We start from the raw sequence: 57,671 nt of genomic DNA, 5'->3' as shown, positions 1-57,671 counted from the left end.
GCCTCTTTTCGCGGACGAGTTTGCGAACCCGCACAGCAGCACGCACGCGCCCGGCGGGCGGGCTGCCCGGGCTGTGGAAATTGCCCGGGTTGAAGTCGCGGATCTGATCGGCGCCGATCCGCGCGAGATCATCTTCACGTCCGGAGCCACGGAAGCCAACAATCTCGCCATCAAAGGCGCCGCCCGCCATCGTCTCCGTCATGGTGACGGGCGCCGTCGCATCGTTACGGTCGCAACCGAGCATAAATGCGTGCTCGAAAGTGTCCGCGATCTCGCCTGCGAAGGCTTCGACCCCGTCATTCTGCCTGTCGACAGTAACGGACGCCTCGATCCTGCCCGTCTTCGGGAAGCTGTCAGCGTTCCGACCGCCCTTGTCAGTATTATGGCCGCCAACAACGAAACCGGGGTTCTCCAGGATCTCCCGGCCCTTGGCCGGATCGCGAAAGACGCCGGGGCTCTGTTCCATTCGGACCTCGCTCAGGCCGCCGGTAAAACCGCCGTCGATGTTCGTGCCCTCGACCTGGACCTGGCCTCCGTGTCCGCTCACAAGTTGTACGGCCCGAAAGGGATTGGCGCGCTCTTTGTCCGCCGTCGGCCCCGCGTGCGGCTGGAGCCCCTTTTCTCCGGTGGCGGTCAGGAACGCGGATTCCGCTCAGGCACCCTGCCAGCCGCTCTCATCGCCGGCTTCGGCTGTGCCGCCCGGATTGCCGCCGCCGAAGGCGAAGCGGACGCCCGCCATCTCGCCTATCTGGCCGAAGCCCTGTCCGGCGGACTGCTTGCCAGGCAGGTGGCTTTTTCCATCAACGCAAAGGAAGCGCCGCGCCTGCCCGGTATCCTCAGTCTGTGCCTTCCGGGAGTGCCCGCCCTCGCCCTGATGGAACGAACTCCGGAGCTTGCTCTTTCGGTCGGCTCGGCGTGCTCCTCGGCCGACCTCGCGCCGTCCTATGTGCTCACCGCCATGGGGCTTTCGCCTGTGGAAGCCGCAGAAAGCTTGCGTCTCTCGCCCGGACGTTTTACGACGCCCGCCACTATCGCGCGCGCGGCTGGCCTGATCGCCCGTGCCGCGCAGCAGGTGAGGGAGCAGGACCCGCCTGGAACAGACCCTGACCGGATGGTTTCATCCGGCAGATTGATCTGAGCCGGTGACGATGCTCGCAGGACAATAACAGCCGGAGCATGGACCCTGAACGGGTGTGAAGCCGCCATGCCTCCACGATAGCCGGAACGGGAAAGCTGAATGCCGCACATGATTTTCGTCGAGCCCGATGGAACTGAACGCAGGGTCGATGCGCCCGTCGGCCTCTCCGTGCTCGAGATCGCCCACAAACATGGCGTTGACCTCGAAGGCGCATGTGAAGGTTCGCTGGCCTGCGCCACCTGCCATGTGATTGTCGATCCTTCCTGGGCTCCGAAACTCGCGGAACCGACGGAAGATGAGGAAGACATGCTCGACCTCGCCTTCGGACTTGAAAAAACCTCCCGGCTCGGCTGCCAGATTGTCATGACAGACGCTCTGGATGGCCTGACCGTTCGCCTTCCGCGCAAGAGCTGACCTGAAAAAACCATGCTGACAGATACCGACGCCCTGAGAGCTCTGCCTCTGATCCGCCGAAGGCCGCAGGCTTCGGGGCGCCGGGTTTTTGTCGCATGTGTGAAGACTCCGGCGCTCTGGCCTGAAATCCGGCAGAGGCCGCGAGTCTTTGCAGACCATTCTGTTCCGGGCGGATCGGAGTACAGAAGCCTGCGGTCTGTCGTGGGTTCGGTGAAAGCCCCGATCATGCGCGCAGGGGCGCTCCGGCCATGACCCGCATTCTTGTTGCCATGTCCGGGGGTGTCGACAGTTCCGTTGTCGCCGCCCGCCTTGTCGCGGAGGGACATGAGGTCATCGGTGCGACGCTTCAGCTTTACGATACAAGGGGCGAAGCCAGAAAGGGTGCCTGCTGCGCCGGCCGTGACATTCAGGACGCCCGCGAGGTCGCGGGGCGTCTCGGGATTCCGCATTACGTCATCGATGCCGAACAGCGTTTCCGCGACAGCGTGATCGGGAAATTCGCGGATTCCTACGCCAGCGGCGAAACGCCGGTTCCGTGTGTCGCCTGCAATCAGGGCGTGAAATTCACCGACCTTCTCGGTCTGGCGCGCGATATCGGCGCGGAAGCAATGGCGACCGGGCATTATGTCCGCCGTATCGAAGGCCCGGACGGCGCCGAGCTGCATCGTCCTCTGGATGCCGACCGCGACCAGAGCTGGTTCCTCTTCGCCACGACACAGGCGCAGCTTGATTTTCTTCGCTTCCCGCTCGGGGACATGCCGGACAAACGCGCCGTCCGTGGCGAGGCCGAACGCTTTGGTCTTGCCGTTGCCGATAAGCCTGACAGTCAGGATCTGTGTTTTATTCCGAAAGGATCGTACGCCGATCTGGTTGAAACGCTGCGGCCGGATATGCGCGGCGAAGGCGAGATCGTCGATCGCTCCGGGACTGTCGTCGGTCGCCATGACGGCGTGACACGCTTTACCGTCGGTCAGAGCAAACGTCTTGGCGACGCCGCCCGGCAGCAGGGCGAGCGGCAGATGGTGGTCGGGATCGACCCCGCGCGGAAGCGCGTCATCGTCGGTCCGCGGGAGAGTGCCGCGGTGCTCTCCTGCCAGCTGCGGGACATGAACTGGCTCATTCCGCTTCCCGGCGAGGCGAACGGAGAGGCTGTTCGCTGCATGGTGCAGCTTCGTGCCCGTGAGAAACCCCGCTCCGCGACCGTAAGGCGTGTCGGAACGGGCGCTGAAGTGACTTTCGACGAGCCGGCCATGCCTGCGCCCGGCCAGGCATGCGTGCTTTATGACGGCAGCCGTGTCCTGGGTGGCGGCCTGATCTGCCGCGCTCCGGTCATGACGGCGCAGGCCTGAGAACGACTCCGCTCGACGGGTCGCTCAAAAGCAGGTTACAGTTTCCCGAACCGGCAGAGAGCCGGGCGCTGGCAGGGGCCGGCGGAGGTCTTCCGTCCGACCTGTTCAGCAGGCGGCCATGCGGGAGAGTCGCGGCTTTTGCCGGGTTTCGGCCTGCACGCCGATCCTGTGCAACATTTGTCGCAAAAAAGACGTTGTCATCGCACTCTCAGGATCAGACGATAAGAAAAATATGACCGACACAGCTTCATCCGCCCTCGCCCAGCAGGATCTTCCCGTCAGAGTTCTCATCGTCGAGGACGATCCGGGGATGCGTACGCTCCTCAGCCGGACTCTGCAGTCTGACGGATACCGTATCCGCGCCGTGCCGGACGCCCGTTCGATGTGGGAGGCGCTGGAAACGGAAGCCGCCGATCTGATCATCCTGGACGTGATGATGCCGGGCATGAACGGCCTCGATCTGTGTCGCGCTCTTCGTCAGGGGGGCATCAAAGGCAACGTGGAGGATGATGCGTTCAAGCGTGTCCCCATCATCATGGTCTCGGCCCGGGGCGAGGAGCTCGATCGCGTTCTGGGTCTGGAACTTGGCGCGGATGATTACGTCGCCAAACCGTTTGGCCAGAAAGAACTGCTCGCCCGCGTTCGCGCCGTTCTCCGGCGTGGTCAGCTGGGGGGCGCTCCGGCGACCGACCGGCCACGCCGCGAGGTCGTCAATTTCGCCGGCTGGTCGCTTGATCTCCGCCGCCGCGAACTTTACGACCCGACCGGCGCCGCCGTGGAAATTTCGGGGGCCGAGCATGACCTTCTCGTCAGCTTCCTGGACAACCCCCAGCGTGTCATCGGTCGCGACCGTCTTCTCGAGCTGTCCCGCACCCGCCTGTGTGACGTTTCCGACCGTTCCATCGACGTTCTGGTCAGCCGTCTGCGCCGCAAGCTCGGCTCCGATGCGGATAACCTGATCCGCACCGTCCGGGGACAGGGCTATATTTTCACAGCCCCCATCGAACGGGTCTGAGGCTTTTGCTCCTGATTTCGTGAAACGAATCACGCGCAGGGGCTCGTCATCACCGCCGGGAGCGGCGAAAATCCCGCCTTTCTGTGATCCCCGGAGGGCGGAATCCTTGTCAGCACCCGTTGAACGCACGGAGCGCGAGCGTCGCATCCGCCTCTGGCCGCGCGGCCTTGTCGGACGTGTCATGCTCGTCCTTCTGGCGTCAATCGGTCTCGTGTTCATCGTCAGCTGGACACTTTATGAACATGCCGAAGCCTATATCGAGGACGGAGACCGCCTCGATCTGATCGGCGAGCGTCTGGCCACTGATGTCCGTGTCCTCGATGGCGCTGCCCCCGGCGCGCGGCCCATGCTGACGACCATGCTTTCCACCAACGATCTGCGCATGATCTGGCTCCCGTCCGGCGCTCCGCCCGACAACGAGAAGGAGCCGCTTCGCATGACTCAGCTTCACAATCAGCTGGTCACGGCCAACCCAATCCTCGCCCACGCGCAGCTCCGGCTGCATCCCGGCGGCCCCGGCAAATGGACCGATGTCACCGGCACCGTCCTGCTCGCCGATCACAGTCAGATACGCTTCACCGCTCCGGACATTCTCCGCAGCCATCTCGTCACCCGTGGACTCGCCACAGCGACGATCGTCACGCTCTCCGTGCTGCTTGCCGCCGGCATGCTTGTTCACGCTCTCAGCATGCCGCTGCGCGCCCTCGCGACCGTTGCCGACACTGTCGGTTCGGGCGCATGGGAGCCGCTGGAAGAAAAAGGTCCCCGCGAGGTCCGGCGTCTCGCCCGCGCCATCAACGAGATGCAGAAACGCATCACCAGTCTCATTGAAGACCGGACCGAAGCTCTGGCGGCTGTCTCGCACGATCTCCGCACCCCGCTCGCCCGCCTCCGTCTTCGCGCCGGGTTTCTCACGGATACGGAATCGCAGGAGGCGATCGAAGCCGATATCGACGAAATGGAAGCCATGGTCACCGGCGTGCTGGCCTATCTCTCCGGCGAGAAAAAGCGCGAGGTTTCCCGGTCCGTCGATCTCGTCGCGATCCTCACAACCATCGTGGACGACGCTTTCGATCGTGGCGCGGCTGTCACCTATGAAGGTCCCGGCCGCTGTCCCGCCCGTCTGCCACCTCTCGCCATGAAGCGCGTTTTCACAAATCTCGTGGAGAATGCACTGAATTACGCCGGTTCCGCCACAATCCGCCTGAGCAGGCAGGACGGGGAGATCATTGTCGACGTCGAAGACGAGGGACCCGGAATCCCCGATATCGAACTCGGCCGGGTAACGACGGCTTTCCACCGCGTCGAAACATCCCGTTCCCGCAAGACCGGCGGCCTGGGGCTCGGTCTCGCCATCGTCAAACGCGAAGTCGAGCGGACTGGCGGCACGGTTGCCCTGGAGAACCGTCCCACGGGCGGTCTCCGCGCCCGCGTGACTCTGCCCGCATTTTCGTGAGGCCTGGCTTTCGGGACGGGTTCATTCAGGCAGCAGCTGCAACCGGAACGCAGCCGCTCCCGGGAGGAGCGATTGCGGTTTCCCATGAACCCAGGCACCATGCCCATGTCCGTAATATGGCAGAACCGGGTTAGCCGCCTGCCCCATCGGCATTTCGAACAATCCGGTTTCCTCATGCCCCGGACTGACCACCAGCCGTTCGGATGCGCCAAATCCGGAGACCTGAACCCGGGGCACGACGGTATCTCCCGCTTCCGCCTCATCCGCCGGGTCTGTCAGATATCCCAGCAACGGCACCGCCCGCGCCAGCGGATGATGAATCCCGACATGGTTGACGGCGCCCCAGGTAAAGCGCGTCAGGCCGCCCGCAGCGGTCACGTCGTCGGCGACCTTTTTTAAAATCTCCGCATCAGTCGCATCCCAGTCTGCGAAGGATGGCGGAACAAGCCCTGGCGGACGTTTTTCAAGCAGCGTTTCAACGGCCCAGGTGCTGCGTGGCGGAGCGTGCAGCCCATGAGAGTCCGGCAGCTTCAGGCCGGACGCCCATGCACCGAAAACAGTTTCGATCGCCCGCAGGCGGTAATCATGCACCAGCCGGTACCCGACCGATTCAGGCACCGCCCGTTCTCCCCACTGTGCGACAATAGGAGTCCAGGCTGAAAATACCATTTTTCCATCGAGAGCTTTCAGAAGCAGCGCCTGCCAGCCTCGTAAAGCGACCGCATGATCGTCGAGCTGAATGGCCAGGAAATCCTGCTCGCTGAACAGTGTCCGGGCAAATAGATCGTCCCGGATCTGTCCGGCCCGCATCCCGTCGGCGTATCCCCCGTCACCCAGCGCTGTTAAGTCCTCTCCGCCGACGACACGCCCGTTCGCCGTCCACAGGCGACCTGATGGCGGATCGATAATTTCCGGAACGTCACCGGGTGCGAGCCAGCCGTTCCAGCCATGCTGCCCGTCGGCCCAGGAATGCGGCATCCGGTCATCCAGCCCGACCCGACGCGGAACGGGTCCAATAATCGTCCAGCCAATATGACCGGCGCTGTCTCCGGCCAGCATGTTTTCGTGCGGCAGGGCCGCGACATGCGCTGCATCGAGAGCCGCCCGCACATCTTTCGCCGCTTCGAGCGCCAGCATGCCGCGCATATCGACCGCGTTGTCATCCTCCGCGCTCCAGCGCCACACAAGCGGCGCTCCGGACGCATCGTGTCCCGTCACCGGTCCCCAGATCGTCTGTTCGATCCGCTGCGGCGCGCAGACATCCCGTGCAGGGCAGTGCTGTTCCGTAACGACCTCAATATCGCGCGGGCCGTCCGGCGTCTGGTAACGCCACGGCGCCCCCGGTGCGGCTGCCGGAAGCTGATCGAGGCGGATCAGATCGCCGCTTTCGATATATCCGTCGGTAAAAGCCCATGCGACGCGGGTGTTGCTGCCGACGATCTGTACGGGCTCACCCGGCAGGGTCACGCCGGTCAGATCGAGTGCGGGAGCCGCGGTTTCCGACGATCTGACAATCTGACGCGCCCGATACCAGATATTGGGAACGCTCAGGCTCAGATGCATGTCATTCGCCACCATGGCCGATCCTGTGGCTGTCAGCTTCCCGGCGACCGCGAAATTATTCGATCCCCGCTCAGCTTCCGGTGCCCGGACATCCGCCGGCATACGGCTTCCTTCATGCGGTGGCAGCGAAACCGGCATGACCGGCGCCTCCGATGCGGATCCGTCAGCCGGCGCGTCGAGCGGTGTCTGCTCCGGGTCCAGAAACGCCGTCATTGCCGGCCCGAGCCGGTCCGTGAGCGCCGCCCGTAATTTCTGCGCGGCTCCGTCATCGCTCTGCAGATCGAAATACATTGCGTAAACGACAAGAAGAGAATCAATATCCGTCCATGGACGCGGGGTTGCCCGCAGGATCGCATATTCGAACGGGGCGTGGTGCAGTGCGCTCAGCCCCGCATTCACACCTGCCGTATAGGCGTCCAGCACAGCCCGCGTTTCCGGGTCCTGACGCGCCAGGACCCGGCCGGCGTGAAGACGAAACCGATGCAGACGATGCCTGAGATCAAGGGGCAGGGCCGCCTTACCCACAAGCTCCGACAACTCGCCCGCGCCAGACCGGCGCATCAGATCCATTTCGAAAAACCGTTCCTGGCCATGGAGAAAACCAAGAGACCGTGCGAGATCATATCTGTTTCGCGCCGTGATGGCCGGGACTCCGGCCGCGTCGCGCACGATGCTGACCGGGGCGGAAAGTCCCGCAAGAACCACGTTGCCTGAGAGCACCGGCCGGCTCGCGTAAAGGACCCACGCACCATATCCGGCACCGGCCAGGCCGGCACCGGTCACGAGCGCCGCTGCAATAATGCCGATACGTCCCGCACGAACATGGCGCCGTCCGGACCCTGACGAGATACGCATCGTTTCTCACTTCACTTTGTATGCATGGAGTGTAACGACGCAATGAACCGCCCGGCAACCGGTCTCCTGTGACCGGCCGGTTTCGCGTCCGCTCATGATGCGCCGGTCCTGCGGCGGAGCGCCTGTCAATCTCAGGGCAGAACCGGCAGATCCCTGAAGACGGACCGGAACGTCTGTCAGATCAGATCTTATGAAGCCCGAACGGTTCGCCGGGAACCAGCCCACTCCGGGCCTCGCGAAGGCCGTGACATCCGGGCCGCGAAACAAACCTGTCTGCTCTCTTTTCGTTCTGGCAGAACTGAAGACCCGTCCCGATGCGGGGTCTCGTCCGGAGTTGTCAGAAAGGAAGAAAAAGCGCCATGCGAACAAAGACGATCGCTCTGATCATGGCGACGCTGCTGGGAGCAGCACCCGTCTGTGCAGCCGCGCAGCCTGGTCCCTGGCGTCACGGCCCGGGAGGCTGGCATGGTGGTCCGCCACACAGGGGGCCCGGTCGCTGGGGTCCCTCATACCGGTGGGGACCGCCGGGACGCTGGAGACGGCCACCCCCGCCTGTCTGGCGGCCGGGCCTGCGCTACTGGGGCGGAGATCCCTGGGTCGATAACTGGCGGGGGTATCCTGGTCTGTATGCCCCTCCGTACGGTTACCGTTGGGTAAGAGCCGGCAACCAGTTTCTGCTGACCGCGGTTGCGACCGGAATCATCACCGCCGTCGTCGCCGGAGCCGTGGCGGGGCCTGTCCGGTAAAGAGGGGGCCGGCATTCCGCGCGGCATCGTGCCATCACAGTGGTCATGACCGGGCGTAAAGGCGGCCTTCTGAGAACCCGGGTTGCAGATCACATGACTGCTTCCGGAATACTTTTCTGAAGACAGTCCGGACAGTTCTTAATTCAGTCCGGATATTTCATAATATGAGACCGGACGGGAAGACGAAAACAAATCCTGTTCCGGTCATCAGCTTGTAATTTCAGCGCCGGCAGGCCAGTTTCGCTTCATCTTTCTGTTCAGCAAACACTGGATACTTCATGCCGGCTCCGATTAGATCGCTCTGTGCCGATCTTTCGGGGCTGCGGCGCACGGTGGGATTCCGCGATCTGAATGGCCAGCTCTCCTGCGTCATGGGTTTTGGCTCCGCTGCCTGGGACCGGCTGTTTCCTAGGCCGCGCCCGAAAGAGCTGCATCCGTTCAGAGAAATCAGCGGCGTCCATCACGCCGTGTCCACGCCTGGTGACATCCTTTTCCACATCCGTGCCATCCGCATGGATATGTGTTTTGAGATGGCCGCCCTTATCATGCAGCGTCTGCGTCCGTTCACGGCCGTCATCGATGAAGTCCATGGCTTCAAATATTTCGACGATCGCGATCTGATCGGTTTCGTTGACGGGACTGAAAATCCGGAGAACCAGGCCGCCGCCGAGGCTGCTTTCATCGGCGATGAAGATCCGGACTTTACGGGTGGCAGCTATGTCGTCACGCAGAAATATCTTCATAATGTTGATGCGTGGAATAAACTTCCGGTCGAAACGCAGGAAAAGATCATCGGCCGCAAAAAACTTTCCAATGTCGAACTCGATGACGCCACGAAGCCTGATTATGCGCATAATGCACTGAACGTCGTCATGCGTGATGGCAGGCAGATCGACATCGTGCGCGACAATATGCCGTTTGGTGAGATCGGCAAGGGCGAATTCGGCACATATTTCATCGGCTATGCGTGTTCCGTCTCGACGATGGAAGAGATGCTGCAGAATATGTTTGTCGGTAAACCTGCGGGAAACTATGACCGCCTGCTGGATTTCAGCAAGGCGGTCAGCGGTTGTCTTTTCTTTGTTCCAACCGTGGATTTTCTCGATAACGTTCCGGGCTGAGGTTGCCGCCTTCCGTCCGGGGCCGGCGCAGGGATTGCTCAGAGGCTGTTTTAAAGCCTGTTCACGAGCAACCTCCTGTAAATTATCAGAAGTTTTTGGTGAAGCTTTTTTCAAAAAGTTTCAGAAGACGCCGCCTTTTTGTAAAAAGGCGGCACCCGGAAACTTTTACTGTTTTTTGAGTCTGGCTGAGGCGGACAGATGATAATGATGGCCGGAGGTCTGCGGTCTCCGTGGAGATCCGGGCAGAACTCTACAGAGGGTCAGATGATTCCGCCCGAAATCGGCAGATTCACTCCGGTCATATAGTTCGAATCCTCCCCCAGCAGAAACGCGACCACACCTGCAATTTCCTCCAGAGACCCGTAACGGCGCATGGGTACGCCGGCGATCATCTCTTTGGCGACTTTCTCCGGATCGTCTGAAAAATACTGACTGCCTGCTTTCGCCTGCAATTCAACCTGACGATCCCACATATAGCCCGGTCCGATCAGGCCGGGGCTGATCGCGTTGACCCGTATGTTATGCGGGGCGAGATCCTTCGCCGCCACCTGGGTCATCCCGACAACAGCGAATTTCGAGGTACCGTAAGCCGCCATGTTCGGCGGGCCTTCCACGCCGGCCATGCTCGCCGTATTCACGATCCGCCCGAACCCGCGCTTTACCATATGGCGCGCCACCGCCTGCAGCACAGAGAACGCGCCGCAGACATTGATCATCATGACTTTCTGAAAATCATCTTCGGGGTAATTCGGTACGGGGGTGAAAGCGCCCTGATAACCGGCATTGTTGAACAGGAAATCAACGCCTCCAAAATCCGATACGATCTGATCCACGGTCTTTCCGACATCGTCCGCATCGGTAATATCAAGACAGTAGGTTCCGGCTCTTCCACCTTTGTCGGTAATTTCTTTCCTGGCGCTGGCGAGTTTATCCGCATCCATATCCACGAGGGCGATCGCCGCGCCATCGGCCGCGAGGCGCAGCGCCGTTGCAAGACCGATATTTCCGCCGCCTCCGGTAACGATCGCAACCCGTCCTGAAAATGGTGCTGTTTTATCGGTCATCATCTCAACCTTCTTCAGATTCCCTGAGTTACAGGATTATGTATTCTGATATGAACGGGTAAAGACGGGACTGGTTCATGTCCGGTCCGGGACTCTGCCCTGCCTCCTGATTATTTTAGGAGCCAGTTTCAAAGTTTTCCCGGTGAATCTCCTGTAAATTATGAAGAAGTTTCTGGTGAAGCTTTTTCAGAGAATTTCGGAAGATGCCGCCTTTTTGAAAAAAGGCGGCACCCAAAAACTTTTGCTATTTCAGGCATTTATCATGGGGTGCATTTTTGATTCCGACCAGGGTAAACAGAGTGCCGGAACAAAAAAATATTACGCCACCAATATGGTATGGAAGTTTTGTTTCTGAATGGCGTTTGAAACAGTCTCTGACAAGCCGCGATCAAAGGGACCGCGTCCCTTTGAGGGGCACGGGGCAAAGCCCTGAAAATCGCTCCACGCAGATTTGCAGAGACATGGGATCATCGTCGGTACATCACAGAGTCTTCAGCATCCCGCCATCAACGAAATAGGACGATCCAACACTGTAACTTGCCTTATCCGAGCACAGAAAGACAAAGAAATTCGCCAGCTCTTCCGGAGTTCCGAACCGTCTGATCGGAGCGTTCTCATCTGCGACGCTTTGCAGATAGGCTTCCCAGTCACCACCGGTTTTCTCTGTGAGCTGCTTCGCTGTTTTTACCCAGTCCGGCGTCAGAATCAGTCCTGGATTGACACAATTGACGCGGATGTTGTCTTTGATGACTTCCGTCGACAGGGTCTTGGAAAACATCATCAGCGCGGCCTTGGTGACATTGTAGATCGGTTCGTACCAGAGCGGCTGCACGGCACAGATCGACGCATTGTGCAGGATCACTCCGCCGCCCCGCGATTTCATGCCGGGGACCAGCCCGCGTGCGAGACGCACCGCTGCCATCACATGCAGATCCCAGTAAAACTGCCACCTGGAATCATCCGCTTCCATAATGGTTTCGTTCGATCCGGTTCCCGCATTGTTGATCAGAATATCCGCGCCGCCGAATTCCCCGGTTGTCATTTCGAGAACCGCATCCACTCCTCCGGGCGTTGCGATATCCGCCGCTGCGCCGACTGCCCGGACCCCGAATTCCGACGAAAGTGCCTGAGCCGCTTCATTCAGCCGCTCCGCCTGCCGCGCGACCAGCACGAGATTCGCTCCTTCTGCCGCCAGTCCTCTCGCAACCGCCAGCCCGATCCCCGCACTCGCGCCGGTAACGACAGCAACTTTATCCGTCAGTCCGAAATCCATTGTCTTTTCCTCATGATTGCAGGCCTGCTTCAGACAGTGCGCGGAGACAGCATATCTCCCGGTTTTTCTGTTCCTTTGCTGAGCATGCTTACTGAAACGAAAAAGCACCCGATGGGGTTGCTTCTTCTTCCCGGAGAAGAAATCGATAATCACGCGCCGGCGGAAGACTCTTCCTCATGCGGTGTCCGGGGAGAGTAAGGGACTGTTTCAAAAGCTTAAAAGGGACAAAACCGTTCATAACAAACTGATGATGTTATGGTTTTTTGAATCCCGGCCATCTGTTCGCTTCAGCCAGCATCAGAGGCTGCTAAGCAATAAGCCTTTGATAAAAAACAACAAAAGTTTTTGGGTACCGCCTTTTTTCAAAAAGGCGGTACCTTCTGAAGCTTTCTGAAAAAAGCTTCACCAGAAACTTCTTTATAATTGAACAGAGATTCCGTGAGCAGGCTTTTGAAACAGCCTCTGAGCTGACAGTCATCTCCCCTTTGCGGCCGTCTGCGCCGGGATATTCATCCGGAACGATCCCGCCCGCGGCCTCCCGGAAACGGTTCTGTGACTGGCCACGCCGCAGGCGATATTGTCCCTCGCAGCGGCTTCACCCGAAACCGGTCTCACTTTCCTGTGCGGAGATATTCCTGCGTGTTCAGGGTCACCTGGCGGTTCCGGGAGCGCATAGCCGGAACCCGCATTTTCTGACGTTATAAATCAGGCAATTGCGTCACAGCACATTGTCAGCCCCGGAAGCCTGTGCGACATCTCGGCTCGATAACGCCTTGGTGTCTCGCCGTCTCTTTGCCGGAGAGTCGCATCGTCCGTTATCAGACCCCGCCGATACCTTCATCTCCGTATGACGGGTCGGTTTTCCCGTCCAGCGGAGATATTGAGGAGGGATCCGGTGCACGATGTTCAGACTCTCCCGCTCGCCGCGACGGATGCCGGCGCCGCCCTGGCGGATGGCCTGGTCTGGGCCATTCTGTGCAATCCGGGCGAGAAGCCGGAGAAGCTGACACCGGAAGAGGTTGCAGATCGTCTCGCAGGCATCCCGCCGGACCGTCCCGGCTGGATCTGGCTTCATTTCGACATCGTTCATACCGTTTCCCGCGCGCAGGTCGAGGCCATTCCCTGCCTGCCCGAAGATGTAAAACAGGCGCTCACCAGCACCGATCGCGGCGCCCGGCTCGAATCCGAGGACGATCTCGTTTATGGCGCACTGCCCGCTTTCGACGACGCCGCCTCGGAGGACGATCGCGACGTTTGTATCTGGCGCTTTGCTCTCCTGCCTGACCTGCTGATCACCACCCGCCGGCATCCGATCCCGGCGCTGGGCGTCGTTTACCGTGAGCTGCAGCGTCAGAAAGTACCGGAAAATCCCGCCTGTCTCGTCGATCGCGCCCTGCTCGAATTCGCCGACACCGCACGTCGCGATCTCTCCCGTCTCGATGACCATCTCGACCGGGCTGAAGACGTCCTTCTCCTCCTCGATCGTGATACGGATCTCGGTCGCATGGGTGGCATGCTGGGGCAGGTGCGGCGTCGCTCCACCGAACTGCGTCGCGTCATCGCCCCCGTGAACCGCATTTTCCATGACGAGGAACTGGAACTGCCGGAATGGGCGGAGGACGATCTCCGGGATCGCTCCCAGCGCCAGATTCACGGCGCGCTGGACGATCTTCTTGCTCTCCAGGACCGGGCCCGGTCCCTTCAGGACGAACTGACGTCGAACCAGGCCGAAGAAACCAACCGCCGTCTCTATATCGTCTCCGCCGGTACCACTCTCATGCTGCCCGCAACCTTCGTTACAGGGTTCTTTGGCATGAATACCGGAGGCATGTTTCTGACCAGCGGATCGTGGGGCACTGTCGATGCCGGTATTATCTGCTTTCTCATCATGCTGGGAACCTGGTTCGTACTGAAATTCACCCGGATGCTGTGAAGCACCGGCTCCCGGTTTTCCAGGTCCCGTCTTTGTGGCTTACGGGTTCATTCCGGACCGGACTGAAAAATCTGGTCATACGGCAGACCCAGTGGCCATATCCGCCGCCGTTCCTTGATCTGTCTGTAACGTTTGCGGCACGCCTGAAGAGTGCTGACAAATCCCGAAAATCGCCAGCCAGTATCAGTTGTGCAGCAAATGCGGCTCCCGACCATACGGACTGCCCGCGAGCCAGAACCTGACCGGCGGCCATACTGCTGATTCCGGGTCGCCCCGTAATTCCCGTTCGGAGTCCGTTCATGGCTGTGCCGGCGGCCCTGCCCGTGGCGATGTGGCTGGATCTGTCGTTTTCCGGAGCACTGGATTCAGCGCGCCGCATACTTTATTCGGGGACGAATATTGTCTGAGCGGGAAAACGACGTGTCAGGAAAGAAAAGCGTCCGGATCGCAGGCGTGATGCCTGATGCGCAGACCCAGTCTGAGGGATTCCGGGCCGCGCGCGTGGCCCGCCAGAACGTGCTGGTCGAGGATTATCTCGAACTGATCTCGGATCTGCTGGCCGAGGGCAGCGAGGCGCGGCAGGTCGATATTGCCGGCCGGCTGGGTGTGTCGCAGCCGACAGTCGCAAAAATGCTCGGCCGTCTAACCGCGGACGGCCTGGTCACCCGGAAACCCTGGCGCGGCGTATTTCTGACAGTTGCGGGCCGGAAGGTCGCGGATGAGGCCCGCAGGCGGCATCGGGTCGTCGAAGCGTTCCTGCTGGCGCTCGGCGTCAGCCACGAGAACGCTCTGATCGACGCCGAAGGCGTGGAACATTACGTGGGCGAGGAAACGCTGTCCCTTTTTCAGGTGGCCATTGAGGGCGGGTTGCGGGAGTTCATGACGAAGCTTCGTGCAGATCCGAAGAAATCCACGGTTTAAAGGCATTTACGGCGCTGTGGCTTTTCAGGGGTCCGCCCCGAACCCCGCAAAGGGACGCGGTCCCTTTGATCCCGGTTTGTTAGAGGCTGTTTCAAAAGCCTTCTTGTGAAATCTTCTTTAAATCGCAAAGAAATTTTTGGTGAAGCTTTTTAAAAGCTTCAGAAGACGCCGCCTTTTTGGGAAAAAGACGGCACCCAAAAACTTTTATTGTTTTTTATCAAAGGGTTGTCGTGGCGCGCTTTTTTAAGGCTGGCTGAGATGAGCGGATAAACGGAAAAAAAACATAATATTATTCGTATGTTATGAAAGGCTTTATCCCGGTGAAGCTTTTGAAACAGTCTCTTAAACAAAACGAACAAAAGGGACGTCGTACGCGGTATGCTTCCAGGTCCGGGTAAGAGCGCTGTTCAGCCTCCCACCGCGCCGGCAACCAGGTCCGGTGTCAGAATCTGCGGCAGGACCTGTCCCTCGCCATGCGGCGGGTAATACACATAGAGCGGCACACCGTCGCGGCCATGCGCCCTCAGAAAAGCCGTGATCGTGCTGTCCCGGCTGGTCCAGTCGCCTTTGAGATAAGCGACCTTATGCCGGGTAAATACGTCACGCACGCGGGTGCTGCCGAGTGTAACCCGCTCATTGACCAGACAGGTGATGCACCAGGCCGCCGTCATGTCGATGAATACCGGCTGGCCTGCGGCACGCAGCGAAGCCAGTCGCTGCTCCGAAAACACCTCCGTATCGGAAGCGGAAGCCCGCGCGCCGTCTGAAGGCGGTCCGGACGCCGGCAGAAGCGGCAGCAGGGCCAGCGGTGCCAGTGCAGCCAGAAGAGCAGCCACACGAAGCAGTCTCGCTGCCCTCTCCGTGTTCCGGGCGCGTGCCGTTACCGCAAGCCAGCCACTGAAGCCGAGCGCCAGAAGACCAGTTCCCAGAATAAGCGTGGCATCACCCCCGCCCTGTCTTGAGAGCACCCAGCCCAGCCAGACACAGGTCGCGAGAATCGGAAAGGCCAGAGTCTGACGAAACAGATCCATCCATGCGCCGGGCTTCGGCAGCAGACGCCCGAAACCGGGAATGACAGCCAGCAGCAGATACGGGCTCGCAAGACCCAGCCCCATGCTCAGGAAAATACTCAGAGCGAAAACCGGCGGCGCGGCGAGAGCCCCCGCGATGGCCGCGCCCATGAAGGGCGCTGTGCAGGGTGTGGCCACCAGAACCGCGAGCAGGCCGGTCAGGAAATCCGATATCAGGCCGTGACTGCGGGAGATTAGTGACTGACCCGCACCGATGACCGGCAGCTCGAAAATGCCGAGCATCCCGAACGAGACCGCGAACAGCAGCCAGCAAATGGCGGCGACAAATCCCTCGGACTGGAACTGGAATCCCCATCCGGCGGAAAGCCCCGCATTGCGGACCGCAAGTGTGGCGGCACCCAGCGCCGCGAAGGTCGCGAGCACGCCCGCCATATAGGCCAGAGCGCTCTTCACGCGGGCCTCTTCGGAGCCCAGCCGCATGACCGCGAGCGCTTTCATAGCCAGCACGGGGAAAACGCAGGGCATCAGATTGAGAATCATCCCGCCCAGAAAAGCCAGCACGGCAAGCCGGGGCCAGCCAGCGGAAACCATGCCTCCTGCCACCGGGGCGGCCCCGGCGGCAGGAATGGCGCCGGACGCGCCTCCCGGCTTTGCCGCGACCGACAGGGCGCTCTCCTGGCCTGCGGCATCACGCAGGACAACGATCCCTCCGAGCGCCGCGCCGGCATGAAAGCCATCCTGCGGTTTCAGCCCGAGAGTCAGATGCCCGTCAGCCACTTTCAGCGGCTGCGGAGCGATCTGGCTGATCACGCCGGGGGTATCCGGGATAAACCAGGCGTCGCTTATGGTCTGTGGAGAAAGTCCGGCTCCTGACAGACTGAGCATCCCGTCCGGAGAAATCGTGGCGGTAAAAGGAGAGGGAATCGGACGAGCCGCGGCGGCCTGAGCAAAAAGCGGCGCCTGCGAAGACGGTGCGGGCGCGCCGGCCGGAAGCGTGAGACGGAAGTCGCCTTCCTCAGGAACGCAGACAGCCGCACAGACGAGCCACTCAGCATGTGCCGTGACCGCGACATCGCCCGGCTTTCCGTCCTGATCCGCACCCGCAGCCGGGGTCACGCTGACCGGAAGCAGCACGTCGCCCGTATAGCCGTAGGACATCAGTGGCCCGTCCGGCAGACGCTTCGGTGCCGGCCAGTCGATCGCGTCAGCCTTTCCTGTCGCGGCTCCGGTCAGTGTAACGGCCAGGGTCGGCGCCTCGCCGGCATCGCCCGGATTGCGCCAGTATGTGTGCCATGTCGGCCTGAGACGCAGCAGCAACCCGAACCGGACCGGCTTTCCCGGCCCGATGGTGTCGCTGTCGCTGACAAGCGTGGCCGTATCACGAACGGAGGTGACCGGATCACTCTCCGCGGCCCGGCCCGTGCCGGAGACGACGAGGAGCAGCACACCGAGCGCGAAAAGAAGACGGAAGGAAGCGGCGATCTGGCGCAAGGCGGCGGTCCTGTGAAGAAAAAGAGCGGCTCTTCTATATCGTCGGCGGCCTGCCGGAGAAACAGGGCCGCGATCCCGTGAAAAATCCGGCGTTATGTCTTTTGCAAACAGGAGACAGAGCAGGGCTCTGTCCTGCACCCGGAAGGGGTCACAGACCCCTTCACCCCGCCTGGGTTAATAAACCGGGATCAAAGGGACCTGGTCCCTTTGTGGGGTTCGGGGCAAAGCCCTGAAAAGCCCGCTCATAAGGCGCCACGATTGCCGCAGGATACCGACCTCGTCATAACCCCGTTCATGACCAGCAGTTCCTTTCCCGACCCCGCCGCCGCGCTGGCAACCCTTCTGTCAGCCCCCTCTCTGTCAGCGTTGGGCGACGATCTGCCGGTGCGCGACTGTCTCCCGGCCCTCGCCGCCACGCTGGATCAGACGCCGAACGCGGTCCTCGTCGCCCCTCCCGGTGCCGGCAAGACAACACTGGTGCCTCTCATGCTGCTCCAGTCCGGCTGGCGGGGAGAGACGGGCCGGATCATCATGCTGGAGCCCCGCCGCCTCGCGGCACGGGCCGCGGCGCAGCGCATGGCCAGTCTGCTCGGTGAGCCCACTGGCCAGACCGTCGGTTTCCGGACCCGCCTGGAATCCGCCGTTTCACAGGCGACCCGGATCGAAGTCGTCACCGAAGGCCTGTTTCTGCGCCGTCTCCTGTCGGACCCGATGCTGGACGACGTCGCCTGTGTCATCTTCGATGAAATCCATGAGCGGTCGCTGGATGCCGATCTCGCCCTCGCCTTCTCGCTCGACCTGCAGCAGGCACTGCGTCCCGATCTGCGCCTGCTGGCCATGTCCGCCACAGCCGACACGAAAACGTTGTGCGATCTCATGCAGGCTCCCGTCGTGGAGAGTCCGGGACGGCAGTTCCCGGTCACGGTGCGGCATGCAAAACGCGATCTGACCTCGGCGCGCGATCTTCCGCAGGCCGCCTCGCTGGCGATCAGGGACGCGCTGGCGGAGACTGAAGGCGACATTCTCGTCTTTCTGCCGGGCACGGGCGAAATTCGTCGCACGGCTCAGCTTCTGGACGGCGTGCCTGCTCTCGTCCTGCCCCTGCACGGAGAACTGCCGCCCGGCGAACAGGCCCGTGTGCTGACGCCTGAAGCGGGCGGACGTCGACGTGTCATTCTCTCCACTTCGATTGCCGAAACCTCGCTCACCGTTCCGGGTGTCCGGACCGTTATTGACGGCGGTTTCCGGCGTGCGCCCCGTTTCGATCCCGGCGCCGGTCTGGCGCGGCTTGAAACGATGCGGATCTCCCGAGCCGCCGCCACACAGCGTTCCGGCCGCGCGGGCCGCGAGGCGCCGGGTCTGGGTATCCGCCTGTGGACGGAAGCGACGGGACGCGGTCTCGCGCCGCATGACCGCCCGGAAATCTTCGATGCCGACCTCTCCGGTTTCGTCCTGTCCACCAGCCTCTGGCGCGACGCCATGGGCGGTGAGGAAACAGCGTTGCGTTTCGCGGACGCACCGCCCGCGGGCGGACTTGCCGCTGCGCGGGATCTTCTGACTCTGCTCGGCGCTCTGAGCGCGGACGGCAGACCGACCGAAGCAGGCCGGCGAATGGCCGCGCTGGGCACCCATCCCCGCCTGGCCGCCATGCTTCTGGCCGCCCGGAATGAACGTGAAGCCGCTCTCGCGGCCGATCTGGCCGCGCTGCTGGAAGAACGCGATCCGCTGCGTCCCCGCATGGGCGGCGCGCGGGGCGGTCCGCCGCCGGTTCCGCCCGCCGATATCAGTCTCAGGCTCGATCTGATCGCAGGCGGAGATCACGCGGACGCCGATCGCGGCGCTCTGGCCCGTATCCGTCAGGCGTCAGCGCAGTTCCGGAGACGCCTGCGTCTTCCTCAGGGGCTGGCCGCATCCGGAGACGTGGCGGCGCTGATCGCGGCAGGATTCCCTGACCGCATCGCCCAGGGGCGCGGTGAGGCGGGCAGCTTCCGGCTTTCGGGCGGCGGCAGCGCCCGGATCGGGCGGGCGGATCGTCTCGCGGATCAGCGCCTGCTTGCCGTCGCTTCGCTTTTCCTTCGCAAGAGCGCGGAAATCAGGCTTGCCGCGCCGCTGAACCCGGACACCCTGCCGGACGCATTGCTGGCCCGTGCGACGGAACAGGTCGAAACCGCCCTGGACCCGGTGAGCGGAGCGGTCATGGCCCGGCGTCGCCTGCGGATCGGAGCGCTGGTGCTGCGCGACCGCACTGAAACCGTGAAAAACGAGGACGCGGCGGGGCTTCTCCTGGCGCAGGCCGCCGCCGCGCTTCAGACGGCCCTGACCTGGACGGACGCCGCCCGGCAGTTCCAGGCCCGTGTGGCCCTCGTGCGACAGGCTCTGGGACGCGACGATCTGCCTGATCTGTCTGATGAAGCGCTGGCCGCCTCGGCGGAGACGTGGCTGTCGCCCTGGCTGGCCGGCCTCACCACGCTCGCCGCTCTGAAGGAGCTGGATCTCCAGGCAATCCTGCGGGCGCGCTTTTCCCATGCGGATCTGGTCATGCTGGATCGGGAGCTGCCCACGGAGCTGAAGCTGAAAGGCGGACGGATCAGGGTCGATTACACCGAGCCTGTCCCGGTGGCCGCCGCCCGCGCGCAGGTTTTCTATGGCACAACCGAGACGCCCCGCCTCGCCGGAGGGCGCGTGCCGCTGCGTCTGGCGCTTCTCTCTCCGGCGGGACGGCCGCAGGCGCTGACGGCGGATCTGGCCGCGTTCTGGACCGGCGGCTGGCCCGATATGCGGCGCGACATGCGCGGGCGTTATCTGCGGCATGACTGGCCGGAAAACCCCGCGATCGCCGAACCGCCACCACCACGCGGAGAGAACGGCGGCGGTTCGCGCAGTCGGGCAAAGCGGTAATGGCTGTGAGGTCCACGGCACAGGGCGCGAACCAAAGGGCAGGCGACGCAGGGCGCCGGTCACGGGCACGGCGCGCAGAAAATATCTTTCTGCCGAATACGGGACATTGCGCTCCCATGACGTTATGACCAGACAATAAAGCCGTAATGAGAGCCGCTGTCCGCCAATGCCCCTGAATGTTTCCCGCCTCCGGCATCGGATTGCGCGCTGATGTCACAGTGTCGTCCCCGTTGCGTCCGGGCACTGATCCTGGCCACGGCTCTGCTGTCCCCGCCGCTGTCCGGCTATGGTTCCGCAGCGGGTCTTCTCATAATGCCGGCCCACGCTGAAGTCGCCGCAGGGGGCACGGATGCCGGTCCCGCAGACGCGGCGTCCGGTGGCCTGCCTCTTGTCGCCGGGCTGCCCGTCACCTTCGCGCCGCTGGTCCGGAAAGTGGTGCCGGCCGTGGTGAACATCGCCGTCACCCGCGACATGGACCCGTCCTCGAACCGTCACCTGCATGTCCTGCCGGATGTCAAAGGCACGCCGCTCGAACGCAAATTCCGGGAACGCCTGCGCCGGCATGGAGAAGAGCTGCTCGGCGCGGGGTCGGGGTTCATCATCGATCCCTCCGGCGTCATCGTGACGAATAATCATGTGGTCGGTGACGCCAACAACATCACTGTCTCGCTTGCGAACGGGCACGAACTTCCGGCCAGGGTGCTGGGCAGCGACGATCTCACCGATATCGCGGTGATCAAGGTGGAAAGTCTGACACCGCTGCCATTCGTACGCTGGGGCGACAGCCGCCGTGTTCAGGTGGGGGACTGGATCATGGCGGCGGGTAATCCGTTCGGCCTGGGCTCGTCGGTCACGGCCGGCATCGTCTCCGCGCGCGGACGCGATATCGGCGCCAGCCCGTTCGACGATTTCCTGCAGCTCGACGCCCCGATCAATCCGGGCAATTCGGGCGGTCCGACATTCAGCATGAGCGGCGAGGTCATCGCCATCAACACGGCCATCGTCTCGCCCACGGGCGGATCGGTGGGGATCGGGTTCTCCATTCCGTCGGAAATTGTGATTCCTGTGGTCGAGGCCCTTCGCACCCAGGGACATATCGACCGGGGCTGGCTGGGTGTCACGCTTGAGGACGAAGACGGCCAGGACGGTTCAAGAGTGGTTGATCTCGATAAGGGCGGCCCTGCGCAGAAGGGCGGCGTCCGGAAGGGAGACTTCGTCACGACAGTCGGGAGCGAGCGGGTGGAGAACGCGCGCACCCTGATCCGGGCCGTCGCGGCGGCGAAACCGGGAACCGTGCTGCCGCTGACGGTGCGCCGGAAGACGGCGACTATCGTGCTGCAGGTGCCGATCGGCGTCCGTCCGGCTGATGACGGCCAGAATAATGATGGCGATGATCAGTGAAAAGGCCAGCGAAAAGCGACGTTCGGCGCACGGATCTGTTACCATTTTCTGCCTGCCGGGCAGTTTTCGCATAGCTGATCGCGATCGGAGCATAACGGGAATGCTTGATCTTGTGCGATCGTTTACGCACATACTGTCGTGCAACCTTTCGCGCGCCGGGTCGTATGGCCTGCGCGCCTTTCTTTGTCACGTCGACAGGAGCTGACCATAGCCAGACCACCCATTCCCTCTCCCCCAGGCCGGGAGGGACCCCGCGTCAACGAGGAGATCCGTATACCCCAGGTCCGTCTGATCGATCAGGATGGCGAGATGCAGGGCGTCATGCCGACACGTGAAGCGCTGGCCCGCGCTTACGGTGTCGGTCTCGACCTGCTGGAAATCAGCCCGAACGCTGAGCCTCCTGTCTGCAAAATCCTTGATTACGGCAAGTACAAGTACGAGCAGCAGAAAAAGCGGAACGAGGCCCGGAAGAAGCAGAAGGTCATCGAAATCAAGGAAGTCAAGGTTCGTCCGAACATCGACGAAAATGACTACCAGGTGAAGATGCGCGCCATGAAGTCGTTCATCGGCGAAGGCGACAAGGTCAAGGTGACACTCCGTTTCCGCGGTCGTGAGATGGCCCATCAGGATCTGGGTGTGAAGGTTCTGGAGCGCATCCGCACTGAGATGGACGAACAGGCAAAGGTCGAGCAGATGCCGCGGCTGGAAAACCGTCAGATGGTGATGGTGCTCTCCCCGCGATAAACTCTTTTGTCCATTCAGAAGATTCAGCCCCGGACTGTCCGACAGTCCGGGGTTTTTTTGTTCTTAACAAACCGGGATCAAAGGGGCTGCGTCCCTTTGTGGGGTTCGGGGCAAAGCCCCGAAAAGCCACCGCGCCGCCGGCATTGGCAAACGACAGAGAACCGGCTCCGGGCCGTCACGCCGCGCGCGGAAGCCGGATCACGAACCGTGCCCCAAGCACATGCCCCTGACCGTCCACCCGGTTTTCAGCGTGAATGGTTCCGCGCAGCGCCTGAATGATCTGGCGGCTGATCGACAGGCCAAGGCCCGAATGCTGGCCGAAATTCTCGGATTTCGGTCGTTCGGAATAGAAACGGTCGAAGATCGAGTCGATCTTCGACTGGGGAATGCCCGGCCCCTCGTCAGACACCGCGATCTCGACCATCTGTCCCGCCGGATGAGCCTCCAGCAGGATGTAACCATCCGGCGGCGAGAACGAAATGGCGTTTCCGATCAGGTTCCGCAGCACCTGCACCAGCCTGTCCTCCACCGCGAGAACGCGCAGCGGATGGCCGGCTTCGTCGCCGGTGACAGAGAGCGTGACATGGGGCTGTTCCGGTTTGCGGGTGGACTGATGAATCTCGGCCAGCAGTGACAGCAGCGGCGCAATGGCCACCGGGGTCGCCTGGGCGCGGGAAAGTTCCGCATCCAGACGGCTGGCGTCGGAAATATCGGTAATCAGCCGGTCCAGCCGGCGCACGTCGTCTGCGATGATCGTCAGCAGCCGGCGCTGGCGCTCCACATCGTCGATGCGCAGGGAGGTCTCGATCGCCGAGCGGATGGAGGTCAGCGGATTCTTGATTTCGTGTGAAACATCCGCGGCGAAACGTTCGATCGCATCCATTCTGGTCCACAGAGCCTGAGCGCTGTCCTGCAGGGCACGCGCAACATCGCCGATCTCGTCGCGCCGTCCGAGCAGAACGCTGGGCACGGTGCCGGTGCGGCCGGAACTCTCCCGCATGACATGCGCGGAACTGGCAAGACGCAGAAGCGGGCGGGCGATGGTCAGCGACAGATACCAGGAGAGCAGAACCATGATCGCCATGGCCAGCAGAAACAGCGACAGGATGGACGACCGGATCTTGAAGAGGGAGGTATCGACGACCTCGCCGGTGCGCGTGAGCTGGATCACGCCGACAGTCTGCCCGTCATGAATGACCGGTTCGGCGACCGTGATGACAAGCGTATGGTCGCGGGTCCGGCGGATATAGGGCGGCGTTTCCGTGTCATCCCGTCCGGTTTCGCTGCCGCCATGGTGAAAACCATTTCCCCCGTCCGTCATCGGCCCGTCATCGGCGCCGCCGACCAGTGAGTCGAGCAGACGATGCAGAACGCTGTTGCGGTTCGGGCCGGCAGCCGGCCTGGCGCCATCCCCGGTGCCATCACCGGCGGGCGGCTCCTGCTGATCGGGAGGCAGCGGCGGGCTGCCCGCCGGGCGATGCGCCAGTTTCTCCTGATGACTGTCGGCGATGAGCTGGCCGTCCGGCGCATATACGCGGGCATCGGCGCTCGGGCTCGGTTCGGTAAGACGCAGGAGCAGCGGGCGTGTCAGCACGGCTTCCAGAACGTAGGAGCCGCCCGGAAAGGATTCTCCGTGCCGGGTCCGCGCCGCCGGACTGATCGAGACCGCGCTCTGCCCGAGCGCGCCCGCATAGATACGGGCCTGTTCACGCAGCGCATCGACCTCGGCGTTCAGCAGACTGTTGCGAAACTGATTGAGGAACAGCAGCGTCAGGCCGAACACGACGAGCGGCAGCATGTTCACAAGCAGAATGCGGCGCATCATCGGCGAGATGAGGCGACGATCCGACGCATCGAGCAGATCGGACGGCGTATCCGACGGATGGGGAATAATGCCGCGAAATTTCTGTGCCAGTCCGGCGAGCCGCGCTGACAGCCAGCCTGCCCGTCCGGTCCTGTTTCCGTCCGGAGGGCCGGCAGTCACGGGCGCCTCATCGGCGGCCGCAGTGTCAGACTGAATGTCGGCGCGCCGGTCGAAAGCCTCACCGGACATGGTCAGGACGTGACAGCGGAAAAGAGGCGGGCGCCGGACTGACTGCTCATGAACGCGCCCCTTTCACCGGTCACTCCTCTTTATACCGATAGCCGATGCCATACAGCGTTTCGATCTGGTTGAAATCGTCATCAACCTGACGGAATTTCTTTCTGACCCGCTTGATATGACTGTCGATGGTCCGGTCATCGACATAGATATTGTCGCCGTAAGCGGCGTCGATGAGCTGATCGCGGGATTTGACCAGTCCCGGCCGGGCCGCGAGCGCCTTGACCAGCAGGAATTCCGTGACGGTCAGCGGAACGTCACCGCCACGCCACTGGCTGCGGTGCCTGGCCTCGTCGAGCGTGAGATTGCCACGAACGAGCAGGGAGCCGGTGGCCTCGCCGGCGGCCTCGGCGCGGTTGACCTCGTTGCGGCGCAGGAGCGCCCGGATCCGTTCGATCAGAAGGCGCTGGGAAAAAGGCTTCGTGATGTAATCATCCGCGCCGAGGCGGAGTCCCATCAGCTGATCGACTTCCTCGTCTTTTGACGAAAGGAAGATGATGGGCAGGCTCGACCGTGCCCGCAGCCTCTGGAGAAGCTCCATGCCGTCCATGCGTGGCATCTTGATGTCGAGCACGGCCAGATCCACCGGCCGCGTTGTCAGGTCCTGGAGCGCCTGCTCGCCGTCCGTATAGGTCCGGACCTGATAACCCTCGGCTTCCAGGGTCATCTGGACGGAGGCCAGAATGTTGCGATCGTCATCGACCAGGGCGATCGTCTGTTTTGTCGTCTCCGTCACGGATCCGTCTCTCCCGCTGTAAAAGCGCGTCTGTAATTGCGCGTCTGCCATATGGGCATGCCTGCTACCGGCGCGACCATAGCCCGCTCCCACAGCCGGTGCTATGGGGATCGCGGGCCTGCGTCTGACTGTCATGCATGAATGACAGTTCGGGTTTTGTGAAGAAGCTGGTGATTATAGACTGCCTTCATCCGGAGCCGGTCCAGACCGGTCCGGATGACGTGGATGCAACATGGCCGGCCGCGGATATGTCACGTTTTCTTCGGTTTGCGTGCCTTGCGGGCCAGAGTGAGGATGCCTAACTCATTGCTATGATGAACATGACAGAAAATCACGAGACCGGAACGGCAGCGGAGCATGCCGGGTCCGGCCAGACAGAGCAGGGATCGCCACACGTGTCTCATGAAGATGTGCAGCCGGAGGCGCCTGCCGCCGGCGCCGGAAGCGCTGATGACGTGATGAGCGCGGCGAGCGCCCGGATCAAGGAACTCGAAGCGCAGCTTGCCGAAGAACATGACAAATGGGTCCGCTCGGAAGCCGAGATGCAGAATCTGCGCGCGCGCACAAAGCGCGAGCTGGATGATGCGCGGCAGTATGCGGTGCAGAAATTCGCCCGCGATGTCGTCGAGGCGGCTGAAAACCTTCGCCGTGGTCTCGCCAGCCTGCCGAAGCCGGCAGAGAATGAGGACGGCATGATTACGAAGATGAGGGAAGGCATCGAGAGCACCGAGCGCTCGTTCCTCTCCATCCTCGAACGGCACGGCGTGATCTCCCATGATCCGTCCGGTCAGGCCTTCGATGCGAACCATCATCAGGCTATGGCGGAACAGCCCAGCGAAGAGCATGCCCACGGCACGGTTATCCAGGCCTGGACACCGACATGGACCCTTCACGGCCGCCTGCTGAAGCCGGCCATGGTGGTTGTGGCGAAGAACGAGGGCGGCCAGGCGCAGTAAGCGTCAGAGTCCCTGAAAAGGGGATTCATTTCAGGAGCAGTATGCTCTTGAAACCCTCTCCGGTGGTTCTTACATCGGTTTAAGCTAAGGGCGGGTCCGGTCGGAAGACGACGGGAGCCGTAGCATTGAAGGGCAGTATCCGGTGCTTCGGGCCGGATGGTGCCGCTGAAGGGAGACTGAATATATGAGTAAAGTTATTGGTATCGATCTCGGTACGACAAACTCCTGCGTCGCCATCCGTGAAGGCAGCGAAAACCGCGTTATCGAGAACAGTGAAGGCGCCCGTACGACGCCGTCCATGGTCGCATTCACCGAGGGCGGTGAGATGCTGGTCGGACAGGCTGCGAAGCGTCAGGCTGTCACCAACCCGTCCAATACGCTGTATGCCGTCAAGCGCCTGATCGGTCGTCGTTACGATGATCCGACCGTCCAGAAGGACAAGGAGCTGGTTCCCTACGCAATTGTCAAAGGTGATAATGGCGACGCATGGGTCGAGGCACGCGGCAAGAAATATTCCCCGTCGCAGATCGCGGCGTTCGTTCTTGGCAAGATGAAGGAAACCGCTGAGTCCTATCTCGGCGAGAAAGTGACGCAGGCCGTCATTACCGTTCCTGCCTACTTCAATGATGCCCAGCGTCAGGCGACGAAAGACGCCGGCCGTATCGCCGGTCTTGAGGTTCTGCGGATCATCAACGAGCCGACGGCGGCCGCTCTGGCCTATGGTCTTGAAAAGAAGAACGGCGGCACGGTTGCGGTTTACGATCTCGGCGGCGGCACGTTCGATGTGTCCATCCTTGAGATCTCCGATGGCGTGATCGAGGTGAAGTCCACTAACGGCGACACCTTCCTTGGTGGTGAAGACTTCGACAACCGGGTCATCGATTTCCTTGCCAGCGAGTTCAAGCGCGATCAGGGCATTGACCTGAAATCCGACAAGCTGGCTCTGCAGCGTCTGAAAGAGGCGGCGGAAAAAGCGAAGATCGAGCTGTCTTCCTCCAAAGAGACCGAGATCAACCTGCCGTTCATCACGGCCGATGCGTCCGGTCCGAAGCATCTCGTGGTCAAGCTGACCCGCGCGAAGCTGGAAAGCCTGGTCGATGACCTGATCACCCGCACGATGGAGCCTTGCAAGGCGGCTCTGAAGGATGCCGGCCTGTCCGCGTCCCAGATCGACGAAGTTATTCTCGTCGGCGGCATGACCCGCATGCCGAAGGTCATCGAGGAAGTGAAGAGCTTCTTTGGTAAAGAGCCTGCCCGCAACGTGAACCCCGATGAGGTCGTGGCGATCGGTGCGGCTATTCAGGGCGCGGTGCTGAAGGGTGACGTCAAGGACGTTCTGCTTCTCGATGTGACGCCGCTGTCGCTGGGTATCGAAACGCTGGGTGGCGTGTTCACCCGTCTGATTGATCGCAACACGACGATCCCGACGAAGAAGAGCCAGACCTTCTCAACGGCGGAAGATAATCAGAGCGCTGTGACCATCAAGGTCTATCAGGGCGAGCGTGAGATGGCGGCGGACAACAAGCTGCTGGGGAACTTCGACCTGACGGGAATTGCGCCTGCCCCGCGCGGCGTGCCGCAGATTGAGGTGACGTTCGACATCGACGCCAACGGCATCGTCTCCGTGTCCGCGAAAGACAAGGCGACAGGTAAAGAGCAGCAGATCAAGATCCAGGCGTCCGGTGGTCTGTCCGATGCCGACATCGATAAGATGGTGAAAGACGCCGAGGCGAATGCGGCGGCTGACAAGGCGAAGCGTGAAGCCGTGGAGACACGGAACAACGCCGAGTCTCTGGTCAACCAGGTCGAGAAGTCTCTGAGCGAGGCTGGCGACAAGGTTCCGGCTGCCGATCGCAGCGAGGCTGAAAGCGCCATTGCCGCTGTGAAGTCAGCTCTTGAGGGATCTGACGCCGAGGCGGTGAAGTCGGCTTCCGAGCGTCTGACGCAGGCCGCGATGAAGGTCGGTGAGGCTGTCTACAAGGCCGGCCAGGAAGGCGCGGCTCCGGGTGCGGAAGGTGCGTCCGCCGCAGGCGGCGCGAACCCCGACGAGAAGGTTGTCGACGCGGACTTCGAAGAGATCAACGACAAGAAGTCCTGAGCGGCACAGTCCTGATCACGGCCGGACGCAAGTCCGGTCGCCCGTTCCGGAAGGCTGGTTTGTTGCCTTCCAGGTTTCAGGCGCCCGCTCCATCATACGGGGCGGGCGTCCGTTTTTTGTCCTCCCGACGCCCTGATGCGTCCGCGACCGGAGGCCGCCTGCGAGGAAATCGATGGCCACGAAAATTGATTATTACGCTGTTCTGGAAGTCTCCCGTGAAGTCTCTTCCGACGATCTGAAAAAAGCGTATCGCAAACTGGCCATGAAATATCACCCGGACCGCAATCCGGGAGATGCCGCGGCGGAAGCCCGTTTCAAAGAAATCAACGAAGCTTACGACGTTCTGAAAGACGATCAGAAACGCGCGGCTTATGACCGCTTCGGTCATGCGGCTTTCGAGGGCGGCGGTGGCGGCCCGGGCGGCTTCGATTTCGGTGGCGGTTTCGCGGGAGGTGGTCTGGGAGACATCTTCGAGCAAATGTTCGGAGACATGATGGGCGGGCGTCGTGGCGGCGGAGGCCGCCGCGCCGGCGCCGACATCCAGACCCAGGTCGAGATTACGCTGGCCGAGGCCTTCGCCGGCGTTAAAAAATCCATCACCGTCAATACCCGTGTGATCTGTGAATCCTGTGACGGCACGGGGTCGAAAGACGGTGAGTCCGGCGTCAGCGTCTGTCCGAGTTGCCATGGCGCAGGCAAGGTGCGGGCTCAGCAGGGTTTCTTCGTCGTCGAACGGGCCTGCCCGACCTGTCACGGCGCGGGCAAGGTCGTGAAAGATCCCTGCACGGCCTGCCGGGGTGTCGGCACGATTCAGAAATCCCGCACGCTCGAAGTCGCGATCCCCGCCGGTGTCGAGGACGGCATGCGGATTCGCCTGTCCGGCGAAGGAGAATCCGGCGGCAAGGGAGCGGAGCCCGGCGATCTCTACGTTCATGTCGCGATCCAGACCAGCGAACTCTTCCAGCGCGACGGTTCGAATATCTACTGCCGTGTTCCGCTCCGCATGGCTCAGGCCGCGCTCGGAACTGAAATCGAGGTGCCGGTCATCGACGGCAGCCGCGCCAGTGTGAAAATTCCGGCCGGCACGCAGAGCGGTGAGCATTTCCGTCTGCGGGGCAAAGGCTTCTCGGTTCTCCGCTCTTCCTCGCGCGGCGATATGTATATCCAGGTGACGGTGGAAACGCCGCAGCATCTGAACAAGCGCCAGCGTGAACTTCTGGAGGAGTTCGAAAAAGAAGCCGGCGAAAACGTAAAGGGTAGCCCGGAACACGCCGGATTCTTCAGCCGCGTCAAAGACTTTTTCGAAAACAAGAGCTGATCAGTCAGCCCGTTATTACAAAGAAGTTTCTGGTGAAGCTTTTTTCAGAAAGCTTCAGAAGACGCCGCCTTTTTGAAAAAAGGCGGCACCCAAAAACTTTTATTTTATCAAAGACTTATCGCTATCCGTACACCACGCTTCGCGCGTCAGGGTAAATTCATACTCGTCACTCTGCGAGCCTCTGAAGAAATCGGCATTCACAATCTTTCGCAGGAGTGTAAAGCCAAGCTTTTTCAGAAGCGCGACTGAACCCGCGTTCCGTGTATCCACAAACGCACGGGCAGTATGAATGGGATCGCGTGCGAAAAGATCGTTCAGCATCAGGGTCATCGCCGCTGTTGCGATGCCGTTCCGCCACAAAGATGGAAAGACATGATATGCGACCAGTGCTTCCTGTCCGGTCAGCGTCGCCTGCGTGTAGCCTGCGGGACGCCTGTCATCACCATATCTGATAATCAGGTTCAGCCAGATTTCGCGCCCGTCCGGCGTCCCGCCTGATGAGAGCATGATATATCGCTCCCGCAGTTTTTCAGGCGTCTCCGGTGGCTCGTCCGGAATAAAAGCATAGCCTCTTTCATCGGACAGGCCGGCGAACATTTCCGGCGCGTCGTCAGGTTGCAGCGGAGAGAGACAGATATTTTCCAAAAGCGCACATCCTTACAGCAACGATCGGAATGTCATGCAGCCGGCCGTCCGGAGGCGCACGCTGAAGCCGACATGCCATGGCGCCTGCTCTGGTTAATGTGACGCCTGGGGCAACGGCATCAGACTGAGATCCGGCGTTCCCGCCCCGGTTCCCGCTGCCGGCACCGGGGGAAGAACCTGTCCCTCCATCGTCGGCTTCCGGACAACCGGGATCGGTGCCGTATCCGGTCCTTCCGTCGCCGGATTTTCCTTCGAAGCCTGACCGGAAAGCGGATTCCTGTTCAGGATCTGCTCAACATCGCGCGGATAGCGGTTCATCAGCGCGAGCAGCGTGCCATTGGTCCAGCCGAACCCGATCTGCATCGGGTATTCACCCCCGCCGGCCCCGCCGGTCGGACTGATATCCGGTGCGACGACATCGTATTTTTCAAAAAGGACACCGCTCTTTTCATAAGTCCCGATCACGCGCGCCATCCACCGCCGGGCGATTTCCTCCGCCAGAGCGTCCTCGCCGTACTGATTCAGCCCCTTGATCGCCATCCACTGCAATGGCGCCCACCCGTTCGGGGAATCCCATTGCTGTCCGCTGGTAATATCCGTCGCGGTCAGACCTCCGATTTTCAGCAGCCTGTCCTGCAGTGTTTTCGCGACCGCACGGGCCTGGGCCTTCGTGGCGATCCGGAAGAAAAGCGGCGCGGCCGTAGCGCCGGACAACACATCGCCGGACTGTTCTTTCTTCCAGTTGTAATCATAAAACGCGCCGCGCTTTTCGTCCCAGAGCACCCTGCGGATCGCTGCGACCCGCTCCGCCGCATCCTTCGCATATCGCCCGGCTGATGCCTTGTCGCCGGTCAGTCTGTACGCTTTCGCCAGGGTGTCGGCGAGATGAGCGACCGCGCAGTTCATTTCAATCGTTACGAGATCCGTCGTGATGATCGTGTTCAGCGTGTGCCGGTCAGCAAGCCAGCGCGACGAGAAATCCCACCCGGTTTCCGAACCGCCACGAAGATTGCGCCACACATCCTGAGACGGACGCTTCGTCGAGGCCGCCGTGGCGATGTCCTGCGGATAACTTTCATCGCGCGGTGTATCGAGGTCGTCCCACGGACGAACCATCAATGTTCCGTCCTTCAGCCGGACGGAATGGCGCCAGGCGTGACCGGGCTCCAGCGTCGCCGCCCCGTCGGTCCAGTAATCATATTCGCGCTGCAGTTCCGGCAGAAATTTCCTGTAGGCCTGCTCTCCGTCATGCGTGGCCAGAAGATCGACCATAAGCGCAAAAAATGCCGGTTGTGACCGGCTCAGATAATAAGTCCGGCTGCCATTCGGGATGTGTCCGTAACGATCGATCAGTGAGGACAGATCTTCCAGCGTCGAACGCAGAAGATCGATGCGGTCATCCTCGTTGAGACCGATCATCGTGAAGTAGCTGTCCCAGTAATAGAGTTCGCTGAATCGCCCGCCAGGCACCACGTATTTTTCCGGAAGCGGCAGCAGCGACGACCAGGGAAGTGGCCTGTCCGGCGGGCGCGTCAGCACATCCCACATGCCGGTGATGTAATCGCGCACATTCTCGCCCGGCCTGCGCTGATAGGCAGCCGAGACAATAGCCGGAATCGTGAAATACGTCGCCACGAAGGCCTTGATGTCAAAACCCGGATCATTCTTCTGAGCGCGCCACGCAGCCAGAATCTCGGCGGGCGGATGGTTGGGATAAGCGTCCGCCGCCGCCTTGGCATCCGTGAAAATCCGGGCATCGCCGATCGCGGAAAACAGCCCGTCCAGCGCGATCGAAGGTGGCCGGAGATCCTGTGAGACATCGGCCCGCACGCTGGACTGCCGTGCCGGGATAACCGGCGGATGGAGCAGGATCACCGGCGCATCCGCCTGATCCCGACCCCGGTCCTGATCCTGTCCGGCAGGGGCCGCCATCTGTGCGGCCTGCGAGACGGCCTGTGCGAACGCTGTTGCGGGCATGACGGAGAGGCCCGCAAGAATCAGCAGAGCGAAAGCCGGAGACCGGGTCTTGCGCCGGGCAGTCACGCTGCTGATGTCAGAGGGATCTGTCCGTGATGAAAGGGGCGAAATCAGCGGCCTCAAAAAATTTCCTTTCCTCACCCGGTCACCAGACCATCCGCCGGATCGCCTGCAGGATTAAAGCGGGCGAAAGGCCGTCGGGTTTTCCGGTTCATGCGAAAACGGTTATGACAGAAAACCCTGTCCGGATGATGAATCCGTCTGACCGCACCCCATATCGCCCGGTTTCGCCGGGCCCGGTTCCTCAGGAACCTGTTTCTCCGGGAGTTTTGCCCATGTCGTCCCCCGCCTCAACCCCGACCGCCCAGGGCTTCGACGCAATCGCACCGGAAGCACGGAGCCTGCGCTCCTCCGTCGAAGGGCTGGGTCCGCTCGCAGCGACGGATCAGCTCTTCTTCGGACGAAGCGGCGCGCTGCTTACGAGAGATGAAGCCGAAACCCTGACGGCGCAGACGCTGGACGGCATGGATGACGGCGAGCTGTTTCTGGAATACCGGGAAAGCGAAGGGCTGTCGCTTGATGACGGCGTCATCCGCTCGGCGTCGTTCAACACGAGCCGTGGCTTCGGCCTGCGAAGCGTTATCGGCGAGGAAACCGGCTTCGCGCATTCGGATGAAATCAGCGCCGTTTCCCTCCGCCGCGCCGGCGATACCGTCAGGGAAGTGCGGAACGGCCGGTCCGGCATCATGGCTCCGCCGCCCCGCTCGACCAATACCCGGCTTTACAGCGATCTCAATCCGCTCGACGGCACCGATTTCGTGCGCCGCGCCGCCCTTCTCGGTGAAATCGACGCCTATGCCCGTGCCAGCGACTCCCGCGTGGTGCAGGTCATGGCCTCGCTCTCGGCGGAGTGGCAGGCCGTCCAGATCATGCGGGGCGATGGCGTGCGCGTCGCCGATCTCAGGCCTCTGGTGCGGCTGAATGTCAGCGTCGTGGTCGAAAAAGACGGACGCCGCGAAAGCGGCTCCCATGGTTTTGGCGGTCGCTACAGTGTGACGAAGCTGCTGGAGACGGACGCCTGGCGCGGCGCTGTGGACGAGGCGCTGCGGATGGCTCTGGTCAATCTCGACGCGAAACCCGCGCCCGCCGGAGAGATGGAGGTCGTGCTCGGCGCCGGCTGGCCGGGGATTCTGCTGCATGAGGCGGTGGGGCACGGGCTGGAAGGCGATTTCAACCGCAAGAAAACATCGATGTTCTCCGATCTGATGGGACAGCGTGTCGCCAGCCCCGGCGTGACGGTTATCGATGACGGCACGCTTCCGGACCGGCGCGGCAGCCTTACGGTTGATGATGAAGGAACGCCGTCAGGCCGGACCGTGATGATCGAGGACGGTATCCTGACCGGTTTCATTCAGGACCGTCTGAATGCGCGACTGATGGGCGTGGCACCGACTGGCAACGGACGCCGGCAGTCCTATGCGCATGTGCCGCTGCCGCGGATGACCAACACGCTGATGCTGGAAGGCAAGGCCACGACGGACGAGATGATCCGTTCCGTGAAGCGCGGTCTTTACGCGGTGAATTTCGGGGGCGGTCAGGTGGACATCACCTCCGGCAAATTCGTGTTCGCGGCGTCCGAGGCGTATATGATCGAGGATGGGAAGGTGACGTATCCTGTCAAAGGCGCCACGCTGATCGGCAGCGGTGCGGAGGCGATGAAAACCGTTTCCATGATCGGCTCCGATGTCGCGCTCGATCCGGGGATCGGCACCTGCGGCAAGGCCGGGCAGGGTGTGCCTGTCGGTGTGGGGCAGCCGACGCTGAAAATGACCGGTCTGACGGTGGGGGGAACGGCGGCCTGACCTCTGGTCAGGCGAAGAGGCCCTGAGTCGTGAAGCTGAACATCTTCGTTATGAATGGTTTTCGCGCCGGCGGTTCCCCGTTCGGCGGCGCGTTTCCCGGATTTCCGCCCGGAGTCTCTCCGGGTGCTTTCGTGCGACAGCTGCTGCTGAAGGCGGTGGCCGTGATGCTCGCTGTCATCCTGCCGGTGCTGCTGTTCCGGGCGCGGGCGCTGGCCGATGCGGATCTGTCGATCGTCGCGGTTCTGTTTCTGCTGCGCAGCGCCTTGCTGCGTGACTGGTCCTGGCTTCGGGCGCGCTGGCTTCAGTGGGGGCTCGGATTATGGGGGCTGATCACGCTGTCTTCCGCTTTCACAGGCCCATTTGCCTCGTTCATGCAGGGACTGCTCACTCTGCGCTTCTTCATCTTTTGCGCGGCGCTGGCGTTCTGGGTGCTGACAGGTTCCCGCGCACGGAAGAGTCTGGCTTTTGTCTGTGCGTTTCTGGCGATCTGGACGATCGCCGAATGCTGGGAGCAATATCTGACCGGCACCAATATTTTTGGCTATCCGCGCTGGGGCGACGGCGCTCTGACCGGCCCGTTCGTTCATCCGAAAGCCGGCAACGCCCTGCTGATGGTGCTGTTTCCCGGAGCGATGCCTGGCATTCTGCGCCGGCTTTCGGACAATTCATGGCGTCGGCGTCTGAATGGCGGTCTGCTCCTGTTGCTGTGTGTCGCCACGATGATTCTCATCGGGCAGCGGATGTCCGCCGTGCTGACTTTTCTCGGATTGCTGCTGACCGCCCTGCTGGTGAAGCCGATGCGCCTGCCGGTGCTTGGCGCCGTTGCGCTGGGCGGTGTGCTTCTGGTGGCGCTGCCAGTGGTCTCTCCGCCCAGCTATGCCAAGCTCGTGCTGAAATTCACGCATCAGCTGGCGCATTTCGCGTCCAGTGATTACGGGCAGCTTTTTGGACGAGCCGGAGCGATGGTGGAGGCGCATCCTTTCCTGGGGCTCGGCTTTGACGGATTCCGGCTGCACTGTCTTGATCCGTCCTATCTTCACGATATGCCGCTGCTCGGTATTCCCTATGTCGCACCGCCGGAATCGGGCTGTAATCTTCATCCGCACAATTATTATCTTCAGGTGGCGACGGCAGCCGGGCTGCCGGGACTGCTTCTCTTCGTGCTGATGGCCCTGTCCTGGCTGAGGATCGTCGTGCGCCCGCATCTGCCGGTGCCGGGGGTCGAGCGTATGGCGCGCACGTCTGAAACGGTGCCCCCGACGCCGGAAAATGCGATGCTGCTGGTTGCGCTCTGCGTTCAGCTCTGGCCGCTGGCCAGCACCAGCGCCCTGTTTTCCGTGCCGCCGGCGGGGTGGCTGTTTCTTACGGCCGGCTGGGCGCTCGCCGCTGCGGGCGCCGGTTCGCGTTCCGGGCAGCAGCCGGATATGGAACCGCCGCCGGTTCAGGACGACTGGTCTGCCTTCTCGCGACCGGAGACGGTGATCCGGCAGGATGATCTGCTGCGATGAAAGACAGGTCCGGACTGGCGGCTGACAGGGAATTCCAGACATGATTCCCCGCTACAGCGATCATGCGGCGAATGAGCGCACATTCCTCGCATGGGTCCGGACGGCGCTCGCGATCATCGTGTTCGGGTGTTTTCTGGCGAAGTTCGATCTGTTTCTGCGTCTCGTGGCGCATCTTCCGGCCTCCCATCTGACGGGAAGCAGCACGCATGGTCCGGCTTCCGTGCTGGGCATTGTGCTGACGGGGATCGGGACGATGCTGCTGCCTGCCGCGCTCTGGCATTATCAGGCCGTCCGTAAAGCCATTCTTTCGGAAGACACGCACGCGGTGGGAGTTAATCCGCTCGGTATTTTCCTGGTCTGTGTGCTCGGAGCAGCCGGGGTCTGTGCGTTTGTGATGCTGCTGACGACCTGACATGGCGGCGGGAGACAGCCGCATGTGTTGTCCGGCTCCGGTGGAACTGCTGTTTTCAGGACTGATGGCCGTAAGTCGCGGTGAGCCGTTCCTGCAGGTAATCATGCCCGGTGACGGGTGGATAATGCGCGACGTCACCGGGGCGGGAGAGGATGGGATCGACCACTGCGTCCGCGTCCGGATCGAGGAAAAAGGCGATCGAATAGCGCTCCGCCGCAGGTCTGATGACGCGATGCGGCGTCGAGACATAGATGTCGTTGCTCCAGCGCATCAGACAGTCACCGATATTGCAGATGAATGTTCCGGGGATCAGCGGCGCGTCGGTCCACTCTCCGCCACGCGGACGGACCTGAAGTCCGGAGACGCCGTTGACGGCCAGAATGGTGACGTTGCCGTAATCGGTATGCGCTCCGGCTCCGGGTGCGCCTGCCTGGGCCGCCGGTGCGGCCGGATAGTGAAGAAGGCGCAGCGTCGCGAGCGGCTTTCTGAACTTGTCGGCGAAAAAATCCTCGGCCACGCCGAGATTGCGGGCGAATCCGCGATGCAGGGCGGCGCCGAGGTTCAGGCAGGTGCTGAAATATTCTTCCATCAGCTCACGCCAGCCCGGCAGCGGCGGCCAGCCATCGACTCCGTCGGTCTCATTGGGACTGATGTTGAAGGCTTCTTTGTTGTCGGGCAGGGAGGTTGTGTCGAGGCGTTCCACGCCCAGCCCGACATAACCGCGGTTTTTGCCCAGGCGGCTTCTGGCGACCTGTTCCTTCACCTCAGGCGGCTGACTGAAAAAAAGCCGGGAGGCGTCAAAGAGCCTGGTCATGGTGTCCGGGGACACACCGTGGCCGGTGATGTAGAAAAACTCTGTTTCGCGGCAGGCTTTCCCCAGAGCGGCGGCCGTCTCCGCGCGTGCCTCGGCGCTGCCGTGACGCAGTGGTGCAATATCGATAACAGGGATTTCCTGGGACATACGCAGATCCTTCTTTTATGCGGGTGAAGCAGGCCGTTGCGTGACGATATCGTTGTTCCTGTTTCCGATCTTCTGAAAAATCATGCGGGCGTAGGATTCCGATTGCACATGTTCCCCTTTTGTTCTAAAAAGAACAAAAGCGAACGAATTATTAACAGATCGTTTACGCTTCATGCCGCGACCGGTCCGAAACCCGGTTTTCTGCGGTTATCACGGAACAGAAAAGAGCGGTCCGGTACGAATTCCGGCTCCGCCTCATTGCCGGAAAGGCTCAGGCTGTGACAGAATCAGCGACAAGTGCGGCTTTCACGCCCGAAACGCCGTCGCTGTTTGCGCTCCATGGGAGACCAGCGGTGGAAATCGGGATTCGGGGAATGGAAATGGACAAGTCAAAAGCGCTCGAAGGAGCGCTGAGTCAGATCGAGCGGTCGTTCGGTAAGGGATCGATCATGCGCCTCGGTCAGCGGCCGAAGGAGCAGGCGGACTGTATCTCCACCGGCTCGCTAGGGCTCGATATCGCGCTCGGAATCGGTGGCCTGCCGCGCGGACGTATTGTTGAGATTTATGGACCGGAAAGTTCTGGCAAGACGACGCTCGCGCTGCATGCGATTGCCGAGGCCCAGAAAAAGGGCGGCACCTGCGCTTTCATCGACGCCGAGCATGCGCTCGATCCCGGTTATGCCCGCAAGCTCGGCGTGAATGTCGACGATCTGCTGATCAGCCAGCCGGATGCCGGTGAGCAGGCTCTGGAGATCGCCGATACGCTGGTCCGTTCCGGCGCGGTCGACGTGCTGGTGGTGGACAGTGTCGCGGCTCTGGTGCCGCGCGCCGAGCTTGAAGGCGATATGGGTGACAGCCATGTCGGGCTGCACGCGCGTCTGATGAGCCAGGCCCTGCGCAAGCTGACCGGAACGGTCTCACGCTCGAATACGCTGCTGATCTTCCTCAACCAGATTCGTCTGAAGATCGGTGTCATGTTCGGCAATCCGGAGACGACGACCGGTGGTAACGCGCTGAAATTCTATGCCTCGGTGCGTCTGGACATTCGCCGGATCGGCGCGATCAAGGACAAGGACGAGGTTGTCGGCAACCAGACCCGCGTCAAGGTGGTGAAGAACAAGATGGCGCCCCCGTTCCGGCAGGTCGAGTTCGACATCATGTATGGCGAGGGCATCAGCAAGATGGGCGAGCTTGTTGATCTCGGCGTGAAAGCCGGCATCGTCGAGAAGTCCGGCGCATGGTTCTCATGCGACAGCCAGCGGATCGGGCAGGGGCGCGAGAACGCGAAGAACTACCTGCGTGAGCACCCGGAAATGGCGCACGCGATCGAGCAGCGGGTGCGCGAGCAGGCCGGTGTTGTCGCCGAGGCCATGATGACCGGTCCGGACAGCGAAACCGACGAAGACTGATGTCGCGAACAGCGGGGTTCATGACTAAATCCTGAAACCCGCTGTAAATTACAAAGAAGTTTCTGGTGAAGCTTTTTTTTCAGAAAGCTTCAGAAGACGCCGCCTTTCTTCAGAAAGGCGGCACCCAAAAACTTTTGTTGTTTTTATCAAATACTTACCATGACGGGCTTTCTGAGTCTGGCTGAGGCAGGCAGATGGCCGGGACGGGACCATCTGGGCTGACCTGAGGCCGTATTTCCCTCCGCTCCCGATCTGCTCTAGATGCGGTCTCTCCATCGAAACAGGCAGAGGGTTCCAATGGCCGCCGTTCCCGCACTCCGCATCACACCGCCGACGCAGCCTCTCCGGGGCGCCGTCGAACTGCCGGGATCGAAATCCATCACCAACCGCGCCCTGCTGCTGGCGGCGCTGGCCGACGGCACGAGCCATCTGACCGGCGCCCTGAAAAGTGACGACACGCGGCACATGGCCACCGCTCTGCGTCAGATGGGCGTGGAAATCGACGAACCAACCGCTACCAGCTTCGTGGTCAGAGGGAACGGTTCCCTCGCCGTCCCGCCAGCCCCCCTGTTTCTCGGCAATGCCGGCACCGCCGTCCGGTTCCTGACCGCCGTCGCGGCTTATGTTCCTGGCCCGGTCGTGCTGGACGGCGACAGGCACATGCAGAAACGGCCGATCGCTCCTCTGCTCGACGCGCTGGGCGCTCTTGGTGTTGACGCCTCCGCTCCTACCGGCTGCCCTCCGGTCACGGTGCGGGGAACCAGCCATCTCGCCGGAGGCAAAGTCACCATCGATGCCGGTCTGTCCAGCCAGTATGTTTCCGCCATCCTGATGGCCGCCGGTAAGGCCGACGCACCGGTCGCCGTCTCCCTCCGGGGAACGGGGCTCGACGCCCGCGGCTATGTCGATCTCACGGTTGCCGCCATGCGCGCCTTTGGCGCCTCCGTGGAACAGGAAGGCCCGATGAGCTGGCGCGTGCAGCCCGCCCGCTACACCGCAACCGATTTCAGGATCGAACCCGATGCCTCCGCCGCCACCTATGTCTGGGCGGCCGCCGCGCTGACCGGCGGTGAGATCGATATCGGCCTGGCTCCGGACGCCTTCACGCAGCCCGACGCGAAGGCTTTCGCCGAGATTGTCCGCTTTCCGGAGATGTCTGCCGAAATCAACGGCTCACAGATGCAGGACGCCATCCCCACCCTGGCCGTTCTCGCCGCCTTTAACATCACACCCGTGCGGTTTACCGGCATCCGTAATCTCCGTGTGAAGGAATGCGACCGGATCTCCGCCGTCTGCACAGAACTCTGCCGTATCCGCCCCGGCCTTGCCCGCGAAGACGGTGACGATCTGATCGTCACCGGCGATCCCGCTCTGGCCGGTCAGACCCTGCCGACCCGCATCGAGACCTATGCCGACCACCGCATCGCAATGTCGTTCGCCCTGGCCGGCCTGCGGATCGGCGGCATCACCATTCTCGATCCGGCCTGTGTCGGCAAAACCTGGCCCGGATACTGGGATGCGCTGAAAAGCCTCGGCGTAATCCTTTCGGAAGACACCACGCCATCCGGACACCGGACAGTCTGAGAGACTGTTTCAAAAACCTTCAACGCACAAAATTCTCATAACAAACTGACGATGTTATGGCTTTTGAGTTCCGGCCTCCTGTCCGCTTCAGCTGGCTCAAAGAACACCTGACAATAAAACTCTGATAAAAACAGAAGTTTTTGGGTGCCGCCTTTTTCCAAAAAGGCGGCGTCCCCTGAAGCTTTCTGAAAAACACGATTCACCAGAAAAACCCTGATAATTTGTAGTATCTTTTACAAGAAGGCTTCTGAAGCAGTCTCTGAAAATACAGCTTGCCGCTTGCGTCAGGCCGGGGCAGGTCCGGCATTTACAGTGTCGTGCAGATAATCCTGTGCGCGATAACCTGATCGTCGTGAGGCGACAGAGCGACATTCTCCGATCCCGCCAGCGGAATGACGGTTTTCAGGTCGGGAGCCCAGTCCATGACAGCCGCCAGCATCGGCGGTGGAAAAGATCTTCTCTGGCGTGCCGGCCTGTCCGAGCGTCCGGGCGCGTGAACCAGAACCCTGTCTCCGGTCCGGATCGCGGCATCGGGCGCCAGCAGCAGAAGACTGCCATGGCGAAAAACGGGTTCATATGCATCGCTGTCGAGACGAATGGCGTAATCATGCGGCCCTGTCCGCCTGAGCGGAGAGTCGATTTCATTCCATCGGTCTCCGGCGATCCGGCCTGCCGGAAGGAAGGCCCGGTCGAACAGGTCTGGCTGATTCAGGCGCGAAAACCGGATCATCCGGATGACCGCCGCGTCGGCGATGGCCGGCGTCGCGGAGAAACTATGCAGGGCGGACGCCGCTGCGGGGATGGCCTGGCCGGTGTCCAGCAGGCTGGCGAAGGTCTGGAAAGACACACCGGCCGCGTCGAGAAGATGCAGCAGCGTCTCCATGCGCGGCAGCCGCAGCTTTCCGTCGGAGGTCACACGTCTGGAGGGGTTAAGTGCCGTCGGATCAAGCCCCGCCGCCCGCGCAAGCCCGGAGGCGGAAAGACCGCGTTCCGCGGCGATCAGCTCGATCGTGTCCCAGACAGCTCTGGCCTGCTGCCCGTAATAACGCGAACCGCCGGGACTCTCGGACGCCATTACGCGCTTCGTTTGCCGAGAATTTCAGTGGCGTGGCGACGCTCCCCGTCCTGCGTGACATGATAGCGGCCGTCACCGGAGACACAGGCGAACCCCTTCCGGGACAGGCGGGCCAGGCAGGGCTCGTCGCGGAGGTCCCGGGGCCGGCCGTTCCCGCCCGCTAGACAGAGACGATGCAGCGCCGACCGGCAGCAGCTTTCAAGATAAGGTTCATTCCACATAGAGGGAATGTCGTGAATCCGGGGGCTGTGTGCAACCTGTTCGAAAATCACTCTGTTCTTTTGGCAGAATAGTCCGGCCTCCGCACCGAACCCCGGCCGGGACCACAGGCCCCTCCACCCCGATTGATTAACAAAAATGGTTTGCAAAGGTCTGCGACCTTTGCCGGGCCCGGGCAGAGCCCGGCGGGACAGCCTCTCCGTGCGTCTTTACGAGGTTGGGGACGTTTTTCGGGGGACTGGCGTTTCGGGTGGCCTGGACGCGGTACAGCCTGTATAGAGAGCCACCTTCTTCTGAAACGGGGCAAAGATGAGCACGAGCAACGACTATAAGGTGAAAGACATCTCTCTTGCCGACTGGGGTCGCAAGGAGATCTCAATCGCCGAGGGCGAGATGCCTGGCCTGATGGCGCTGCGCGAGGAATACGGTGCGAGCCAGCCGCTGAAGGGCGCGCGGATCGCCGGATGCCTGCATATGACGATTCAGACGGCTGTGCTGATCGAGACGCTGATCGCGCTGGGCGCGACGGTACGCTGGTCATCGTGCAACATCTTCTCGACCCAGGATCAGGCGGCGGCGGCGATCGCGGCGGCGGGCATTCCGGTTTTCGCCTGGAAAGGCCTGACCGAGGATGAGTTCTGGTGGTGCATCGAGCAGACGGTCAAAGGGCCGGATGGCTGGACGCCGAACATGATCCTCGACGATGGCGGCGATCTGACCGTGCTGATGCACGACAAGTATCCCGAAATGCTGAATGAGGTGAAGGGTCTGTCGGAGGAGACGACGACGGGTGTGCATCGCCTCTGGGAGATGCAGAAAAAAGGTGAGCTGAAGGTTCCGGCCATCAACGTCAACGACAGCGTCACGAAGTCGAAATTTGACAATCTGTATGGCTGCCGCGAGAGCCTGGTGGATGCGATCCGTCGCGGCACCGATGTGATGATGGCGGGCAAGGTCGCCGTGGTCGCGGGATATGGCGATGTGGGCAAGGGCTCGGCGGCTTCGCTGCGCAATGCCGGCTGCCGCGTTCTGGTGACCGAGGCCGATCCGATCTGCGCGCTGCAGGCGGCGATGGAAGGCTATGAGGTCGTCACGATGGAAGAGGCCGCCCCGCGCGGCGACATCTTCGTCACGGCGACAGGCAATGTGGATGTCATTACACTCGACCATATGCGCGAGATGAAGCACCGCGCCATTGTCTGTAATATCGGGCATTTCGATTCCGAAATTCAGATCGGTGCGCTGCGTAATTTCAAATGGGACAATGTGAAGCCGCAGGTCGATGAGGTTGTGTTCCCGGACGACAAGCGCCTGATCATTCTCTCCGAAGGCCGTCTGGTGAACCTGGGCAATGCGACGGGGCATCCGTCCTTCGTGATGTCCGCGTCCTTCACCAACCAGACACTGGCGCAGATCGAGCTGTGGACGGCGAAGCCGGGGCAGTACGAGGCGAAGGTTTACACGCTGCCGAAGAAGCTTGATGAGAAGGTGGCAGCCCTGCACCTGGCGAAGGTCGGCGCACAGCTGACGAAACTTAGTCAGAAGCAGGCCGATTATATCGGTGTGCCGGTCAGCGGTCCGTTCAAGCACGAAGAATACCGCTACTGAGAGATCCGCGGGGTGGCGCTGCGTTCCGCAGCGTCGCCTGATCGGGTCTGAAGTCGGAAGGAAAGACGTTTTATGAGCATTTTCGGAAAAATCGTTTCCGCGATTTTCGGCCACGCCAGCGCGGCGACACCTTCAGCCGAGGTGTCTTCTGCCGCCGCTGCTGATGGCAAGCCCGCCGGTGTGACGGCGCCTGCCGCTGCCACGCCGCCATCGGCTCCTGTTGCGGCTCCGGTTGATGTGGACGCTGTTCTGTCTGGTCTGGCGGCAAAAGCCGGCCAGCAGCTGAACTGGAAGGAGTCCATTGTCGATCTTCTGAAGCTGCTGAACCTCGACAGCTCGCTGGACGCCCGGAAGCAGCTGGCGACGGAGCTGCACTACACAGGTGACATGAATGATTCGGCCACGATGAACGTGTGGCTGATCAAGGAAGTGCGCCAGAAACTGGCAGAGAATGGCGGGAAGATTCCGGCCAGCCTGTAAGGTTATCTGAGGCCGGGATGCCTCTGGTATTCCGGCGGAGCAGGGCGGATGACCCTGCTCACGGGGCCAGCCCCGTTCCCGGCAGGAGGCGCGACCTCCTGTCCTTCATTTTATTGAATAAATCCGGATCAGCAGGACCATGTTCCTTTATAAGGGTAGCAGAGTTCCTGAAGACCTGCTTCTCGTCTGACGGCTGCCAGCAGGTTATATAAATCCCACAAAATCGAAACAGACCGGATGTCGGGTTCCGGTAATTGTCCGTGCAGGAGCAGGGGCTGCGGAATGCGGTTGAACAAAATCTGGTCTGACAATGCTGCTTTTTGTCTGATCATTCTTCTTCCTGTTCTTGTTCATGCCCTGGGTCTTTCTGGTATTTTATCCCCTGATCCTCTGCATCTTTTCGTGCGGTTTGGTGAGCAGCCTCGTCAGATCCTCGACGGAAGCCCCGGATGGGTCGATCCGAATGCGGGCGCCACCACCGAGGCTCTCGGCGCTCTGGCCGCGCGGCAATGGCTGTCAGGTCATATCCCCTGGTGGGATACATATTCCGGTATGGGCATGCCGCTTGCCGCCGAGATGCAGAGTTCCGCTCTGTTTTTTCCGTTTATCCTGCTGCTGATTTTTAAAAACGGTCTTCTGTATCTCAAGATCGCGGTTCAGATCGCCACCGGTCTCGCCATGTTCGGCCTCGCCCGCGAAATGCGTCTTTCCATCCTCGCTGCGACCACCGCCGCCCTGCTTGATGAATTCAGCGGGACGCTCGCCTGGTTCGCGCACGGGCCGATCATGCCGCTCCCGTTTCTTCCCATGCTCCTCTGGGGCGTCATGCGCTGCTGCCGCATGGCGGAAGATGGCATCCTAGGCGGATGGGCGCTCGTAGCTCTCGCGCTCGCCGGTTCCCTCTTCGCCGGCTTTCCCGAGACAGCCTATATGAACGGTCTGCTCGTCCTGGTGATCGCCATCTGGCGCGTCATCACAACGGGAAAATCCTGGCCGGTCGCGGTTCGTCGTATCGCTGGCGGCGGTCTTCTCGGCCTGGCTCTCAGCGCCCCGGCATGGATTCCTTTCGCCGAAGCGCTGCCTCTTTCATTCCTGGGCCAGAACCAGAATTTTCATGACGCTCATCTCCTGCGATCCGGCGCCGGAATGCTGCTCTTCCCCTATCTGCTCGGACCACCGCTCTATGCCGTCTTCTCCGGTCTCGCGAATCTCGTCGATCTCTGGTGGCATACAGGCGGCTATTGCGACATCGCCCTCGTCTTCGCAGCCCTGGTCGCCATTCTGCGAACGCATGACGCCGCCTACACCCGCGATCCCTCGCTCTGGCCCGGCCTGCGCTGTCTTCTTTTCGGATATTGCGTCGTTACCGGACTGAAAGCCATTGGCTTCCTCCCGGTAAGCCGCCTGCTGGATCTGATTCCGGGCATCAGACAGACCATGTTCTACGTCTATGTCGTGCCGGGATGGTGGTTCGCCCTCAGTCTTCTCGCCGCTCTTGCAATGGAAGATCTGCGCCGGCTCGGCCGCGTTCCCGCCAGGACTGTCCTCGCTGCTGTTTCGGTCGTTGCCACCCTGGGCATCATCGTCCTCATCCAGTCCCGCCACGTTGTGCGCGCGATGCTCCCTCATCCGGGCTATTTCTGGTATCCGTCGCTTTCCGTCGCCTGGGGCATTCTGATCTGCCTCGCACTCGCATACGGGCTGTATCGTGGCAGACAGCGTCTGGTCGCCGTAACACTTCTTACCAGCACGATCGTTCTGTTTTTTATCCCGACCCTCACCGGAGCACGCGCGGGAAATCCGGATACGACCGCGATTGAAACCCTGAGAAAAATGACCAGGTTTCACAGAGCCATCACTTTCCGGGGCTTCCCGGCGAATTATGGCGCGTTCTACGGAATCGCGACCATCAATTATAACTATCTGCCGTCACCGGAATATTTTACCGAAGAACTGGACAGGAACGTCTTTCGGACCTGCGATCACACGGACTCCGACAGCCAGTTGCAGGGGCTCGGACGCTTCTGCAGTAAAGACTCCGATAATACATCTTTCGAAAGCTGGAAGACCACCGTTCAGCCCGTTTCCGTCCGGTCGGCTTTCCGCTGGCTCGAAGACCATAATGTCGGTTTCGCCGTTTACGCGCAGGGCCTGAACATCTGGCGGGACGGGGTGGGGACGCCCATCTCAGGTGATGACAAAATGCCATATAATCTCGGAAGAGATCCCGTCGAGGGACAGCTTCACTCCGAAATTCTCCATGGCACGACGATCCGGAAAGTCGGTGCCGGGCTTGGAACTTATGTAAACACAGCCCGCGGAACGCTTCATCTCTCCGTCTGCGCCCGAAATGGCTGCGCTCAGGCCGACGGGGCACTCGCCAGCGCCGCGGATAATCGCGTGACATGGCTCACCCTGCAGAAACCTCTCGTTGTCGGAATGGACGAATCCGATCTGACATGGAAAATCTGGACAACCGATGTCACCAGCCCGGTCGCTCTGTGGATGTGGTCATCCCACACTCCCGGCAGTTCCGGGCCCGTTCCTCTGATTGTTGCGGAATTCGATCTCTCTCCTGAAGAACACAGAAAGATTTACGAAGACCCGCATTTCGTGATCGAACAGCTCCCGCATGCTGCCGATTACTTCACCGCTCCCGGATGCACCCTCACGCCTGCCAGCCGGACACAGCTCGTCGCCGAATGCGGCATGGCCACCACACTGGTGCGGAACGAACTCTTTTTCCCCGACTGGACCGCCACGATTAACGGCACGCCGCATCCGGTCGGAACAGATGCCGGTGGGCTGAAACAGACAATTCCGCTTCCTCCCGGCCATTCCGTCATTACGTTCTCCTATGCGCCGCTCCACATAGAAGCGATCGAAATCCTGTTCTGGGGCAGCATCGTCATTCTTCTGGCCGGGATTATATTTCAGAGTAAGTCTCTGTTGAGAATGAATTCTTACCAGATCTGAAATTTTCCAATATCCGTAAGTCAGACAGCATGGATATTTCGGCTGACGGGTAATGCGTCCGACGTCCTGGTGCCGCAGTGATTGTCTCCTGTCTGGATAGCGTCTTTCAGAGACTGTTTCAAAAACTTCAAAGGAACAAAACCGTTCATAACAAACTGATGATGTTATATTTTTTATGTCTCACCCATCTGGTCTCTTCAGCCGGATTAAAAGTGCAACGTACGACAAACCTTTGATAAAAAATAATAAAAGTTTTTGAGTGTCACCTTTTTCCAAAAGCTTCACCAAAAATTTCTTTATGATTTAAAGGAGTTTTCGCGAGAAGGCTTTGAGGCAGTCTCTTAAAGTCTTCTCGCCGGCATTTTTCTCAGGGTTCCGCCCTGAAACCCGCAAAGGGGCACGGCCCCTTTTGATCCTGTTTTATTTATGCGTTTTGCAAACCGGAGACACAGCAGGAGCTTGCCCTGCACCTCTTTATTTTAACAAACTGGGATCAAAGGGGCCGCGCCCCTTTGTGGGGTTCGGGACAAAGCCCCTAAAGGCCCCCGCGTCTGCATCTGTACCCTGTGCAAATACCAGAAAGAGGGATGCAGAAGCATGCGCCTCCTGCCTGGTTGCAGTATTGCCCAGACCGCATCATGTTTACAGAACATACAGCTGTTCGGAAAACTGCTTCGGGACATGGCGGGTAATGATAAAGGATTCAGGAACAATGCCGGTTGTGATTTACGGAATCAAATCCTGTGACACGATGAAAAAAGCCTTTTCCTGGCTTGACAGGAAAGGGATCGCCTACACATTTCATGACTACAAAAAAGCCGGTATCGATCCTGATCGCCTCGGGGACTGGGTGCGGCAGGTTGGCTGGGAAAAACTCCTTAACCGCGCCGGCACAACATTTCGCAAACTTCCGGAAACGGACCGGACCGGTCTGACAGAAAAGAAGGCGATCACCCTGATGCTGGCGAACCCCTCAATGATAAAACGTCCTGTTCTGGACACAGGAACAATCACAGTCGGATTCAGTCCCGAAATCTACGAGGCGCTGTTCGTATCGGAACCACGTGCCTGATCCGCTTCTGCAGCAATGTGGATGGGTTATGCGGATTCAGGGTATGCCGCCTTTTTGAAAAAAGGCGGCGCCCAAAAACTTTTGTTTTCCAGGATTTATCGTGAAGTGCTCTCTGGTCCTGGCTGGAACAAAACTCTGCCCGGTAAGCCGGAAAAGAAACATCATACAAACACGTTTTTAAGTTTAACAAACCGGGATCAAAGGGACCGCGTCCCTTTGTGGGGCCCGGGGCAAAGCCCCGGAAAACCGGCATTCTGCAGCTCCTGTATCGGCAAAGTATCCGAACTGCCTTTTCACGGCGGCATTGTCCCCTCGACAGCGATCCATCCCTCCGGCACGCGGCTGAAAAGCGGCGTCCGGAACACGGAACTGACCGGGACCCCGACGACCTGCATCCACTGGCGTGTCTGCCGCATCACGCAGGCCGCCGCCTGAGCCGGGCATCCCGCATGCTCCAGCAATTCAAGTGCCGCCGCGAGAGACGCCCCGGTGCTTACGACATCGTCGATAACAAGAATGCGCCGCCCCTGAAGCAGTTCGAGAAGATTGGGGTCCAGATAAAGACGTTTTCCGCCACCGGGACTGGTGATCGAGCGCAGAGGGACGGACAGCGCATCGTCATACCAGAATTTCCGGGACGTCCCGAGCGGAACGATCCGTGTGTGCCCGCAGCCGCGGGCGACACCGGGGCCGACCGACAGCCCGAGCGTCGGCAGCGCGACAATGACATCCGGAGCAAACGCACGGGCCTGTTCCGTCATGATGTCGACAATGACGTCAAGAACCGTAAAGGACGCATGGTTCGCAAGAAAAGACGCCACGGCGTGCGTGCCATCCGGCAGCGGGCGCAGCGGAAGATCCAGTAAATGACGGCCGGCTTCGACAGTATACCGCGTCCGGTAAGGTGGCCCCGGAGCGCGGTGCCGGGCAAAGTCCTGCCAGAAGGAGAGCGTGCTCATGCCGCTTCGGCCAGAGCGGTGAACAGTTTTACGGCTACGGGCAATGCATTTTCGTCAAAGTCAAAATTATCGGCATGATGCCCTCCCGCCAGATCCGCGCCGATCAGGCAGTAACCGGCATGTCCGCCACGTTCCTGAACGCGCCGCATCAGATAAGTCGCATCATCTCCGCCACCGATCGGCCATTCATCGATAACGGTTTCCACTCCGGCTTTCCGGGCGGCCTCAGCCACGCGCTGCCTGATCTCCGGATCGGAAACAGCCCCGATGGTCCGGCCGCGCAGGATCGTCTCCACTTCGACATCCTGCATCTGCGCTGCGCCCCGCAGGATATTTCCGGCTTTCCTCGCCAGAGTCTCCAGGATCTCTTCCGTCTCGCCGCGATATTCGATTTCCATAACAGCCGTGGAGGGCACAACATTTCGCGCCGTACCGGCCCGGAGCGTCCCGACATTGACATGCGTGACCCCGTTGCCGTCCCGCGGCATCGCATACAGCGCCATGGTCGCCGACGCGGCAGCCAGCAGCGCGTTCCGCCCTTTCTGCGGCGCCATCGCGGCATGCGCCGGAGTCCCGCGAAAGATGACATCCTGCTTCACCGCCCACAGAAAGCCGCAGGCCGCCAGCGCAATCTGACCGGACGGCAACAGACAGCCCAGATGCCCGGTGAAAAACAGATCGACATCGTCAACGACCCCCGCTTCCACAAGGGGAAGCGCACCACGGCCGCCTTCTTCCGCAGGCTGGAAGATCAGCCGGAGCGTCCCCTTCCAGGACGAAGCGGGTAAGGCAAGGGCCGCCGCAACGGCGAGGCCGATCGCCGTGTGCCCGTCATGGCCACAGGCATGCATCGTTCCCGGACAGGCGGACGCGAAGCCATTGCGGGCCGGAAAATGATCCGGACCCGTGATTTCCCCGACAGGCAACGCATCCATATCGAAACGCAGCGCGATGACCGGCCCCGTACCGCGCCGCATCTCGGCAACCACGGCCGTCTGTCCGCCCGGCATCCGCTCGATCCATTTCGGAAGAGCTCCGGCCGCCAGAGCCGCTTTCTGCGCCGCCATCACCTCCGCCGTCGAGGGAGGGGCCAGCATCGCCTCCGTCCGCATCACCTCAGGGCCGACCCGAAGCGTATAACCGAGTTCCGCCAGACGCTCCGCGACGCAGGACGCCGTGCGATATTCAAGGAATCCACGCTCCGGAAAACGATGCAGCGCCCGGCGCATGCCGATCACATCGTGCGGGAATTCCATCGCGCTCTCCATGCCCGCATCCACACTCAGGACGCCAGAACGCAGTCAGTGACGATCTCGCCTGTCATGCCATCGGTGATGCCAAGATCTGTGACATGCGGCCCCGCATTGCAGGCCAGGCTCGCACCGATGATCAGCTTGATCATGACCGGCACGCCATCCCAGGTAGAGACGGACGCCGCCGCCTCCCGCACCGCGACAAACTGACGGGCGACATCCTGCGGATCGTCCGTCGAGAGAAGCCCGCACACCGGCAGCGGCAGTTCCGCCAGAATCCTGCCCCCGCGCGTCACCACCATGCCGCCTCCGGAGGCGATCAGCGTGTTCGCGGCCAGTGCCATATCGTCCGGATCACGCCCGTAAACCGCCAGATTATGACTGTCATGCAGGACCGTGGTGGCAATGGCCCCGGTCCATTCGCCCCACCCTTCGATCACACCAAGACCAGGCTCCGCAGACGCACCATAACGGTTGAACACCGCCATCAGCGCCGCGTCGGCGGGAATCACGACATGCCCGTCACGCACCGCGACCTCACGCGTGCCCCACTGTGTGAAGCGTGGTTTCGAGACCGTCCGGATCATGGCGTGTGCGCCGGAAGCGGGAATGAGGAACTGCGAGGCCGACACGGATGTCAGACGCATCGTCCCGCCGGGGGGCGCCGCCGTATCGGGTCGCATGGCGATGTGAAGATCGCCGTCGCTGGCCGCATGGATGCCGGAGACAAACACCTGGCGCACGCCGAATGTTTCCAGATTATCGAACACCACCAGATCCGCCCGCCGGCCCGGCGCGACAAGACCGAGATCGCGGCGGCCGATCCGCTGCGCCGCGTTCAGCGTCGCACAGCGCAGCGCCTCCAGCCCGTCCATGCCGTAATGCACCAGGCGGCGCAGCAGATGGACCATGCCGCCCTGCTTCACCAGATCATCGGGGAAAATATCATCCGTGCAGAGCGTGACGGTCTGCGGCACACGCCCGATTTCGCGGAACGCGGCGACAGCCTCAGGCAGCACCGGTTCATGCGAGACCCGAAGCTCGATCGTCATGCCCGCCCGGAGCTTGGAGAGGATGTCATGCCGGTCCGTCAGTTCATGATCGGATTCGATGCCACCCGCGACAAAACCCTGCAGCGCCGGTCCTTCCAGACCCCGTGCATGCCCGCAGACCAGCTTGCCGGATTCGAGACCCGCCTGAACAATGCCGCTCATGCGCGGGCTGCGCTCCAGCACGCCACGCATGTCCATGACTTCGGCCACGCCGATAATCTCCGGCCAGGACAGCATCTCCGCCATCGCGTCAGCCCGGAAATCCGCGCCGCACCGTTCCAGCCCCGGCGCCGATGGCACACAGGACGGCGCCTCGATGAGAATACGCAGCGGCAGTCCCCGCGCCGCCTCAACCGCCCAGCGCACCCCGTCAAGCCCGGAAACATTTCCAAGTTCATGCGGGTCCCAGCAGATCGTCGTCGTTCCCTGCGGCACCACCACTCCCGCATAGGAGCGCGGCGTGATCATCGAGCTTTCAATATGCAGATGCGTGTCGATCAGCCCCGGCGCGATCACCGCGCCCGCCAGCGCCAGCACCCGCCCGGCATCGCTCCGGGCGCCGCGGGGATGAACACTCGCAATCATCGCGCCGACCAGACCGACATCCGCCTCACGCAGTTCGCCCGTCACCACATCCGCGACCACGCCGCCCGAAAGCAGCACATCGAACGGCGCCTTGCCACGCGCGGCAAGAACGGCTCTGTCCCGCAGGGCGCGGTCGTTCAGGTCGGGTTCGCCGGTCGTCCGGGACGCATTATCTTCCGATGAAGCACTCATGGCGTCAGTCTCCCTGCAGCGGCTGCAAAGTCAGAGTAGAACCGGTCAGCGTCAACGCCCGTCACAATTTCCACGGACCGCTCACCCATATGCGGCCGCGTTTTCTCCGGCCACACATGGGCATAACCGTGATTTGGCCCGTGTGCCAGGTCCACGTCCATATAGGCCGGCACCGTCGTTTTCACGATCTGCGGATCGACGACAATCGCGGCGGCCAGTTCATCCCACATGGGCTGTGGCTTGAAATACTGCTTCAGATAAGCCGAAAGCGGAGTCGCGGCCTTCGTAGAACGCGTCAGAATGTCCTGCGTCATCCGCAGCGGATTCGCCACGCCCCCAACGGACATGATCTTCGGGAAAGGAGCGGTGAGGGTGATGTCGGCCGCTTCCGGATCGAACATCAGGTTGAAGTCCGTGTAGTAATCGGCATTGTCGGTCACCTGACCGAGATTGCCGTCGACAATGCCACCCATGAACACAAGCTGCCTGCACAGTCCGGCAAATTCAGGATCGAGCCGGATCGCCAGCGCGAGATTCGTCATCGGGCCGCCGGCGATGATCGTCACCTGATGCGGATGCGCGTGAACCTGCCGGATCAGAAACAGCGCCGCCGTCTCTGTCGACGGCCTGAGCGCCGGCTCCCCCTCCTTCAGCGGCGGCACGGCCGGCTGCGTGTCCGGGGCGTCCTTTTTCCACGCGCCCTTCCAGGGCATCACGCCATTCGCTTTTTCCCATGCCAGCAGCCGTGGTTTTGAATTGACCAGCGGCAGCGTCGCTCCGGGAACCACAGGCACGTCACGCACGCCGGCAATCTCAAGAAGCCGCAGCAGATGCGCGACCTCGGCGTTCTCCCAGCCATCCCCGACCGTGACGGTGAAACCGAGCATTTTCACGCCCGGAGCGCCGAGCAGCGGAATCACCGACTGCATGTTCGTCCCGCCCGGACCGTAAAAATCATTATCCATAATCACGAGCTGCTGCTCAGGCTGCGCGGCTCCCGCAGGCCGCATCAGCACAGGCCCCGCCAGGGCGGCCACTGCGCCGGCGGCAAGAACGGCAAGCCTGGAGAACCTGCGCAGAACGGGGAACATGGCAGCGGGCATGGAACAACCTTCAGCGAAGATGGGCGGAAACGATGAAAAACAGAACGAAAACGATACAGAGCACCCAGAGCACCGGTGAAATACGACGCCCGCGTCCCGACACCAGCGCCATCACGACATAGCTGAATGTGCCGAGCGCCATGCCGTTGATCAGGTTGCTCGTCAGCAGAGCCACCATGAAGGTGAGAATGGCCGGGACCGTCTGGGTCTGATCGGACAGATCCAGCCGTCCGATGCCGCCGAACATCAGCATGCCCACCATCAGCAGCGCCGGAGCCGTCGCCTGCGGCGGAATGATCATGAAAAGCGGCCAGAGGAACAGGGACACGACAAATCCGGCCGCGATGACCAGAGCCGTCAGTCCTGTCCTGCCTCCCGCCTGAACACCAGTGACGGACTCGGAATAAACCGTAACGACCGCCGTGCCGAGCACCGGTCCCACGATCGTGCCGATCGCGTCCGTGGCGAAAACTTCGGTCGCTCTGGGAATGGCGCCCGTCTTTCCCAGAAGACCCGCCGCGCTCACAACCCCCAGAAGATTCGCCAGCGTCCCGAAAAGCTCCGTGCAGAGAAAGAAGAAAATCATCGGCAGCAGATAGACCAGGTGATGGCCGATATAGGCGAAATCAAGTCTGAATGCCGTCTCGCGCGGCCAGACAGGAAGGGCGGCCAGGCGGTCCGGCCAGTGCGTGATCGTCCCGCCATGACCATCCGGCACGAACAGGCCGATGACGGTCATGGTCACGATGGAAATGATCAGCGCACCGGGAATGCGCCGCGCGGCAAGCACGGGTGTCAGGATAAAGCCGATCAGCGTCAGAATAACGCCCGGATTGCTGAGAGAGCCCATGGTGATGAACGTCGTCTTGCTCGCCACCACAAAACCGGCATTGCGCATGCCGATGAACATGATCACCAGACCCACTGCGATCTGGATACCGACCCGCAACGGGTCCGGCAGTTCATGCGCTATTTTCTCACGAACCTTCGTCAGCGTGAGAATCAGAAAAATCATGCCCGTGAGCGACACGACCGCCAGCGCGGCAGGCCAGGGCACCTGCATCTGCACGACGAGAACCCACGCGAAAATCACGTTGGACCCCATTGCCGGCGCAAGACCCAGCGGCAGATTGGCGAGAAGCCCGACCATGCCGGTCGAAAAAATCGCGATCAGGCAGGTCGCGGTGAGCACGCTGGCCCGGTCCATGCCCGCCGCCGCCAGAATCATCGGATTGACCGCGACGCAGTAGACCATCGCCGCGAATGTCGTCAGCCCTGCGATGACCTCACGCCCGGCGGTCGTTCCCGCGCGGCTGAGCCCGAAAAACCGGTCCAGCCCGGCAACGGCTTTTCCCAACGCCTCAGAACCCGACGCTGCCGGTAATCATGGCGGCGAACCCGCCGGCGACATAATAGGTCGGTGTTCCTGTTGCTGCGATCATCGTCCCGTAAATCCCTCTCGTGGCCCGCGATGATGCCGCAATACCCGCCGGTCCGGAAAGATACTTGTTGTCGCCCACATTCAGAAGGTTCAGGCGGAACTCCGGCCGCGTCCGCCAGACCTTCGGCGCCCGGTAGCCGAAATTCATATCGGCATTGACATAACCGGGCATCGCCTGATCGTTCATGAATGTCGAGAACTGCCGTCCGACATACTTCACCTGGAATCCGGCGAAGAACGTCCCGTCATCATAATCCATCCCGACGGAGGCCTGCACGTTCGGGCTGCGCACCGCCTGCTTACCCTTCGTCGGCAGATAATCCGCGCCGACCTGATAGTTGCTGTCGATCCGCGCATTCAGATATTCGGCAGAAACATAAGCCGAGATGTGATGCCACGGCCGCGTGCCAAGCTCGACATCCACGCCGCGCGTGGTCTGGCCGCCCGCGTTGATGTTCTGCGTCACCTGCGCGTTATTGATGATAACCTGTGTGGAAACCTGACGGTTCGTGAAGTTGTAATTGAAGAACGTTACCGATCCGCTCAGAACGCTGTCCTGATAACGGTAGCCGATCTCTTCCTCGATCGAATATTCCGTCTTCTGGCCAGGATTGGCCTGTGTCGTCACCGCCCCCGTGCTCGCGCTGTACGTGTCATAGAGCGTGTTCAGCGTCGGCGTCCGGAAATTCGTCGATACACTGCCGAAAATCTGGTGATGATCGTCAAAACGATAGCGCCCGCCAAGATTGGGCGTCGTTACCGATGAGTTGTTTCCGCTCTCATACTGCGCCCCCGGCAGATAGTTATACGCCTTGCGGTTCACCATCGTCTGCTTCACGCCCGCCTCAAGATGCAGACGGTCCTGCATCGCCGAATACGTATCGCCGAAGAACAGGGAATTGACTTTCGTCACGGTCAGATTGTCGTAGTTCGCAAGCCGCTGTCCGTTGGGCAGTGTGATATCGTCCTTATAGCCCCATACATTCTGCGGGCCGCCATTCGCGCCGATCGCTGAATACGCCGTCACGTTCCGCTCGCGCGACCAGTCGAACCAGTCACCGAACACGATCGTATGGTTCCCGAACGTGTAATGCATTTTCGAGACAAGACCGGGGCGGTAAACATAGGGCGTGCCAATGCCCGTATACATCAGAACCTTGTCCCCGATCACGCCGTTATGGTTCAGATCGATCTGATATTTCTGCGTGCCGGAATACACCGCGCTCTCATTCACCACCGAAGAGGATGCGATGGTTCCGGAATTCCAGTAGAAATACGGTGTGAAATCAAAACCAAGATGCCGGTTGATCACAATCTTCTGCGGCGCGCTCAGAATCAGAACCCGGTACGGACTCTGATGCAGTTTCCAGTATGTCGGATCGTTCGGCTTGTAATCCTCCGCATAATTCGCCTTGCGTCCGTATTCCTGCCACTGCGCGAGAGATGGCGACAGATACGCAACCTTCATCGAATCATCGAAGGTCAGCGCCACCGTGCTCCGGCTGCCGTTGTCCCAGTCCTTCAGCATCTTGAAATCGACATGCTGCTTGTGATCGTCGCCCTTGCCGCGAAAATGCGGCTCCTCCAGATGCGACCACGCCACAAACGCCCGGATGCCCGTATTGCCGATAAGACCGCTGTTCAGCCGGGCATATTCGCGATGCGTGTGATAAGATCCGTAAGAACCCGCCACCGTGCCGCCGAACTTCGTCGAGGGGTCGATCAGCCGCATCGTCGTGATTCCGCCCGATGCGCCGATCACCGGCGAATCGAGATTGGCCGAGCCCTGCTGCATCGTCACTTCATCGAGGTTCTCGGAATCCACCCATTCCGTCGGAAACGCCATATACGATCCGATGTCATTCAGCGGCGCCCCTTCCAGCGTAAACCCGATCTGGTCGCTGTTCATGCCGCGCACCGTCATGTTGCCGCTGACCATGCCATAGGGGTCGGCGCTCGCCACGTTCGCCCCGGGCAGCGAGGACAGCAGCCGGAATACGTTCGGCGTCGGCGCCTGTTTCGCAATGAAGTCGTGTGTGATCTGCGACACGCTTTTCACTCCCGCCTGCGGGGTCATATGCCCGCCGCCGAAGGTCTGCCGGACAATTTTCACCGCTTCCGCCTGCTTTGCTTCGAAGCGGGTCGGGCCGGTCGCCGTTCTGGCAGCCGGTTTCGCTGATGAAGCCGGCGGGGGCGGCGCGCTCGCAGCCGGCTTTGCCGTATGGCGACGGTGTGCCGCAGCCGTGCGGTGGACCGGGTCTGCCGCGTCGGCGGCTGTCAGGATGACACCATTAGAGAGAATCGTGAGCAGGAGGAATGATCGCCTCATAGCCGGGTTCCTGAATGGTGCTGCTGAATGATGGATTTCGAGTTGACACACACCGCCTTCGGCAGTCTGTCTCAACACAGGACGTTCTGAGTTGTTATATGTCGTCCTATAACCTCGTCGCCCGAAAATCAATACGGATTTGCAATGAGAGAACAGACAAGATGACCGGAGGCGGGGACACGCTGGCTTCAGCCCTCGATGATACGGCGCCGACGTCGCTCTATCTGCAGCTCGCAGCCGATATCGACCGGCGGATCGGACAGGACGCCCGGTTCATGGAACGCCTGCCGTCCGAAGCCGAACTGTGCCGTCTGTACGCGGTCAGCCGCATCACGGTGCGTCAGGCTCTCTCCCACCTCGCCGAACGCGGACTCGTGGTGCGGCGTCACGGCAGAGGCACCTTCGTCAGCGACGTCAGACGGGACGGACGGCAGAGCGCGATCTACTCTCTCGGCGATGTTCTCGCGGCACAGGGACTGGCTCCGGAGACGGAGCTGCTGACCTTTGGCGAGGCGGCGCCTCCGCCGGATGTTCGCCAGGCGCTGGGACTGAAGGACAGGGCGCTGTTTCTCCGTCGCGGCTTCCGGGTCAATGACAATCCCGTCGCCGTCACGGAAGTCTGGTATCCGCCGGAATTCATCGATCTGATTTCACGGGACGTCGCCCGCTCGATGTCCTCAGCCCTTATCCTGACGCGTCATCTCCGGCTCAGTATCGATCATGCCGATGTCTCCATCAGCCTGCAGAAGACGGATGACGAAACCGCGCGATGGCTGGGCATGACGAAAAATGCCGCGCTGATGAGCATCACCCGCGTCACGTTCTGTGCCGACCGTGGTGCGCTCGAACACAGCCGTATTCTGCTGAGCACCGGCAAGGCCGAGTTCAGGGTCGATGCCGAAGGACGGATCGAGCCGGCTCTGATCGCGTGACACCGCCCTGAATCCCGGCTCCTGCCCGTCCCAGGCTCCGCTCGTTCTGCAAACAGGAGACGAAGCAGGACTCTGCCCTGCACCCGGAAGGGGTCGGGACCCCTTCACCCCTTTATGTTTAACAAACCGGGATCAAAGGGACTGCGTCCCTTTGTGGGGTTCGGGGCAAAGCCCTGAGAAAACACTTCGTCTTTTTGAAGCCGGCCATTTTTTCAGGAAGCTGGTTCTGGTACAACCGCGTCAGCAGGGCTGTTTTGCGGTGCTTCGTCCCGCGCCCCATGAGGGAAGTAGTCCCATCGACCCTAGGCTCAGGACTCCTGGCCAGAACATGACGGTTTCAGCGAGACAGATGGCTGAGAAGAAGACGGTCGGGCATCTGTCGTAGCGGGTTGCGACCCGCCGCCGGTCCCTGAGC

At 61.3% G+C, this 57,671-nt stretch carries 45 protein-coding genes and 1 pseudogene (1 of these 46 running past the window's edge); 27 read left to right on the top strand and 19 right to left on the bottom strand.

Features of this window, described 5'->3' with window-relative positions; all coding sequences use genetic code 11:
* The 5 genes from GOB93_RS15540 to GOB93_RS15520 form a co-directional block, all read left to right on the top strand.
* Positions 1-1,138 carry the 3' portion of an aminotransferase class V-fold PLP-dependent enzyme gene (locus GOB93_RS15540; protein ID WP_173584414.1) on the top strand. 68 nt of this gene lie to the left of the window's left edge, so only the last 1,138 of its 1,206 coding nucleotides appear in the window; the start codon falls outside the window, past its left edge; the stop codon is at positions 1,136-1,138.
* Positions 1,139-1,237: 99 nt separating this feature from the next.
* A complete protein-coding gene (locus GOB93_RS15535; RefSeq protein ID WP_173584413.1) occupies positions 1,238-1,552 on the top strand; it encodes a ferredoxin family 2Fe-2S iron-sulfur cluster binding protein in 315 nt (104 codons plus the stop codon).
* A gap of 248 nt (positions 1,553-1,800) precedes the next feature.
* The gene (gene mnmA, locus GOB93_RS15530; protein WP_173584412.1) at positions 1,801-2,901 is read left to right on the top strand and encodes a tRNA 2-thiouridine(34) synthase MnmA; all 1,101 of its coding nucleotides are present in this window, start codon (positions 1,801-1,803) and stop codon (positions 2,899-2,901) included.
* Positions 2,902-3,133: 232 nt separating this feature from the next.
* Entirely contained in the window at positions 3,134-3,916 is a 783-nt protein-coding gene (locus tag GOB93_RS15525) for a response regulator (protein WP_173584411.1), read from the top strand.
* Between the two features lie 181 nt (positions 3,917-4,097).
* A complete protein-coding gene (locus GOB93_RS15520; protein WP_173584427.1) occupies positions 4,098-5,372 on the top strand; it encodes an ATP-binding protein in 1,275 nt (424 codons plus the stop codon).
* Positions 5,373-5,393: 21 nt separating this feature from the next.
* On the opposite strand, the gene GOB93_RS15515 is transcribed toward GOB93_RS15520, so the two are convergent.
* Complete coding sequence (locus tag GOB93_RS15515; RefSeq protein ID WP_173584410.1) at positions 5,394-7,790, bottom strand: penicillin acylase family protein; 2,397 nt, start codon at positions 7,788-7,790, stop codon at positions 5,394-5,396.
* 359 nt (positions 7,791-8,149) lie between these two features.
* Here GOB93_RS15515 and GOB93_RS15510 point away from each other — a divergent pair, with 359 nt between their 5' ends.
* On the top strand, positions 8,150-8,536 hold the full coding sequence (locus tag GOB93_RS15510; RefSeq protein WP_173584409.1) for an RcnB family protein: 387 nt from the start codon (positions 8,150-8,152) through the stop codon (positions 8,534-8,536).
* 278 nt (positions 8,537-8,814) lie between these two features.
* Positions 8,815-9,657 (top strand): Dyp-type peroxidase, encoded by an 843-nt coding sequence (locus tag GOB93_RS15505; protein ID WP_173584408.1) that lies wholly within the window; start codon positions 8,815-8,817, stop codon positions 9,655-9,657.
* A 260-nt stretch (positions 9,658-9,917) separates the two neighbouring features.
* On the opposite strand, the gene GOB93_RS15500 is transcribed toward GOB93_RS15505, so the two are convergent.
* The gene (locus tag GOB93_RS15500; protein ID WP_173584426.1) at positions 9,918-10,721 is read right to left on the bottom strand and encodes an SDR family NAD(P)-dependent oxidoreductase; all 804 of its coding nucleotides are present in this window, start codon (positions 10,719-10,721) and stop codon (positions 9,918-9,920) included.
* A gap of 175 nt (positions 10,722-10,896) precedes the next feature.
* On the opposite strand from GOB93_RS15500, the gene GOB93_RS15495 reads away from it, so the two are divergent.
* Positions 10,897-11,076 carry a hypothetical protein gene (locus GOB93_RS15495; protein ID WP_173584407.1) on the top strand — a complete coding sequence of 60 codons (180 nt, stop codon included), beginning with the start codon at positions 10,897-10,899 and terminating at the stop codon, positions 11,074-11,076.
* 126 nt (positions 11,077-11,202) lie between these two features.
* On the opposite strand, the gene GOB93_RS15490 is transcribed toward GOB93_RS15495, so the two are convergent.
* On the bottom strand, positions 11,203-11,994 hold the full coding sequence (locus GOB93_RS15490) for an SDR family NAD(P)-dependent oxidoreductase (RefSeq protein WP_173584406.1): 792 nt from the start codon (positions 11,992-11,994) through the stop codon (positions 11,203-11,205).
* An 847-nt stretch (positions 11,995-12,841) separates the two neighbouring features.
* Between GOB93_RS15490 and GOB93_RS15485 the strand changes: the two genes are divergently transcribed.
* The gene (locus GOB93_RS15485; RefSeq protein WP_173584405.1) at positions 12,842-13,927 is read left to right on the top strand and encodes a CorA family divalent cation transporter; all 1,086 of its coding nucleotides are present in this window, start codon (positions 12,842-12,844) and stop codon (positions 13,925-13,927) included.
* A 420-nt stretch (positions 13,928-14,347) separates the two neighbouring features.
* The gene (mntR, locus tag GOB93_RS15480) at positions 14,348-14,848 is read left to right on the top strand and encodes a manganese-binding transcriptional regulator MntR (RefSeq protein ID WP_338422396.1); all 501 of its coding nucleotides are present in this window, start codon (positions 14,348-14,350) and stop codon (positions 14,846-14,848) included.
* Between the two features lie 407 nt (positions 14,849-15,255).
* Here mntR and GOB93_RS15475 read toward each other — a convergent pair whose 3' ends face one another.
* Positions 15,256-17,370 (bottom strand): protein-disulfide reductase DsbD family protein, encoded by a 2,115-nt coding sequence (locus GOB93_RS15475; protein ID WP_242010830.1) that lies wholly within the window; start codon positions 17,368-17,370, stop codon positions 15,256-15,258.
* A gap of 294 nt (positions 17,371-17,664) precedes the next feature.
* On the opposite strand from GOB93_RS15475, the gene hrpB reads away from it, so the two are divergent.
* The 3 genes from hrpB (at position 17,665) to infC (ending at position 22,413) form a co-directional block, all read left to right on the top strand.
* Positions 17,665-20,268, top strand: coding sequence for an ATP-dependent helicase HrpB (hrpB, locus tag GOB93_RS15470; RefSeq protein WP_173584423.1), 2,604 nt, complete (start codon positions 17,665-17,667; stop codon positions 20,266-20,268).
* Between the two features lie 210 nt (positions 20,269-20,478).
* The gene (locus GOB93_RS15465; RefSeq protein WP_242010829.1) at positions 20,479-21,669 is read left to right on the top strand and encodes a S1C family serine protease; all 1,191 of its coding nucleotides are present in this window, start codon (positions 20,479-20,481) and stop codon (positions 21,667-21,669) included.
* A 222-nt stretch (positions 21,670-21,891) separates the two neighbouring features.
* Positions 21,892-22,413 (top strand): translation initiation factor IF-3, encoded by a 522-nt coding sequence (gene infC / locus GOB93_RS15460; RefSeq protein WP_173584421.1) that lies wholly within the window; start codon positions 21,892-21,894, stop codon positions 22,411-22,413.
* A gap of 175 nt (positions 22,414-22,588) precedes the next feature.
* Here the strand turns inward: infC and GOB93_RS15455 are convergent, their stop codons facing one another.
* Complete coding sequence (locus GOB93_RS15455; RefSeq protein WP_242010835.1) at positions 22,589-24,238, bottom strand: ATP-binding protein; 1,650 nt, start codon at positions 24,236-24,238, stop codon at positions 22,589-22,591.
* A gap of 298 nt (positions 24,239-24,536) precedes the next feature.
* A complete protein-coding gene (locus GOB93_RS15450; protein ID WP_194300091.1) occupies positions 24,537-25,301 on the bottom strand; it encodes a response regulator transcription factor in 765 nt (254 codons plus the stop codon).
* Between the two features lie 86 nt (positions 25,302-25,387).
* Between GOB93_RS15450 and GOB93_RS15445 the strand changes: the two genes are divergently transcribed.
* From GOB93_RS15445 to dnaJ, 4 genes are all read left to right on the top strand, one after another.
* Entirely contained in the window at positions 25,388-25,552 is a 165-nt protein-coding gene (locus GOB93_RS15445; RefSeq protein ID WP_173584402.1) for a hypothetical protein, read from the top strand.
* A gap of 18 nt (positions 25,553-25,570) precedes the next feature.
* A complete protein-coding gene (locus tag GOB93_RS15440) occupies positions 25,571-26,206 on the top strand; it encodes a nucleotide exchange factor GrpE (protein ID WP_338422395.1) in 636 nt (211 codons plus the stop codon).
* 184 nt (positions 26,207-26,390) lie between these two features.
* On the top strand, positions 26,391-28,304 hold the full coding sequence (dnaK, locus tag GOB93_RS15435; protein ID WP_173584400.1) for a molecular chaperone DnaK: 1,914 nt from the start codon (positions 26,391-26,393) through the stop codon (positions 28,302-28,304).
* 172 nt (positions 28,305-28,476) lie between these two features.
* Positions 28,477-29,622: a molecular chaperone DnaJ gene (gene dnaJ / locus GOB93_RS15430; protein ID WP_173584399.1), complete on the top strand. Its 1,146-nt coding sequence runs from the start codon at positions 28,477-28,479 to the stop codon at positions 29,620-29,622.
* 99 nt (positions 29,623-29,721) lie between these two features.
* Here the strand turns inward: dnaJ and GOB93_RS15425 are convergent, their stop codons facing one another.
* Together GOB93_RS15425 and treF are read right to left on the bottom strand one after the other, a co-directional pair.
* Positions 29,722-30,267 carry a GNAT family N-acetyltransferase gene (locus GOB93_RS15425; RefSeq protein ID WP_242010828.1) on the bottom strand — a complete coding sequence of 182 codons (546 nt, stop codon included), beginning with the start codon at positions 30,265-30,267 and terminating at the stop codon, positions 29,722-29,724.
* Positions 30,268-30,360: 93 nt separating this feature from the next.
* Positions 30,361-32,199 carry an alpha,alpha-trehalase TreF gene (gene treF / locus GOB93_RS15420; RefSeq protein ID WP_242010833.1) on the bottom strand — a complete coding sequence of 613 codons (1,839 nt, stop codon included), beginning with the start codon at positions 32,197-32,199 and terminating at the stop codon, positions 30,361-30,363.
* Between the two features lie 380 nt (positions 32,200-32,579).
* Between treF and tldD the strand changes: the two genes are divergently transcribed.
* From tldD to GOB93_RS15405, 3 genes are read left to right on the top strand one after another with little or no spacing between them, the layout of a single operon-like run.
* Entirely contained in the window at positions 32,580-34,106 is a 1,527-nt protein-coding gene (gene tldD, locus GOB93_RS15415; protein ID WP_173584398.1) for a metalloprotease TldD, read from the top strand.
* Between the two features lie 29 nt (positions 34,107-34,135).
* The gene (locus GOB93_RS15410; RefSeq protein ID WP_173584397.1) at positions 34,136-35,614 is read left to right on the top strand and encodes an O-antigen ligase family protein; all 1,479 of its coding nucleotides are present in this window, start codon (positions 34,136-34,138) and stop codon (positions 35,612-35,614) included.
* 40 nt (positions 35,615-35,654) lie between these two features.
* Positions 35,655-36,026, top strand: coding sequence for a YidH family protein (locus GOB93_RS15405; RefSeq protein WP_173584396.1), 372 nt, complete (start codon positions 35,655-35,657; stop codon positions 36,024-36,026).
* Between the two features lie 55 nt (positions 36,027-36,081).
* Here GOB93_RS15405 and GOB93_RS15400 read toward each other — a convergent pair whose 3' ends face one another.
* Positions 36,082-36,987 carry an isopenicillin N synthase family dioxygenase gene (locus tag GOB93_RS15400; RefSeq protein WP_173584395.1) on the bottom strand — a complete coding sequence of 302 codons (906 nt, stop codon included), beginning with the start codon at positions 36,985-36,987 and terminating at the stop codon, positions 36,082-36,084.
* Positions 36,988-37,367: 380 nt separating this feature from the next.
* On the opposite strand from GOB93_RS15400, the gene recA reads away from it, so the two are divergent.
* Complete coding sequence (recA, locus tag GOB93_RS15395; protein ID WP_194300090.1) at positions 37,368-38,396, top strand: recombinase RecA; 1,029 nt, start codon at positions 37,368-37,370, stop codon at positions 38,394-38,396.
* Between the two features lie 297 nt (positions 38,397-38,693).
* Positions 38,694-39,980, top strand: a complete 1,287-nt coding sequence (locus tag GOB93_RS15390; protein ID WP_173584394.1) for a 3-phosphoshikimate 1-carboxyvinyltransferase — start codon at positions 38,694-38,696, stop codon at positions 39,978-39,980.
* A gap of 35 nt (positions 39,981-40,015) precedes the next feature.
* Here GOB93_RS15390 and GOB93_RS15385 read toward each other — a convergent pair whose 3' ends face one another.
* From GOB93_RS15385 to GOB93_RS15375, 3 genes are all read right to left on the bottom strand, one after another.
* A complete protein-coding gene (locus tag GOB93_RS15385) occupies positions 40,016-40,183 on the bottom strand; it encodes a hypothetical protein (RefSeq protein ID WP_173584393.1) in 168 nt (55 codons plus the stop codon).
* A 104-nt stretch (positions 40,184-40,287) separates the two neighbouring features.
* Positions 40,288-41,055, bottom strand: coding sequence for a helix-turn-helix transcriptional regulator (locus tag GOB93_RS15380; protein WP_173584392.1), 768 nt, complete (start codon positions 41,053-41,055; stop codon positions 40,288-40,290).
* Positions 41,055-41,276 carry a hypothetical protein gene (locus GOB93_RS15375; protein ID WP_173584391.1) on the bottom strand — a complete coding sequence of 74 codons (222 nt, stop codon included), beginning with the start codon at positions 41,274-41,276 and terminating at the stop codon, positions 41,055-41,057. Before GOB93_RS15375 ends, GOB93_RS15380 begins: the two co-directional genes overlap by 1 nt.
* A 307-nt stretch (positions 41,277-41,583) precedes the next feature.
* Here GOB93_RS15375 and ahcY point away from each other — a divergent pair, with 307 nt between their 5' ends.
* The 4 genes from ahcY to GOB93_RS15355 all read left to right on the top strand — a co-directional run bounded on the left by ahcY (position 41,584) and on the right by GOB93_RS15355 (position 47,410).
* Positions 41,584-42,882, top strand: a complete 1,299-nt coding sequence (gene ahcY / locus GOB93_RS15370; RefSeq protein ID WP_173584390.1) for an adenosylhomocysteinase — start codon at positions 41,584-41,586, stop codon at positions 42,880-42,882.
* A 72-nt stretch (positions 42,883-42,954) separates the two neighbouring features.
* Positions 42,955-43,362: a DUF3597 domain-containing protein gene (locus GOB93_RS15365; RefSeq protein ID WP_173584389.1), complete on the top strand. Its 408-nt coding sequence runs from the start codon at positions 42,955-42,957 to the stop codon at positions 43,360-43,362.
* 282 nt (positions 43,363-43,644) lie between these two features.
* Positions 43,645-46,338 (top strand): hypothetical protein, encoded by a 2,694-nt coding sequence (locus tag GOB93_RS15360; protein WP_173584388.1) that lies wholly within the window; start codon positions 43,645-43,647, stop codon positions 46,336-46,338.
* A gap of 712 nt (positions 46,339-47,050) precedes the next feature.
* The gene (locus tag GOB93_RS15355) at positions 47,051-47,410 is read left to right on the top strand and encodes an arsenate reductase (protein WP_173584417.1); all 360 of its coding nucleotides are present in this window, start codon (positions 47,051-47,053) and stop codon (positions 47,408-47,410) included.
* Between the two features lie 293 nt (positions 47,411-47,703).
* Here the strand turns inward: GOB93_RS15355 and GOB93_RS15350 are convergent, their stop codons facing one another.
* Genes GOB93_RS15350 through GOB93_RS15325 form a run of 6 tightly spaced genes read right to left on the bottom strand, consistent with a single transcriptional unit; the run spans position 47,704 to position 56,324 of the window.
* On the bottom strand, positions 47,704-48,369 hold the full coding sequence (locus tag GOB93_RS15350) for a phosphoribosyltransferase (protein WP_173584387.1): 666 nt from the start codon (positions 48,367-48,369) through the stop codon (positions 47,704-47,706).
* Positions 48,366-49,637, bottom strand: coding sequence for an amidohydrolase (locus GOB93_RS15345; protein ID WP_242010827.1), 1,272 nt, complete (start codon positions 49,635-49,637; stop codon positions 48,366-48,368). Before GOB93_RS15345 ends, GOB93_RS15350 begins: the two co-directional genes overlap by 4 nt.
* A 14-nt stretch (positions 49,638-49,651) precedes the next feature.
* Complete coding sequence (locus GOB93_RS15340) at positions 49,652-51,451, bottom strand: adenine deaminase (RefSeq protein WP_173584386.1); 1,800 nt, start codon at positions 51,449-51,451, stop codon at positions 49,652-49,654.
* Positions 51,448-52,554 carry a nucleoside hydrolase gene (locus GOB93_RS15335; protein ID WP_242010826.1) on the bottom strand — a complete coding sequence of 369 codons (1,107 nt, stop codon included), beginning with the start codon at positions 52,552-52,554 and terminating at the stop codon, positions 51,448-51,450. The genes GOB93_RS15340 and GOB93_RS15335 overlap by 4 nt, the downstream gene beginning before the upstream one ends.
* Before the next feature lie 10 nt (positions 52,555-52,564).
* A complete protein-coding gene (locus GOB93_RS15330) occupies positions 52,565-53,911 on the bottom strand; it encodes an NCS2 family permease (RefSeq protein ID WP_173584385.1) in 1,347 nt (448 codons plus the stop codon).
* 4 nt (positions 53,912-53,915) lie between these two features.
* Positions 53,916-56,324 (bottom strand): TonB-dependent receptor, encoded by a 2,409-nt coding sequence (locus GOB93_RS15325; RefSeq protein WP_173584384.1) that lies wholly within the window; start codon positions 56,322-56,324, stop codon positions 53,916-53,918.
* Between the two features lie 161 nt (positions 56,325-56,485).
* Here GOB93_RS15325 and GOB93_RS15320 point away from each other — a divergent pair, with 161 nt between their 5' ends.
* Positions 56,486-57,256, top strand: a complete 771-nt coding sequence (locus tag GOB93_RS15320; RefSeq protein ID WP_173584383.1) for a GntR family transcriptional regulator — start codon at positions 56,486-56,488, stop codon at positions 57,254-57,256.
* Between the two features lie 321 nt (positions 57,257-57,577).
* Here the strand turns inward: GOB93_RS15320 and GOB93_RS15315 are convergent.
* A pseudogene (locus GOB93_RS15315) lies at positions 57,578-57,671 on the bottom strand (IS5/IS1182 family transposase); the annotation flags it as partial.

It is taken from the genome of Acetobacter musti, from assembly GCF_011516835.1.
In the GTDB taxonomy this organism is placed as follows: Bacteria; Pseudomonadota; Alphaproteobacteria; order Acetobacterales; family Acetobacteraceae; genus Acetobacter; species Acetobacter musti.
Note: the sequence above shows the minus strand (reverse complement) of the source record. Positions and strands in the feature narration are given on the sequence as shown.

Bases quoted from the DNA above. Each gene is read 5' to 3' on its own strand.
- GOB93_RS15465 (WP_242010829.1), top strand. From the start codon at position 20,479: ATGTCACAGTGTCGTCCCCGTTGCGTCCGGGCACTGATCCTGGCCACG.
- dnaK (WP_173584400.1), top strand. From the start codon at position 26,391: ATGAGTAAAGTTATTGGTATCGATCTCGGTACGACAAACTCCTGCGTC.
- GOB93_RS15500 (WP_173584426.1), bottom strand. From the start codon at position 10,721: ATGACCGATAAAACAGCACCATTTTCAGGACGGGTTGCGATCGTTACC.
- recA (WP_194300090.1), top strand. From the start codon at position 37,368: ATGGACAAGTCAAAAGCGCTCGAAGGAGCGCTGAGTCAGATCGAGCGG.
- GOB93_RS15535 (WP_173584413.1), top strand. From the start codon at position 1,238: ATGCCGCACATGATTTTCGTCGAGCCCGATGGAACTGAACGCAGGGTC.
- GOB93_RS15520 (WP_173584427.1), top strand. From the start codon at position 4,098: ATGCTCGTCCTTCTGGCGTCAATCGGTCTCGTGTTCATCGTCAGCTGG.
- GOB93_RS15355 (WP_173584417.1), top strand. From the start codon at position 47,051: ATGCCGGTTGTGATTTACGGAATCAAATCCTGTGACACGATGAAAAAA.
- tldD (WP_173584398.1), top strand. From the start codon at position 32,580: ATGTCGTCCCCCGCCTCAACCCCGACCGCCCAGGGCTTCGACGCAATC.
- GOB93_RS15380 (WP_173584392.1), bottom strand. From the start codon at position 41,055: ATGGCGTCCGAGAGTCCCGGCGGTTCGCGTTATTACGGGCAGCAGGCC.
- GOB93_RS15350 (WP_173584387.1), bottom strand. From the start codon at position 48,369: ATGAGCACGCTCTCCTTCTGGCAGGACTTTGCCCGGCACCGCGCTCCG.
- GOB93_RS15335 (WP_242010826.1), bottom strand. From the start codon at position 52,554: ATGCCCGCTGCCATGTTCCCCGTTCTGCGCAGGTTCTCCAGGCTTGCC.
- GOB93_RS15485 (WP_173584405.1), top strand. From the start codon at position 12,842: ATGACGGGTCGGTTTTCCCGTCCAGCGGAGATATTGAGGAGGGATCCG.
- GOB93_RS15340 (WP_173584386.1), bottom strand. From the start codon at position 51,451: ATGAGTGCTTCATCGGAAGATAATGCGTCCCGGACGACCGGCGAACCC.
- GOB93_RS15345 (WP_242010827.1), bottom strand. From the start codon at position 49,637: ATGGAGAGCGCGATGGAATTCCCGCACGATGTGATCGGCATGCGCCGG.
- treF (WP_242010833.1), bottom strand. From the start codon at position 32,199: ATGGCGGCCCCTGCCGGACAGGATCAGGACCGGGGTCGGGATCAGGCG.
- GOB93_RS15375 (WP_173584391.1), bottom strand. From the start codon at position 41,276: ATGTGGAATGAACCTTATCTTGAAAGCTGCTGCCGGTCGGCGCTGCAT.
- GOB93_RS15525 (WP_173584411.1), top strand. From the start codon at position 3,134: ATGACCGACACAGCTTCATCCGCCCTCGCCCAGCAGGATCTTCCCGTC.
- GOB93_RS15450 (WP_194300091.1), bottom strand. From the start codon at position 25,301: ATGGCAGACGCGCAATTACAGACGCGCTTTTACAGCGGGAGAGACGGA.
- hrpB (WP_173584423.1), top strand. From the start codon at position 17,665: ATGACCAGCAGTTCCTTTCCCGACCCCGCCGCCGCGCTGGCAACCCTT.
- GOB93_RS15445 (WP_173584402.1), top strand. From the start codon at position 25,388: ATGAATGACAGTTCGGGTTTTGTGAAGAAGCTGGTGATTATAGACTGC.
- GOB93_RS15510 (WP_173584409.1), top strand. From the start codon at position 8,150: ATGCGAACAAAGACGATCGCTCTGATCATGGCGACGCTGCTGGGAGCA.
- mnmA (WP_173584412.1), top strand. From the start codon at position 1,801: ATGACCCGCATTCTTGTTGCCATGTCCGGGGGTGTCGACAGTTCCGTT.
- GOB93_RS15490 (WP_173584406.1), bottom strand. From the start codon at position 11,994: ATGGATTTCGGACTGACGGATAAAGTTGCTGTCGTTACCGGCGCGAGT.
- GOB93_RS15390 (WP_173584394.1), top strand. From the start codon at position 38,694: ATGGCCGCCGTTCCCGCACTCCGCATCACACCGCCGACGCAGCCTCTC.
- ahcY (WP_173584390.1), top strand. From the start codon at position 41,584: ATGAGCACGAGCAACGACTATAAGGTGAAAGACATCTCTCTTGCCGAC.
- GOB93_RS15515 (WP_173584410.1), bottom strand. From the start codon at position 7,790: ATGCGTATCTCGTCAGGGTCCGGACGGCGCCATGTTCGTGCGGGACGT.
- GOB93_RS15365 (WP_173584389.1), top strand. From the start codon at position 42,955: ATGAGCATTTTCGGAAAAATCGTTTCCGCGATTTTCGGCCACGCCAGC.
- GOB93_RS15360 (WP_173584388.1), top strand. From the start codon at position 43,645: ATGCGGTTGAACAAAATCTGGTCTGACAATGCTGCTTTTTGTCTGATC.
- GOB93_RS15320 (WP_173584383.1), top strand. From the start codon at position 56,486: ATGACCGGAGGCGGGGACACGCTGGCTTCAGCCCTCGATGATACGGCG.
- GOB93_RS15455 (WP_242010835.1), bottom strand. From the start codon at position 24,238: ATGATGCGCCGCATTCTGCTTGTGAACATGCTGCCGCTCGTCGTGTTC.
- GOB93_RS15505 (WP_173584408.1), top strand. From the start codon at position 8,815: ATGCCGGCTCCGATTAGATCGCTCTGTGCCGATCTTTCGGGGCTGCGG.
- dnaJ (WP_173584399.1), top strand. From the start codon at position 28,477: ATGGCCACGAAAATTGATTATTACGCTGTTCTGGAAGTCTCCCGTGAA.
- GOB93_RS15325 (WP_173584384.1), bottom strand. From the start codon at position 56,324: ATGAGGCGATCATTCCTCCTGCTCACGATTCTCTCTAATGGTGTCATC.
- GOB93_RS15405 (WP_173584396.1), top strand. From the start codon at position 35,655: ATGATTCCCCGCTACAGCGATCATGCGGCGAATGAGCGCACATTCCTC.
- GOB93_RS15440 (WP_338422395.1), top strand. From the start codon at position 25,571: ATGACAGAAAATCACGAGACCGGAACGGCAGCGGAGCATGCCGGGTCC.
- GOB93_RS15400 (WP_173584395.1), bottom strand. From the start codon at position 36,987: ATGTCCCAGGAAATCCCTGTTATCGATATTGCACCACTGCGTCACGGC.